The sequence below is a fragment of the Albidovulum marisflavi genome (assembly GCF_025751435.1).
Taxonomy (GTDB): domain Bacteria; phylum Pseudomonadota; class Alphaproteobacteria; order Rhodobacterales; family Rhodobacteraceae; genus Albidovulum; species Albidovulum marisflavi.
This window is the reverse complement of sequence record NZ_JAOWKY010000001.1, coordinates 221,095-275,351: the sequence shown is the minus strand read 5'-3', so window position 1 is coordinate 275,351 and position 54,257 is coordinate 221,095. Positions and strand designations below refer to the sequence as shown.

The window sequence follows — 54,257 nt, the reverse complement described above, 5'->3', positions numbered from 1 at the left end:
ACAGGCGGGTTTCGCCCAGGAACTCGGACGCAAGAATGGCCGTGTCTGCAAGCCGCGCCTGAACTGTCAGGGAACCCGGATCGTTCGGACTTGGCTGAAGGCTTGCACTCACCTGCCGGGTCGAAAGCTCAAGGCCCGACAGGAGGATGCGCCGGCCGCTTTGGACAAGCGCGACATCCGCCTTGCCCTCTCCGGCCAGAAGGCTGTTCAGGGTCGGATTTCCAAGCTTCACATCCTTCGTGCGAAGCGATCCATCAAGCATGCGGACCTCGTCGTCTTCGCTGAGCGTGATCTTCGTGTTGACCGATCCTGCATATTCCGCGCGCAGCCGTCCCAGATCGTCGATCGCCGCGTTGACGGTCAGCGCGGTGGACCCGGACGCGATGCGGCCACTGGCGCTTGCGGTGAAACCGGACCCCTCGACGGCCGCACTGCGCAGTTCAAGGTCGTCCGCTCGGCCCTCGGCTTCGGCACGGAACACGGTCGATCCAGCAAGTAGCCTGTCGATCTCGGTCATGCCGACGCCAAGGTCCGTGCCCGATCCACCCAGTCGCGCATCGAACCGGCTGCGGGACAGGTCATAGGTGCCGGAAAGCGCCAGGTTTACACTGCCCGCAAGATCAAGGCCGGTGATCGGGGCAAGCCGCGCAAGGTCTTGCGCGACGGCATTCAGATTGGCGTCGATCACCTCGCCGTCCGAAGAGGCGCGCCCGGACAGGCTGTAATCCTCTCCGGAGAACAGTAGGACCGGGATGCGCAGCGCGGCACCCTTCCGCCAGGAAAAGACCATCCGTCCCTGCAGCGTCCGTCCCACGGCCGCCGCAAGTCTCTCATCCCCCGCCGCCAGTTCGGTGACGGCAAGCCTGACGGATCCCCCTGCGCGCGTCGGGGCTATCCGGCCCGAGCCTTCAAGGTCGACGTTCCCGACGGAAAGCTCAGCCCTCCTCAGGCCGCGCAAGGATCCATCCAGTGCCCAGCCTTCATCCTCTGCGGCGTCGAAGTTTACACGCAGATCGGCGCCCACCAGGGTTGTTTCGGGGCCGGGGACCGGCAGGATTACCGGTGTGTCCTCCGCACCGGTCAGCGAGATCTCGGCCTTCAGGCGGCGCGGCGTGCCATCCGGGGCAAGGGCTGCCTGCCCCGACACCCGCAACGCCTGCGAAGTTATGTCCAGCGTGGACAGTTCGATTCGCCCGTCCGCGAAATGGTGGCCACGCGCCTGAAGCCGGGCGTTTTCGCCGAAGAACGCCTGGTAACTGGGCTCAAACAGCGGCCGCACATCGCCCGAAAGGTCAAGGGTCACGCGCTGTCCCTGGTCAAGGTCACCGCCCTCGGCGCCAAGGCCGATCTTGCCCGTCAGCCGCGGCGCCCCATTGGTGGACAGGGCGACATCGGCAATGAAGTCCGTTGTCGGACCGTTGCCGTTCAGCGCCAGCACGATCGATGGCTGCCCCGGCAGACCCGCGAGGCGCGCGACGATGCCACCGCGCCCCTCGGAAGCCAGAAGATCGATCGAAGCCAGACGCGACGCGTTGGAATAGCTGGCGGTGAGGGAAAACTCGCCCGACGGACCCTCGCCCGTGCGCGTGGCGGAAAAATTCGCCTGTCCCTCGCCACCTTCCAGGCTGGCCGAACCCTCTGCCCGGAACTGAAGCGGTTCACCCAGGATATCTTCTCCAAGGCTGACGTTCTCCGCCTGCAAAAGGCCGATGCGGACCGCGACCGGCAGATCCGGCAAGGCGAAGCGCTGGCCTCCGGCCGCCGCTTCCCCCGTGTCGGCCAGCACGGGTTTGCGCGCGACGGCAATGTCCCCGGCCGACATCTCGGCGATCTCGACCCGGCCCGAAAGCAACGCCGAGCGGTTCCAGGATATGGCCCCGTCGCGGATCGTCAGCCAAACACCCTGGTCATCGGCGATGGACAGCAGATCGAAGGTTGCGCGCGACGACAGGGCGCCGGCAAACCCGTCGATCCGGACGTTTCGTCCCGCGCCGGAAAGGCTTTCTTCCAGGAAGTTGGTGAGAAAGCCCTTGTCCTCGGATGCCGTCGCGCTGTCCTGCGCCAGGCTGGCGAGGGGCCAGAGAGCGAGCACGACGGAAAGAATACGTGCCCGCATCAGAAAGCCTGCCCGATACCGATGTAAAGTTGCACCCCGTCGCCTGTATCGCCGGAAACGGGCAAGGCGACGTCAAACCGTATGGGTCCAAGTCCGGTGTTGTAGCGCACCCCAAGGCCTGCGCCCGAATGCCACTGACCGTCGTCGAAACCCTCGGCGCCGACGAACCCCGCGTCGTAGAACCCCACGACCGAGAAGGTTTCGTTCACCCTTGCCCGGATCTCTGCGGACAGCGCGGCAAAGCTTTGGCCACCGGTTTCATAGGTGTCCGGCCCCACGGTCTGGGTCACGCCCAGCGACTGGTACGGTTGGCCGCGAACCGTGCCCCCGCCCCCGGAAAAGAACAGGTAGTCGGGCGGCGTTTCAGCCAGCGAAGGCCCAAGGACGGCGCCGATCTGGCCGCGTCCGGCCAGAACCACGCGGTCGTCCGTGCCGAAGCCGCGATAGATGCGGGCATCCGCCTTGATCTGCGCGCCGGAACCGGTGGTCCCGAAGCCAAGGAACGGCGTTGTCCCGGCGTTCAGGTAAAAGCCCGACGTCGCGTCCAGCTTGCTGTCGCGCCGGTCCCATTCGATCGAGACGGGCAGCGCCAATTGCTTGAATTCGGAGGTGATGCCAAGAACGTCGCTGCGGGCGTAGGCGTATTCCAGGCTCGCCTCGCCGCTGAGTTCCGGGCTGAAGATATGGCTGAATCCAGCGCCAACCGCGTATCCGTCGATCGTCAGATCGACAAGATTGTAGCGTTCCGCCTCTGCCGTCACAAAGAACGACGTGTCCGGAGTGAATGTCGCCGGGCGTTCGAAACGCGCGGCCAGGCGATAGCCGGTCGCGTTGGTATCGCCCGCGATGTTTTCGACCTCGCCATCGAACCGCAGCCGTTCGGCGCCGCCGAACAGGTTCCGGTGAAGCCAGAAGCCGCTCAGGGCGATCCCCTCTGAACTGGAAAGCTCGGCGCCGAAACCGAAACGTCTGGGAAGGTCCTCTGCGACCGAGATGGCGACATCCAGCGTTCCGTCCGGGTTCGGCTGATCCGCCTCGGTCGCCGAGACCGCGCGGAACACATCCGTGCGTCTCAGCCGCGTCACGACCCTTTGCAGCGCCTCCGGATCGAAGACCTCGCCTTCCGGAAAGCCCGCGATCTCGTACATGCGGTCGGTGCGCATTCTTTCCTGCCCGTCGATCGAAAGGCGTCCGAACCTCAGCTTCGGACCAGGCTCGAGCAGGATAAGGGCGTCAAGTGTCCGGCTGTCGTGGTCGGCGACGATCTCTTCGCCCGAAACGCGCGCCTTGGCATGGCCGATCGCCCGCCAGCCATCGACCCCGGCCTCGGCGGCCTCGGCGATCGCCGTGGAATAGGCGGGCCTTGTATCGCGGTAATCCGGCGGAAGCTTGGTCCCTTTGGCATAGGGCCGCATCCTTGCGGCGCCGAAGTGAAACCGGGGGCCGGGATCGACACGGATCACCGCTGCGGCGATCCGGTCGGGCACATCCAGAGGGGCAATCTCGGACGCTTCGGCCCCGTCCAGCGTGATGTGGATCACGCCGCCATAGTATCCTTCCGCGTAAAGCGCGCCGGTCAGGCGCGCATAGTCTTCGCGCGCCGCCGCCAGAATTTCCGCGGCATCGCCGCGCCCGTCCTCGTGCAGGCGAAGCAGAAGCGACGCCGAGCGCAGATCATCCCGAAGGGTGTCGTCCGCCGCGGGCGTCAGGAATTCGAACTGCTCAAGCGCACCGGCGGGCAGGACCGCGCCGGTGATCAGAAAGGCTGACAGAGCGGCGCAGCCGAACAGGCGCCGATATGGTCGACGGGCGCGCAAGTATTCCCCCGCAATCCTTCGCGAACAGCCCCACCATCATGCAAGTTTCCCGGCGGATTACCAGCGGCCCCGGCGCGCTGGCGGCTTTCCGCCGCCGATCAGTCCTGCGACATGGCCGACGACCACTCTTCCAGGAACGCCTTGCGCTTGAGCCGATCGAGATAGACCAGAAGGCCCGCGTCCAGGCGGATGGGCCGAAGGTGCGGGCGCGACGAAAGCGCGGCTTCGTCAATGGGCGGAAGGCCCGCGCGATCGCGGATCAGCGCCTGGCCCCGCGTGCTTAGAAGAAAGTCCAGGAACGCGCCGCCGGCCTCGGGGTTGATTGCGTCCGCCGGTATGAACCCCGTGCGAAGAAGCGTCAGCGTGAAATCCGCGAACTCGACCACGACACCGTCGGCATCCGATTCAAGGCGCGGGCCAGCGTAGCTTCCCAGGACGTTGTAGGCGAGCGCGAGCCTGCCCGATTTCAGGTCCGAGATCATGTCGAGCGATGAGCTGTAAAGGCGGGGCGAAAGACTGCCTGCGACCTCGGCCAGCCGCCAGAAGCTGTCGGACTGCCTGGCCTCTTGCGTGGCGAACAGATAGCCCGCGCCCGAGGCGCGCGGGTCGTAGGTGCCGATACGCCCGCGGAAGACATCTGGATGATCCCGCAGCAATTCCGTCAGGTCACGCCGCGTCTGGGGAATCACCAGGCCCTTGAATCCCCGGCGCGACGCGATCAGCACGACACTTTCCTGGGCAAAGGCAAAGACCTGGTCCCGCCAGCGCGCCCAGGCCGGCAGCCGAGAGGTCTGGGGCGAGGTGTAGGTCGCGGCGAAACCATCGTTTGCCAGCTTCATCTGAAGATCCATGGCCGAGGAAATCACCAGGTCGAAGGCGGCGCGGTCATCGGCCAGCGCCGCATAGACCTCTTGGCTCGAGGCGACGACATAGCGAACCGCGGTGTCGGGATGCACGGCTTGAAAGGCCTCGATAGCCGGGCGCAGCACGTCGGTGTCCGTCGTGGAAAGGACCGACACGGTCTTGGCCTCGGCGCCGGCCGCCGGGAAGAACGCCTCCTCCTCGGTCACGAAGGCCGCCGCAGGCCGCAGGGTCAGCATGATCACCGCAAGGGCAATAGCAGTTCGGCGCATGTGCCGCCCCCTTTCCGTTCCGTCAGCTCGAACGCGCCGCCATGAATGTCCGCGACCTCTTCGACGATCGTCAGGCCAAGCCCCGATCCGACCACATCCCCGACATTGTCGCCGCGGGCAAACCTGCGTGTCAGGTCCGAGCTTTTGCGCCCCCCCAGGCCGCGCCCCCTGTCCTTGACCATGATCGCCACACGATCACCCCTAGGTTCGAGGCCAAGCTCGATCTCTCCCTCCGGCGGCGAATACTTGATCGCGTTGTCGATCAGGTTGCGCAGTGCGCTTTCGACCAGAAGCTGATCGCCCTGCACCATGACGGGGCCGTCCGCGCCCGAAAGTGTCAGCGTCAGGTCCCGCAATTCGGCGGTCGGGCCGTAGAAGCGGGTCAGCCCGTGCAACAGTTTTGCCAGATCGACGGGGCCGTCCGCCAGCCGGTCCGAGCGATAGACCACCGTCGCGTGGTCCAGAAGCTGCGTCGCTGACCGGCTGCTTTCCTCGACCGCCCGGATCACCGCGCGAAGGGTTTCGCGGGCGGCATCGGTTTCGGATGTCCGCAGCGCGATCTCCGCGCGGGTCCGGACGGTGGCAAGCGGCGTGCGGATGTGGTGGGCCGCCTCGGCAATGAAGGTTTCGGTCCGGCTGAGCGCACCCCTGAGCCGCGCGATGAACCCGTTGAGCGAGGACACGAGCGGCCGAAGTTCCTGCGGCGAGGGATGATCGACGGCGCGCAGATCATGCGGGCCCCGGCGGCCGACGGCCTCGGCCAGGCGGTTTATCGGCCCCAGGACGCTGCCGGCCGTGAGCATCGACAGCATCGCCGCGAAGGCAAAGACGCCAAGGCCGATCGCCGCCGCGAGGTTCGCGGTACGCTGGGCGATGGCCTCTTGTCCCTGCCGTGTCTGCGCGACGGCCACGCTGACCAGAAGGGGCTGGCGGTTCACCAGCACCGTGCGCGAGGTCGCCGCGATGCGGACAGCCGCGCCCCGGAATGTCGCGGAGTAGAAGGCGGGCTCGACAGCAGCCTCGGGGTCGAACGGCATCGGAAGGTCGGCATATCCCGTCAGAGTCTCGCCGTTCGCATCGACGCGGTAGAAGATGCGGTCGTCGCTGATCGATCCCAGGATCGAGAAGGCCTCATACGGAAGGTCAAGGCTGACTCCTGTTTCGCCCCCCTGAAGCCGTTCCGCGATGGCCAGGGTCGCCGCACCCAGAACCCCGTCCTGCGTTGCCTCTGCGGCAGAGTTCGCAACCGTGCGAACCGTCAGGTACAGAAGGATGGCCAGAACCGCGGCAATCCCCAGAAGCTGCAGAACCAGCCGCCGTCGCAGGGACATCGGGGCCACGTTCATTCGGCGACCAGCCGGTAACCGATACCCCGCACGGTTTCGATTCGCGCGCCCGTCCCCTCCAGCTTCTTGCGCAGCCGGCCGACATAGACCTCGATCGCGTTGTCCGTGACCGCCTCGGCATAGGAAAAGAGACGGTCGCAGAGTTGCGCCTTGGAATAGATCCGATCGGGTGCCGACAGAAGGATCTCCATCAGGCGCAGCTCGCGGTTGCGCAGTTCGCGAACCTCGTCGCCAACGCAAAGCGTCGCGGTCAGGGGATTGAACGTCAGCCCCGCAAAGCTTCTGACCGTCTGGATCGCGCCGCCCCGTCGCCGCAGGACCGCGCGGCATCGCGCCTCCAGTTCGGCGAAATCGAACGGCTTTGTCACATAGTCGTCGGCCCCGAGGTCAAGAACGTCGACGCGATCCGAAACCGCGGCACGCGCTGTCATGACGATGATCGGGGTGTCGCGCCCGGCCCGGCGTTCCGATTTCAGGAAGTCGCGGCCATCGCCATCGGGCAGAGAGATATCCAGCAGGATCAGGTCATAGGTAGCGCCGGCAAGGCAATCGCGCGCATCAGCAAGGCTGGGCGCCCAGTCGACCGCGTGCCCGTCCAGCCGCAACCGCTCTTCGACGGATCGGGCAAGTTCGGCGTTATCTTCGACCAGGAGGAAGCGCATCGGACCTCGGGGTGACAGGTTCGTGTCAGCTTTTCCGCGAATCGTCTGCTCTGCAAGGGGAGGGATCCGCAAATGTCGCGGAAACTCGAACCAGCGGAATATGTCTGGGAGGACAGCATGAAATTCACCGCTCTCAAGGCGCTGGGCACCAGCGCCGTCATCGCTCTTGTCACGACCTCGTCGGCCTGGGCTGCCGAGTGCATCGCGCCCGCCAACCCTGGCGGCGGCTGGGATTTCACCTGCCGCCAGGTCGGCAAGCTTCTTTACGATCTGCAGCTGGTCGACCAACCCGTCCAGGTGACCAACATGGCCGGCGCCGGCGGCGGTCTGGCCTACAGCTACGTCGTGAATGAGCGTAACACCGATCCCGACCTGATCGTGGCTGCTTCCTCGGCGACCACCACGCGGCTGGCGCAAAAGGCCTTCGGTGATGCGACGGCGGACCAGGTGCGCTTCGTCGGCGCGATCGGTGCGGATCCGGGCGTGATCGTCGTGGCCAAGGACAGCCCCTTCCAGTCGCTGGGCGACATGGTCGAGGCGATCAAGGCCGATCCGGGGTCGGTGGCCTTCGCGGGCGGTTCGGCCGCAGGCGGCTTCGACCACATGAAGCCGCTTCAAATCATGAAGGCGGCCGGGTTCACCGACATCGGTTCGATCAAGTACATCGGCGTCGACGGCGGCGCGGATGCGATCACCCAGACGGTCGGCGGGTTCACCCAGGCGATGACCGGCGACATGTCCGAAATCGTGGGCTTCATCCAGTCTGGCGAAGTGCGCGCTCTGGCCGTCCTGACCGAGGACCGCGTGCCAGGGTTCGAGGACATCCCGACCGCGCGTGAACAGGGCTACGACGTCATCGCCGTGAACTGGCGCGGCTTCTATGTGCCCAAGGGCATCTCGGACGACGAATTCAACGCCTGGGCCGAAAAGATCCAGGCCGTCGCAGACAGCGCCGAGTGGAAGGAAACCATGACCGCGAACGGGCTTGCGCCCTTCACCAAGGTCGGCGGCGACTTCCAGTCCTGGGTCGACCAGGTCGTGGCCGACACCGAGGCGCTTTCGAAAGAGATCGGTGTGATCCAATGATCAGAACCGACCGCATCTTCGGAGTGGTCGTGATCCTTGTGGCGCTCGCGTTCATCGCGAGCGCCTACAACCTTCCGCCCGGAAACATCTTCGACAAGCTCGGCCCAAAGGTCTTCCCGATCATCGTCGGCGTCGGAATGGCGATCAGCGCAGCGGCGATGATCATGAAGCCGGACGCAGAGCCGGACTGGCCGCAAGCCAGGTCGCTCTTGTCGCTGGCTTTCGCGACGGTGGTCATGGTCGGCTATGCCTATGCGCTCAAGCCCTCGGGTTTCCTGATCCCGACGGCGATCGTCGCGGGGATCCTGAGCTATCAGATCGACCCCAAGCCCGTTCGCGCGGTGCTGATCGGCGTCAGTCTGTCCGGCGGGCTTTACGTCATCTTCAAATACGCGTTGGGTCTGGGGCTTGTCGCCCTTCCGCGCGCCCTGATGGGCTGAGGATATCTCATGGAAATTCTGTCCAACCTTGCGCTTGGGTTCGGAGTCGCCCTTTCGCCCCTGACGCTTATCCTGGCGGTCGTCGGCTGTTTTCTGGGCACGATCATCGGCGCCCTGCCGGGGCTAGGCCCGTCAAACGGCGTCGCGATCCTGATCCCCATAACCTTCACGCTGGGTCTTGATGCCACGGCGGCGCTTGTCCTGCTGACCTCGGTCTACTACGGCGCGATGTATGGCGGCCGGATCTCCTCGATCCTGCTGAACATCCCCGGCGACGAACCGGCGATGATGACCACGCTCGACGGCTACCCGATGGCCAAGGCCGGGCGCGCGGGTGATGCGCTGGTGATCTCAGGCGTCGCATCCTTCGTGGGTGCGCTGCTGGCGACGCTCGCGCTGGCGATGGTGGCACCCTACCTTGCGCGCATCGCCTACAAGTTCGGCCCGGCAGAATACTTCGCGCTCTATGCGCTGGCCTTTGCCACGCTCGGCGGTATGGCGTCGAACAACCAGGCCAAGGCGGCTCTCGCGTCCTTCATCGGGCTTGCCATCGCCCTGATCGGGTTGGACAACAACTCGGGCTTCTACCGCTTCACGGGCGGCAATCTTCACCTGGCGGACGGGGTCGACTTCCTGGTTGCCATCGTCGGTCTGTTCGCGGTGTCCGAGGTCTTCGTCTTCATCGAAACGCACGGCAAGGCAAGCGCGGTCGGCGTCAAGCTTGGCAAGGTGACCGTGCCCTGGGCCGAGATGTGGTCCACGCGCTGGACGATGCTGCGTTGTTCCGCCGTCGGCTTCGTCGCGGGCGTTCTGCCGGGCGCCGGCGCTTCGCTTGGATCCTTCATGACCTACATGATGGAAAAGGGCATCGCGGGCGACAAGGGCGGCTTCGGAACCGGCGTTGCCAAGGGCGTCGCCGCGCCCGAAGCCGGGAACAATGCGGCGGCGGGCGGTGCGCTGGTGCCCATGCTCACGCTGGGCGTGCCCGGTTCGGGTACGACGGCGGTGCTGCTTGCGGTCCTGATGACCCTGAACATCACGCCGGGTCCGACCCTTTTCGCGGACCGGCCCGAGGTCGTCTGGGGCCTGATCGCCTCGCTCCTGATCGCGAACTTCGTCCTGCTGGCGATGAACGTGCCGATGGTCAAGATCTTCGTGAAGGTCCTGATGGTGCCGCCTGCGATCCTGCTTCCGGGCGTGACCATGATTTCCTTCGTCGGCATCTATTCGCTGTCGGGCAGCTATTTCGATCTTGTCCTGATGATCGTCTTCGGGGTCATGGGCTATGTCTTCCGCAAGATGGACATTCCCACCGTACCCGTGATCCTGGGCATCCTTCTGGGCTACCAGATGGAAAACAACCTGCGTCACGCCATGACGCTGTCGGACGGTGACTGGACCTATCTGTTCGCCTCGCCGATCGCGGCAGTGCTCTGGATCGCGGCGGCAGTCGGGTTTATAGCGCCGATGTTCCTGCGTGGCGTGCTCAAGCGCCCGCAGGCGCCGGAAAGTGCGATTGAGGACTGAGATGACGCGCGTCCTGATACCGACCGGAGCCCTTGGTCTGACCTACGATCGGGATGCGCTTGCCCGCGGCGTGGCCAACGGGCCCGACATCATAGCGGTTGACGGAGGGTCCACGGACAGCGGGCCCTCCTACCTTGGGCGCGGGGTGTCGAAGTATTCGCGCGCGACCACCAAGGCCGAATGGCGCGACCTGATGCTGGCGCGCGCCGAGGCCGGTGTTCCCCTGGTCATCGGCACGGCCGGCACATGCGGCGCCGACAGCGCCGTTGACTGGCTTTACGAGATCACGGTGGAACTGGCGACAGAGCTCGGCCAGAAGCTGAAGGTCGTGCGGCTCTATTCCGGCCAGATGCCATCAGCGGTGGCCGAAGCGCTTCAGGCGGGCACGGTCACCCCGCTGAGCGGCGCCCCCCTTGTGGATGCGGACACGGTTCGGTCCTGCACCAACATCGTCGCTCTGGCGGGGGTGGAACAGATCCGCGCGGCGATCGACACCGGCGCGGACATCGTCATCGCTGGTCGCACGACCGACACGGCGATCATCGCGGCGCTGCCCATTGCGCGGAATTGCGACGCGGGCGCTGCCTGGCACGGCGCCAAGGTCGGTGAATGCGGGGCGCTTGCCACGACCAATCCCGCATCCGGCGTCATCCAGATCGACTTCGACGAAACCGGTTTCACGATCGAACCCCTGGGCCGCACCGCGCGGGCAACGCCCTATACCGTCTCGGCCCACATGCTTTACGAGAATACGGATCCCTTCATCCTGTACGAACCGGGCGGACACCTTGACGTCACGGGATCGCGCTACACGGCGGTCGATGACCGGCGCGTGCGTGTCGAGGGTTCGGTCTGGGTTCCCGGCCTCTACACGGTGAAGCTCGAAGGTGCGCGCGTCGCGGGCTGTCAGGTCGTGAGCCTGACCCTTCTGCGCGACCGACGCTACGTCGAAAACGCCCGTATCTGGGCCGACGACATCGCGAACCGCTGCCGCCAGATCGCGGCGGACCGGACCGGCCTGTCGCAGGCGGAATTCACGATCGAGATGCGGCTGATCGGGCAGGACGCCACGCTGGGCCCCCTTGAAACCGGGCGCATCGTCCCGACCGAGATCGGGGTTCTGTCCATCGTCACCGCGCCTACCGAGGCGCAGGCGGCCGAGATCGGCAAGATCCTCAACCCCTACCTTCTGCATCACGCGCTGACCGAAGACGAACCGATGCCGACCTTCGCCTTCCCGTTTTCGCCGGCCGAGATGACCCGCGGCGCGGTTTACGAGTTCTGCCTGCACCACATCATGGCGCTGGACGATCCGATGGCCATCTTCCGGCTGGAAGTGACGGAGGTCGGTCATGGCTGAACTGGGCGCGGTCGCGCAGAAGGTCCGCTCGAAGAACGCGGGTCCGTTCTGGCTGACGATCGACATCTTCTGCGGCGACAGTGACGCGTTTGAACGCCTTTCGGCGGCGCTGGACAGCGCACGGGTCGCCGCGCTTTACCGCGTGGACGTATCCCAGATGCGTCGCTTCGATATCCCGGAACTGAACGTAGTGAAGTTTTCCTTCCCGCGGCCGACCGTGCAGGGCACCGCCGCCGACCGCGACATGCACGGCGCGGGCTGGTCCGTGCTGATCGAGGAGATGGAGATCGGCTGAGCCCTAGCCGGCCTTGCCGAATATCCGGTCGCGGTAGTCCGACAGGTAGATTCGAAGCCAGGGTGTGAAGCGCGCCGGTTCCGCGGCGACCTCCGCCGACAGCTCGTCCAGCGTCAGCCAGCGGGTCTCCATCACCTCGTCCGGGTTCGGCAGGATGGGCAGATCGGCCGGGGCGCTGGCCACGAAGATGTCGACGACCTCGTGTTCCACCATGCCCCCACCGACATCGGCGCGATATTCCACCTGATCGGCGGAAACGGGATCGAGGCCCTCGATCCCCAGTTCCTCGCGCAGGCGGCGCAAGGCGCAGTCGCGCGGGGCCTCGTTCCAGTGCGGGTGGGTGCAGCAGGTGTTCGCCCAAAGCCCCGGCGTGTGATACTTGCTCAGCGCGCGGCGCTGGATCAGCACGAGGGGGCCCTGCAGAACGAAGACGGAGACGGCCTTGTGCCGCAATCCGCGCAGGTGAACGTCAAGCTTGCCCATGGGCGCAAGCGCCCCGTCCACCCAGGCGGGGATGCGATCGTGAAGCCCGGACGTCACCGCCGGTCCGTCAGTTGGTCGGCTGATCGGCGGGTCTCGGGGCCGTGGCCGCGCGCCGCGCAAGTTCCTGGCGGTAGAGCGCCACGAAATCCACCGTGTCGAGGTTCAGCTGCGGGAAGCCGCCGTCGCTGGTCACGTCGCTGACGATGCGGCGGACGAAGGGGAACAGCATCCGCGGGCATTCAATCATCAGGAAGGGGTGCATCTGCTCTTCCGGCACGCCCTCGATGTGGAAGATGCCGCCATACTCGAGCTCGAGCAGGAACAGTGGCGACTTGTCGGTGGCGTTGTTCGAGGTGACCTTGAACTTGGTCACGACCTCGTACTGGTTCTCGACCGAGCGCTTGCGCCCGTCGATGCTGACCTGGACCTGGATCTCGGGCTGGACCTGCGTCGCGCCGATACCCTTCTGGACCAGGATGTTTTCGAAGGAAAGGTCGCGGATGAACTGACCCAGGATCTGCATCTTGAGTTGGGGGGCCTGTTGGGGCGCGGCTCCGTTGCTGGCATCGGCCATGTCTGTCTCCGGATAATCTTGAAAGGTTGCTGGCGGTGTAGCAGCTTGGTCCGCCCGCCTCAATGCCGGGTCCAGCCCGATGGCTTGTGCGTGGGCCGTTTTTCGGGGTCGACCACGGTGAAATCGCCATCGATCACGTCATCGGACCGGCGCGGGCGTTCCGGACCGCCGCCAACCGTGAAGCGTTCGACGCGAACCTTCTTGGCCAGATAGCGCAGCAGCGCGGCGCGAACGGGCGGCAGCAGCAGCGACAGGCCCATCGCATCGGTGAAGAATCCGGGCGTCAGCAGCAGCGCCCCGGCGAAAAGGATCAGCGCGCCGTGCGCGATGGGCTCGGTCGGGTCGCGCAGATCGTTCAGCGATCCGCGCAGGTCCGCCAGGGCGCGCAGGCCCTGAACGCGGACCAGCCAGCTGCCGGCGATCGCGGTCGCCAGCACGATGACCAGCGTCCAGCCGATGCCGATCAGGCCGCCGACCTTGATGAACAATCCGATCTCGATCATCGGGACCAGAACGAAAGCAACAAGAAGCCACATGGCACACTCCGATATTCTTGGGCGCAGTGGACTTGACCCCACCCGTCACTTACATAGGTGAGGAGCGGGAAAGATACCAATCCCGGTGCGCACTGAGGTTCTGAGGCAAATGAACGGTTCCATCATTCAGCTGCTTGTTCTCGCGGGAATAGCGATCTTTCTCATACTCAGGCTGAAAAGCGTCTTGGGCACGCGCGAGGGCTTCGAAAAGCCGCCCGCGCCGGCGCCCCTGCCTGACCGCCGCGGCAAGCGCGACTTCGAAGTCATCGAAGGCGGGCCGGATCGCGACATCACCGATCATGCGCCCGACGGCAGCAGTTCCGCCCGCGCGCTGGCCGCGATGAAGCAGATCGAGCCTGACTTCAGCGTCTCGGGCTTCCTGCAGGGCGCGCGCGGCGCGTATGAGATGATCCTGATGGCGTTCGAGAAGGGCGATCTGGACCAGGTTCGCCCCTTCATGTCCAACGATGTCTACGATGCCTTTTCCCAGGCGGTCAGCGCGCGCCGCAGCCGCGGCCTGACCGTGACCGCGGAATTCCTGGGCCTGCGCGAACTGGCGCTCGACTCCGCGGACTTCGACAAGGACGCGCGCGAGGCCGAGATCAGCGTGCGCTTCGTCGGCGAACTGATTTCCGCCGCCCGCGACAGCTCGGGCGAGGTGGTCGAAGGCGACCCGAAGCGGCCGCGCAAGCAGCGCGACATCTGGACCTTCGCGCGCAAGATGGGGGCAAGCGACCCGAACTGGCAACTGGTCGCGACCGGCGAATGACGCCGCGCGCAGGGCGTTCGGCTGCGGCCAAGCTGCGTGAAGGGGCCTTGGCATGACGCGTCGTCCACGCCCGGTCACCCCGGAAGAGCGCGACCTGTGGCAGCGGGTCGCGCGCACGACGCAGGCGCTGCGTCCCGATCACCCCAAGAAGATCGACCCCGAGCCCAAGCCGGCTGTGCCCGAGGTGCGCAATCCGCGCGCACCCCTGCCCAGCTTCCGCGTCGGAGAAGCGGCCCGCACGCCCGGCCGCCACGATCTGGCGCCGGCACTTGAACAGGCGATCGCCGCGCAGCCGATAAGGATGGATAACGCCGCCTACCGTTCGATGACGCGCGGCAAGCTCACGCCCGAGGGGCGCATCGACCTGCATGGAATGACCCTGGCCGAGGCGCGGCGGGAGCTGGTCTACTTCGTGCTGAACGCCCATGCCGAGGGGCGCCGCCTGGTTCTGGTCATCACCGGCAAGGGAAAAAGGAAGGACGACCACGGCCCGATCCCCGCGCGCGTCGGCGCGCTGAGGCACGAGGTTCCGCACTGGCTTGGCCTTCCGCCGCTGCGTCCGCTGGTGTTGCAGATCGCGACCGCACATCTCAAGCACGGGGGCAGCGGCGCCTATTATGTCTATCTGCGCCGCGCCCGTTGACCGGCGTCACAGGCCCGAGATCGCGGCGACCGGGGACATGATGACCTGTGTCGCATTGCGCACCGTCACCACCGTTCCGGCAAGGAAGCCAAGCCGCCCTTCGCCCTCCAGGATCCCGCCGGCCGTGGCGATCTGACCCAGGATCAGCAAAAGCGATGCCGAGTCCGCCGCGTCGAAATGGCCAGCGCCGGTCGAAAAGGCCGTGGTGTCCAGAACCGTCACCGGAAGGTCCGCGACCTCTGCGGCGCTTTCGATGTTTCCAAGCCGCTCGCTTTCGCCGGTCAGGCGCGCGGACAGGGCAAGTGCCTTGTCGCGCTTCGATGTGAAGATCACGAAGGGCTGCGGCAGGTTCCCGATCGTGGTCACCTGCGAATGGAACAGGTCGACGTCGATGTCGGGGGAAAACAGCACGACGCCCGATATCCGGTTGCTGATGTCGCGCCTGCCCGAGACCGCCATCTGGCGCAGGGTTTCCATCGTCAGCAGGGATCCTATGGAATGCGCGGCGATCAGGATGTGATCGGCGCCCGATGCCGCGACCTGCTCAAGAAGGTCCTGAAGACCGTTGCGCGCATAAAGCACGCTGTCACGGTCATAGACATAGCCAAGAGGATGCGCGCGCGATGGCCACGAATAATGGACGAATGCCGCGTCGAGCTGCAGGTCGTGCCCCAATTGCGCAAGCCGGTAGGCCCCTTCGGCATAGGTGGTGTTGAAACCATGGACAAAGACGAAGGCATCCCGGCGGCCTGCCGGCATCTGCCGCAACGCGCGCGAAAGCTGCGCGCGGAACTCGGTCGGACCGTCCATCACATATTGCTCGGACGCCACGAAATCGTGGGTCAGGTCCGGCTTGCGTCCGGGCCGGGGCCAGTCGATCTGACCGGGTCTGCGCTGCGGTGGCACCGCGACGTCCAGGCGGACATAGCGGATATCCTCGCTTCGTTCGTAGCCGAAGGTTGTGCCGGTTTCGGGGTCCGGCGCGCGCGTGGTGCCGATGAAGACGCTTTCCACCTGGCCTGTCCGCGCCGCCGCCGGGTCGATGACGACCGCCCCGCGCGGGGCGCAGGCGGCAATCAGGCCGACTGACAGAACGGCAAGACAAATGCGGCGCATCGGTTTCCTCGCGGGCTTCGGCCCATCGGCCTGTCTACCTGTAATCGCCGCCGCGCCGCCAGGCTAGAGTACGTAGCGCGACAGATCGGCGCTGCGCGACAGATCGCCAAGATGCAGCTCGACAAAGGACGCATCCACTGTGACCGAGTCTCCTGCGCGGTCCGGCGCGTTGAACGACAGCTCTTCGAAGACGCGCTCCATTACCGTGTAAAGCCGGCGGGCGCCGATGTTTTCGACGCTGCGGTTCACCTCGGCCGCGATCCGGGCCAGGGCCGCGATCCCGTCCTCGCTGAACGTCACGGTCACGTCCTCGGTTCCCATCAGCGCGGTGTACTGGCGGGTCAGCGCGTTGTCGGTTTCGGTCAGGATGCGAACGAAGTCCTCTTCCGTCAGGGCGCGAAGTTCAACCCGGATCGGAAGACGGCCCTGAAGTTCGGGAAGCAGATCCGAGGGCTTGGCAATGTGAAACGCCCCCGATGCGATGAAAAGGATGTGGTCGGTCTTTACCGGCCCGTATTTCGTCGAAACCGTGGTTCCCTCGATCAGCGGCAGAAGGTCGCGCTGCACGCCCTCGCGGCTGACATCGGCGCCACGGGTTTCGGCGCGGGCGCAGATCTTGTCGATTTCGTCCAGAAAGACGATGCCGTTTTCCTGCACCGCCTCCAGGGCGGCCTGCTTGACCTGTTCGTCGTCCAGCAGCTTGTCTGCCTCTTCCGAGATCAGGATCTCGTAGCTTTCGGCAACCGTCATCTTCTTGCGCGTGCGGCGCCCGCCAAGCGCCTTGCCCAGCAGATCGCCCAGGTTCATCATGCCCATTCCGGGCTGGCCAGGCATTTCGAACGGCATCTGCGGCGTGGCCTCGGCGACCTCAACTTCGATCACGGTGTTGTCCAGTTCGCCTTTCTTGAGCCGCGAGCGGAACATATCGCGCGTCTGTTCGCGGGCATCGGCGCCGGCGATGGCCTCGATCACGCGCTCTTCGGCGGCCTTGTGGGCGCGCGCCTTCACCTCGTCGCGCATCCGTTCGCGGGTTTCGATCATCGCGGCGTCGGCGAGGTCGCGGATGATCTGTTCCACATCGCGCCCGACGTAGCCGACCTCGGTGAACTTGGTCGCCTCGACCTTCAGGAACGGCGCCTTCGCAAGACGCGCGAGCCTGCGCGAAATCTCGGTCTTGCCGACCCCGGTCGGGCCGATCATCAGGATGTTCTTGGGATAGACCTCTTCCCGGATGTCGTCGGAAAGCTGCTTGCGCCGCCATCTGTTTCGAAGCGCGACTGCGACGGCGCGCTTGGCGTCCTTCTGGCCGATGATGAAGCGGTCAAGCTCGGATACGATTTCGCGCGGCGTCAGGTTGGTCATGTTCTGGTGCCCTTGTCATGCTTCCTTGTAATTGGCGAACGGCGAACAAGATGCAACCCAAAGGGCCGACGACAGAAAGAAGTTGCCGACAGGACGCAGGCGTAGATACTGTTCCGCAACCAAAAGCAAAGCCCGCAGCGGTAACACAACCAGACAGGGGTGCCCTTCGTGCCGACGATCAATCTGTATCTTGAACCCGAAGACGCGCTGCCCGCGCAGGACGTCAAGAAGATCGCCGACAAGGTCAAGGGCAAGACCAAGACCTTTTCGCTGCCCGACAAGTATCTGAACGCGACGAAGATCAAATCGAACTTCGATGTCAGGAAGGAATTGCTGCTTTGGGCGGGCAAGGAATTCGGCCTTTCGGGGGCGGGGGCCAAGACGCTTGTGGGAAAGGCGGGCCTACAGGGACGGCTCACCGAGATCGGCAGCTATGATCTGGTCTTCACGGTGTCGGCCGATGTCGCGGGCGAGGTCAAGACGTTCCGCATCAAGGGCGAGCTTGAGATCCTTGCCAAGGATCCGATCGCGGCGCCCGAGCCCTGCAAGGTGACCTATGCCAATGGCAAGGTAAGGTCCGCCTGCGAGGGCGACAGGAACCTGAAGACCAAGATCGAGTCGATCGCCCTGGCCGGACCCACGGAAACCGGACATGGCCGCGTGCCCTATCTTGGCGGCGCGCTTCATGCCCATGCCACGAATACCGAAAGCGTCGCGTGGTTCTGGAAGGGCGAGACGATGCACGTGGTCGCTACCGGAAAGAAGAACAACCAGAACAAGACGCAGCAGCGCGGCGGCAAGGGCGCGGCGCTGAAGACCATGCAGTATGACTGGGACGAAGGTTAGAACCGACGCCCCGGTTCGCGCCTAGAAGCTTGGCGGCAGGCGGCTCTTGCCGGGGAAATCCGGCAGGGCGCGCATGACACGGCGGCGAAGCGGGATCCACCAGGTGCCCAGGACGGTGAAGAACAGCCCCAGCAGGATGAGGATCAGCGCCCACTCCTTCAGACTGGCGCTGCCCTCGCCCGCAACCGCCCAGTAGATGATGGCGGCGATATAGATGATGCCCGCTGTCAGGAACGACCGCCGGTCGATCACCAGGGCGACAAGCGCGAAGGCGGCAAGGACCAGGACGGTCGGCAGGATGTTGGTGCCGCCAGCCTGCGCCCAGATGTTGCCCGCCACCGCGTTCACAAGTGCACCGGCTGCCAGAAGGTGCAGCCAGAACGCCGTGGCAGAGTGTCTTCCGACACGGTGCGGGTCCTTCAGGTCAAAGAACATCGCGCCGGCAAAGGCAGCCACACCGAACACAAGCGACGCCAGCGTCAGGTTGGCGCGCGGAACGAAACTTCTGGCCCATCCATCGATGTCGTCAAAGCTGCCGCCGGGATTGTAGCGGGTGAACAGCGCGTAGGTTGCCATCAAGGCAAAGCTGCCCAGGATGAACATCGAAAACGGCAGCTTGAAGCGGCGGAACCATAGCGCCGTCGCTCCTGCGGCGATCGTCGCAGAGAGGAAGGCCACGGCCTTCAGCCCCAGGTCGGATTGGCCAAGGAACGTCAGCGACGACACGTAGATGCCGCCCGAATAGGCGCTGGCCAGCACCATCGAGGGCAGGTTCATCCGCCAGCGCAGCGTGAAGAAGCGCGCCATCCACCAGGAAATCGCGGCCATGATCGCCGGAATCGCGATCAGGATCCCGACGCCGCCGATGACGCCCAGCAACAGCGCGATGCCGCCCAAGAGGATCGCAAGGCCGACCGAGACGAAGATCTCGGCAAAGCCCTTGAAGAACTCGAAGGGCTCGTCCTCGCGTGTGCGCTCTGCCCGGTAATTGGCGCGGCTGTCGCCGAGCGCCTTCAGCTCGGCCGCCTGCGCTTCGGTCAGGATGCCCGCCTTGACGGCCGCCCGGATATCGGCGGGATCCATGCGCTCGGGGGTTTCAGCCACGGATGGTCTCCACCGTGAGGTTTCCGTTGGTGTAGACGCAGATGTCGGCGGCGATCGCCATGGCCTTGCGCGCGACCTCTTCCGCGGAAAGGTCCGTTTCCATCAGCCCGCGCGCGGCGGCCAGGGCGAAGTTGCCGCCAGACCCGATGGCAGCGACGTCATGTTCCGGCTCAAGCACATCGCCCGCGCCGGTCACGACCAGCAGCGTCTTGCCGTCGGTCACGATCAGCATCGCCTCGAGCTTTTGCAGGTACTTGTCCGTGCGCCAGTCCTTGGCCAGTTCCACGCAGGCGCGGGTCAGCTGGCCGGGCGCCGCGTCCAGTTTCTTTTCCAGCCGTTCCAGCAGGGTGAAGGCGTCGGCCGTGGATCCGGCGAAGCCCACGACCACGTCGCGCCCGCCGGGGCTCAGGCGGCGGACCTTGCGCGCGGTGCCCTTGATGACGGTTTGGCCCAGGCTCACCTGCCCGTCTCCCGCCACCACGACTTCTCCGCCCCTGCGCACGCCGATGATCGTCGTGCCGTGCCAGCCGGGAAACCTGTCTTCGGCCATCGCGCCCTCCATTTCCTTAAAGGTCCTATATGGCGGGCCGGGCGGAATGCCGCAACCGCGACAAACAGAAGGGGCGCCCGAAGGCGCCCCAGTCTTGGAGACGTTCCGTTGATCAGATCGAGGACTCGATCCAGTTCTGAAGCGCGGCCTTGGGTGCGGCGCCGACCTTGTTCGAGACCACCTGACCGCCTTTGAACAGGAACAGCGCCGGAATGCCGCGCACGCCCAGCTGGGCGGGGGAATTCGGATTGTCGTCCACGTTCACCTTGGCGATCTTCACCTTGCCTTCATATTGCGCGGCAAGCTCTTCCAGCGCGGGGCCGATCTGCTTGCACGGGCCGCACCATTCGGCCCAGAAGTCCACGACGACCGGGATGTCGGACTGGCGCACCTCGGCGTCAAAGGTGTCATCGGTGACGGCAACGGTTGCCATGATCTGTCTCCATGCGGGGAATGCGTTGCAACTGAAGGTAAGAACAAGGGCCGCCGACGTCAAGCTGTTGTGGTCGATTGCAGTGCCGCCCGCACGATATCGGTAGGCAGCTCCATCAGCTGACCCGTCCGCGTCCACAGGATCGCGGTCTGGACGGGCCGGTCGGGATAGATTGCCGACAGCATCTGTCCGTAGGCGCCCATCTGGCGCAGGATCCCGTCGGGAACGGTTTCGGGGCGGTCGGGAACGCTGGCGTTCGACTTGTAGTCGATGGCCAGAACCCTGTCGGCCTCGACCAGCAGAAGGTCGATGGTCCCGTGAAGCTGGCGACCGCCCAGTTCGGGCAGCGCAGCCGTCAATTCGACCTCGCGCAGGCCGCGCGCCAGGATCGGGGCCAGCGCCGGGCTGTCGAGAACGCTGGTGGCCTCGGCAAGAAGGGTTTCGGATTCAGAGGGATCCGCGTCCGTTTCCGCCGCCAGAAGCGCCTCGGCGATATCGGGCCAGTCGGCGCGCGGCCAAAGCGGCAGGTGCTCCAGAAGCAGATGGATCAGGGTGCCGCGGCGCATTGCCAGTTCCTCATCCAGCCCGGCGTCGCCGGCAAGCGCCTTGGCCCCGCCAAGAGCGGAGGGCGAAAGCGCCAGCGCCGCGTCCGGCGCGGACGGCGCCGGGGCCAGAAGCCAGCGCGGCGGCGTCGGTGGAGTGTCCGGGGCCTGTGGCGCGCCTGGCTCGGAAGAGACGGGCAGGGGCCATTCGCCAAGCTCGAATCGCTTGCCGGGGCCGAAGTCCCAGGCCGCCCCGTCCGCCCGCGCGGGCGCCGCCCCGGCCTTGTCCACCGCGGCATCTATCAGCGCGTACCAGCTGTCTTCGCCCGCGCCGGTTTCACCCGCGGCACAGACGATAAGCCAGCTTTCCGCGCGCGTCATCGCGACGTATAGAAGCCGCATCCGCTCTTGCCGCTGGCGGTCCCTGAACTCGTCCCTCAGGTCCGAGATCAGGGCGGGGCTTTCGGCGGCGGGCGTCTTCCACAGCGCGATCCCCTGCCCGGTCACGTAGATTTCATCCCGGGACTGCTCGCCGCGCCGGGCGGTGTCGGGAAGGATGACGATCGGCGCCTCCAGCCCCTTGGCGCCATGAACGGTCATCACGCGGATTGCACGGCTTGCGCTGTCGAGCCTGCGCTTCACCTCCACCTCGTCCGTCTGCATCCAGACAAGAAAGCCGGTCAGGCTCGGGACCTCGGTCCGCTCATAGGACAGGGCCTGCGCAAGAAGCGCGTCGATCCCGTCCTCGGCCTCCGGTCCCAGCCGCGCGAGCAGGCGCTGCCGCCCGCCATGCCGGGTCAAGATCCGTTCAAGCAGTTCGTAGGGGCGCAGGAAGTCGGCCCATTTGCGCAGATCATCCAGAACGGCCAGCGTCTGCGGAAACGCGTCGCGGCGATTGCGCAGGGCCTCCCACAGATAGACCTTGGCAGGGCGCTTGTGCGCCAGATCGTAAAGCTGTCCTTCGGTCCAGCCGAACAGCGGCGAGCGCAGGGCCGCCGCCAGTGACAGGTCATCTTCCTGAAGGGCAAGGAAGCTCAACAGCGCCGCAAGGTCCTTGACCGCCAGCTCTCCACCCAGCTTCAGCCGGTCGGCGCCGGCGATTTCGAGCCGCTCGGCCTTGCAGGCGCGAATGATCTCGGCGAACAGGGGACCGCGCCGTTGGACGAGGATCAGGAAATCGCCCTCGTGGATCCGGCGCGGGCCGCTCTTTTCCAGAAGCGTCGTGCCGGCATCGATCATCCGCCGGATCTCGGCGGCGATCTTGCGCGCCAGGACCACGTGCTCATGCGCGTCGGGCAGGATGTCCACGGGGTCGTACCATGCGTCTGGCGCGACCTTTTCCGGCTTGGGGATCGGGTCCCACAGATCAACCCGGCCGGGCTTGCCGGCGTGGAAGGCCAAGTGACGGGGCGCACCGCCAAGGCCATGGTTCGTCTGGTCGCCGAAGGTCAGGTCCACGACGCGCAGGATCGCATCGGCCGACCGGAAGGAGTGCAGAAGCTCCATATCCTCCATCGCGCGGCCAAGCGCCGCGAACTTGGCGGTGAAATGGTTGCGCATACCGTCGAATTCCTTCAGGTCCGCGCCCTGGAAGGAATAGATCGACTGTTTCTTGTCGCCGACGACGAAGATCGTGCGCAGCGTTCCGCGCGCGCCCTCGCCGGCCGTGAACTCCTCGGTCAGGCGCTCGATCACCTTCCACTGCGCGGGGCTTGTGTCCTGTGCCTCGTCCACCAGCACGTGGTCGATGCCGCCATCCAGGCGGAACAGGACCCAAGAGGCCACTGACCGGTCCCCCAGAAGCGCGGCGGCACGGGTGATCAGGTCGTCGAAGTCAAGCCGGCCCTGCCCCGCCTTTCGGGCCGCGTAGCGTGGCAGGAACGCCCCGGCGAAGCGGTGCAGGGCCAAGGTCCGTTCGGCGGCGCCAAGGGCGATCCGCAGGTGGCGCGCCGCTTCGACCCGCTCCATCAACGCGTCAAGCTCGGGCATCAGGGCCGCGGCCTTGCCTTCGCGCAAGCCCTTCGTGGGAAAGCTGCCGATCTTGGCGCTGAAGGGGGCCTTCGCACCTTCGCCTGTCAGCAGAACGGATTCCAGAACGGTAAGCACGTGTTCATCCGGCGCCGCGAAGTTCGCCGCGGCCAGTTTCGCCGCGGCCTTCGCATCGTTGGGCCCGCTGGCGGCAAGCAAGGGGACGAGGACGCCGAAGAGCGAGGACTCGCTTCCCTTGAACACCTCGGCCAACAGCGCCGCGCGGTCGAAGCCCGCCGGCAGGGCGAACAGTTCAAAGACCTCGGCCCGCGTCAGCGGCTGGGCAAAAGCGTCACTGTTTCGGCCCAGATCGGCCAGGAAGGGGTCGATGTCGTCGCCCGAAACCAGCGAGGCAAGGGCGTCGACCGCCCCTATGTCGTCGCCCGCGGCAAGCTCCTCGACGATTTCGGCGCGCAACAGCGCTGCGGTGCGGTCGTCCATCTCGGTGAAGTCGGGGGACACGCCCGCCTCGACGGGAAAGCGGCGCAGAAGCGCGGCGCAGAAGGAGTGGATCGTCTGGATCTTCAGGCCGCCAGGCGTTTCGATCGCGCGCGCGAACAATCTGCGCGCCCGGGCCAGCGCTTCGGCGTCGACCGGTCCCGTCGCACCAAGGTTGGCCAGCGCCGCCCGAAGCTGGGGCTCGGGCAGCATCGCCCATTCGCCCAGCCGCCCGAAAAGTCGGTTCTGCATCTCGCTTGCAGCGGCCTTGGTGTAGGTCAGGCACAGGATGCGCTGCGGTTCGGTGCCGTCAAGCAGCAGCCGGGCCACGCGGTCGATCAGTACGCGCGTCTTGCCCGAGCCGGCATTGGCGGACAGCCAGGTCGAGGCTTCCGGGTCGGCAGCGCGGACCTGTGCGCGGGTGGCGTCGTCCATCATCCGACCTCCTGCGGGTCCGGGGGGTCGCCCATTTCCCATTCGCCGAAGCGCGCCAGATGGTCATAGTCGCCCTCGAACCGGCTTTCGAATACGGCGCGGCGCGCGGCGTACCCGCGATCGCGCCGCTGGTAGGCGCGGATCAGCCTGACAAGGCCGTCCCAGGTCGCCGCCAGCGCCTCGGTCCCGACATCCGCCGGTCGGTCTTCGGACCTTCCGCCCAAGGAGACATAGGTGGCGCCTTCGACCTCGCGCGGGCCAAGCTCTGCAAAGGCGCCCCGCTCGGCCATGAGCGCCTCAAGCTGCAATTGCTTGTCGAAGTGCTTCTGCTGGGCAGGTGTCGGCGGTGTGCCTGACTTGTAATCGTAAAGATGAACCCGCCCGTCCTGCAAAAGGTCGATCCGGTCTGGCTTCGCCGTCAGGGTGAAGCCAAGTTCCGGGATGGGCAGGCGGTGCTTTTCCTCAAGCACGGCAGGCGTGCCTCTGCCCGCGCGCTTTTCCTCGGCGCCGACGAAGCGGTCGGCGATGCGATCCACGCGGGCAAGCCAAAGCCGCTGCGCGGAGGGCCAGGGGATCGTGTCGCAGAGCAATCGCCTGGCGACTTCCATCAGCCGCGCGCGTGCCGCGACAGGTGTTTCCCCTTCCGGACGGCCCCGGATGAAGGCTTCGACGATGTCATGCAAAACCTCGCCGCGCTTGCGCGCGTCGGGCTCGGCGCGCAACGGGTCAAGCTTGCGCAGCCTCAGGATGCGTTGCGCGTAGATCGCGTAGGGGTCGCGGATCAGTGTGCGGATCGCGGTCACAGGCAGCTCGGACGGGCGCACGTCGACCGGTGGTTGCGGCGCGGGGCGCGGGGCGGGCGTGGCCTGCTGCGGGGTTTCCAGCGCCTCGGCCAGCCTGACCAGCGCCTGGCCGCGTCCGGTCATGGCCGCCAGCGCCTCTGGCCCGCCATTCCCCGGCAGTCCTGCCAGCAGGTTCGTGAGCCGTGCCAGCCAGCGCGAAGGGATGGTTTCCGCCTCGTCATCCCGTGTGGCGCGGGACAGCACGACCAAGGGCGCGGCTGCAGCCTGCTGGAAATCGTGGGCCGACAGGCCGACACGGCGCTCGGGCAGAAGAAGCCCTGCCTTCAGCCGCATCTGCCGCGAAAGCCAGGGATCCGGGGCCGGCAGGGACGGCCAGATGCCCTCGTTCAGCCCCGCCAGAAGCACGAGCTCGGCACCCTGAACGCGCGCCTCGAGCGTGCCCCAGATCGCGATTCGCGGATGGGTTCCCTCGGGCTTTCGCGCCATCTCCGATGACAGGATGCCGGCGATCAGCTCGCCGTAATGCTGCGCGGAATAAAGGCCGGCGCCATCGGCCTCTCGTGCCAGGCCGTCCAAGGCGAGCCGCGCCGCACGCCCTGCCTCATCCCGCCACAGCCCGCTTGCCGTAACGTCACCCCCCGGCCCCCCGGCCAGCGTCTCGGCAAGGGCCAGATGCGCCGCGACCCGGTCCGCCAGCGGCAGTTCGGCCGGATCATCCAGCCCGCGGATCGCGTCAGCCAGCCATTCTGCCCAGGCGATGCGCAGGGGTTCGCCCTTGGCCCTGGCCCAGGCGACAATGTCGAGCCCTGCGGGATACGGCGGGCCTGAGCGGCGGATCTTGAGCTCCAGGTCGCGCGTGAAGCGCAGGTGATTTCCACGGTCGCCCGATCCTGTTGCCGTCAGAGGGTGCTTGAGCAGAACCAGCAGCGCCTCGGCGCTCAGCTTGCGGCCAAAGAGGCCCGCGACATGGCGCAGGAAACGGCCCGGCGCCGTCTGGTTCAGCGGTTCGCCCGCGCTGTCGTCGGGGGATATGCCCCAGCGTGCCAACGCCGCGGTAACCCGCCGCGCGAGGGTCCTGTCGGGCGTGATCAGAGCTGCGCGGGTGCCCTGCTCGGCCGCTTCGCGCAGGCGAAGCGCCAGCGCCAGCGCCTCGGTGCGGGGTGACGGCGCCTCGATCAGCGTCAGGGCTTCCGTCGCGCTGGGCAGATCGCCAAGGTGCGCGCCCTCGGCCATCCACTGGTCGGTGACGGGCGCCGGTCGCAGCGCCAGGGACAGAAGCCGGTTGCGCGCCGGATCGGGGGCCGCGTGTTCCGCCCATGGGGGGATGTCCCAGGGCGCCAGGTCCAGATCGTGCGCGAGCTTCAGGAAGCGGTACTGCGGATGATCCTCTGCCGGCGCCGCCCCGCCCTCAAGGCAGGTCCATGCGGCGGTGGGCATGTCGAAATCCAGTCCCGGCAGCACGATCGCCCCCTGCGGCAGCCGCGCCACCGCCGCCATGAACAGGGCCGTCGTTCCGCGCGACCCGGTAGATCCTGCGACGATGACGGGATGTTGGGGCGGAATTTCGCGCCAGCGTTGGGCAAGCGTGGTGATGATCCGGCGTTGCCGTGCTTCGGGGCCAATCGACGTTTCGGCTGAATCAGAGACGAAGTAGCGCCCTATGATGCGCAGGAAGGCCAGGCTGCGTTCCCAGTGGGCCGCGTGGTTTTCAACCAGCGCCGGGTTTTCAAGCGCCGCAGGCGTGATGCCCTCGCCCTCCATCTCTTCCAGAAGCCGGGCAAGGCTGTCGGCCAGTCCGAAGACCGGAGTGCCCGGCGCGAAATCCGGCAGGCGGGTCACCAGGCCGCGGACAAGTTCTGCCAGTTCAAGCCGGCGCCGCAGCGGTGGTGCGGCGGGTGGAAGCCCTGCCAGCGGATCGCGGCCAAGGTCGGTGACCAGTCTGAGGCGCGGCAGAAAGCGCGCGCCGTGGTCGTCGAACAGCGATCGAACGCGCCGCTGCATCCGGGCCGTGTTGAGGTAAAGGTCCACCCGCGCCATCGCCTCGGGCGGCTGGTCGGCCATGCGCGCGATCAGCCCCTCGACCAGCCGGGCCGGGAAATCCGCGCCGGGTGGCAGGGCGAAAACTCGGGGCGACGAAGCCGGTTCAAACATCGCGGTCAGACTGGAGCATCGATTCCGCCAGCGCAATACTTTCCGGGCGGCCGACATCGCACCATCCGCCTCGATGGAGCGTGCCGAAAAGCGTGCCTGAGGCGATCATCTCGTCCCAGACCGGGTTGATTGAAAAGGCGCCGGCCTTGCGGGCAGCGAAACGCGGTGTGCTGAGGATCTGCGCCCCTGTGTAGACATAGGTCGTCCCGCGCGTCAGCCGCCCGGCGTCGTCCATGTCGAAATCGCCCTTGCCGGTGTGGCCGGTGGCCGCCTCGCGCCGGACCAGAAGCAAAAGCCCCTCGGCCCCGTCGCGCCAGGCGGCGCGAAGCTCCGACAGCGGATTGGCGCCGGTCCAGACCGCGTCCGTGTTCAGCGTGAAAACCGGATCGGCGTCCAGAAGCGGCAGCGCGCGGGCCAAGCCGCCGCCGGTTTCCAGAAGCGCGTCGGTTTCGTCCGAGATCAGGACGGGCTGTCCCGCAAGGTGGGTCCGGATCTGGGGGGCCAGGTAGTGGACGTTGGCGACGATGCGACCGACACCAGCGGCGCGCGCAAGATCAAGCGCGTGATCCAGAAGCGCACGGCCCGCGACCGTGATCAGCGGCTTTGGGCGGTTGCTGGTCAACTCGCGCATCCGGGTGCCAAGCCCGGCCGCAAACAGCATCAGGGCGTCGGGCATGGTGAATGGTCCTTGAGACGCGCGAGGTCAGCGTTGGTCGGTTCAGGCAGGTGGGCAAGCGTCTGGGCTAGCTCGCCAAGCGCGGGGTGGGCAAGGTTGCGTGCAAGATATCCCCAGACCCGCGGCATGAACTCCAGGTACCGGGGGCGGCCCAGGTGCAGGCAAAGCCGCGCGAACACCGCAAGGATGCGCAGGCTGCGCTGCGCGCCCAGAAGGGCGTAGATCGCGCCGAATTCGTCCCTGTTCCAGCCGGAATCGCCCGCGAAGCGATCGATCATCGCCGCCTCGGTCAACTGGCTTACATCGCGGCGCGCGTCCTGCAGAAGCGAGACGAGGTCATAGGCCGGATGCGCAGCCACGGCGTCCTGGAAATCCAGAAGACCCAGTCGCGCAATTCCGGATCGGTTGGGCAGCCAGAGCAGGTTCTCAGCGTGGAAATCCCGGAGCGATACGACCATCGGGCGATCGCCGGCAAGGCCGCGGTAAAGCCGGACGAAGGTGTCGGGCAGCCCAGCGACCGTGTCGGGTGCAGCCCCCATCGCGGGCAGATACCATTCGCCGACCCATCCCAGCAGCGCCGCCAGCGCCGGCCCGTCGAGAGGCTGAAGGAAATCGGGAACCCTGCGCTTGCCCAGGTCGGCGAGGAAATCGACAGCGAGCGCATAAAGCGCAGGTTCCCGAGACGGATCCGCCGCGGCAATGCGCGCGAGCAGGTCGTCCCCAAGATCCTCGAGCAGAAGGAAACCGCTGGCCGCATCCTCGGCCAGAAGACGCGGGGCAGAGTAGCCTTGGGCCAGCAACCAGGATGCCATCCGGGTGAAGCGGCTGACGTCCTCTCCCTTTTCAGGCGGCGCGTCCATCAGGATCGCGCTGCGTTCGCCAAGGAGAAGACGCTCATACCGACGGGCCGACGCGTCGCCCGCAAGCGCGCTGCGCCCGGCATCGGCCCAACCGGCGGCGCGCAGGAACCCTGTGGTGGCGCTGTCACGCCCGGCCATGCTGCGCCTCCGTGCTGACGATGGCCAATATCTGTAGCGCTCGACCGCCATCGGCGCGGATCACCAGCCGCCGCGTATCATCGGGCAGCGCCTCGAACCGCAGGGACAGGGCGCTTTCGGGCCGGAACGGACCCAGTCGGTCAGGCCATTCGACAAGGCAGATCGCGGTGCGAAAGGCGTCATCCAGCCCAAGTTCCCATATCTCGTCCGCGCCGGACAGCCGGTACAGATCGGCATGCCAGATTTCCACGTCACCGGCGTCGTAGGTCTGGACGATGGTGAAGGTGGGGGAAGGGACATCCTCGTCCAGTCCGATCGCCTGAAGGCGCGTTCGGATCAGTGCGCGGGCGAAATGGGTCTTGCCTGCGCCGATATCCCCTTCAAGCAGGATCGTGTCGCCACCGCGCAGCAACGGCGCAAGGCGGCGCGCCAGGGCCTCGGTCGCCTGGGCGTCCGGCAGGCGAAGCTCGATCCGGGTCGGATGGTCGGTGTTGGGATCCATGCGCCGACTTTTAGCCGAGCGTGCGTTGGCGGCAAGCCGATTGCTGAGACCTGCCGCGTCAGAGCGCCGGCAGGGGCAGCATTCGGGAACGGGCCGCCGGCTTCGTGGCCGTTGCGGCGTTCGTGTCGAACGACAGCATCGTCGCCCCGCCGCCAAGCGGCGTCGCGCTGACCAGGATGCTCGTGCCGACAAGCGTGCGCACCGTTCCCGACCAGGTTTCGCGCGCGTCAAGATCCGACAGGTGACGCAGCAGCGCTTCCCAGACCGGTGAGGGATCTGTCTGCGCCTGCCATAGCGCGATCATGTCGGCAACATCCACCGGAGCAACTGCAAGCGTCGCGTCGAACCCCCAAAGCCCGGAAAAGGCGCTGTTCGACAGCGTCATCACGCCGGCAGCGGAAAACACCGCGATCGCCGTTTCCAACTGGTCGAATACCTCCTGACAGGTCTGAAGCTCGGCCCGGAAGCGTCGGGTCAGCGAGATGTCCGCGCTGACATCCGCGAACCACAGCGCAAGCGCGCCGTCAGGATGCGGATGGGCGGTGACCCTGTAGGTCACGCCCGAGGGCAGGTTCCAGGTGTCCTCGTAATGGCCCGATGCCGCGGCGCTCTCGATGTCCGCGATTTCCTGACGCCAAGTATGATAATTGCGCGGCTCCGGTATCATGCGCTGGTCCCGAAGGCGGTCGAAGAACGCGTGAAACTGCGGCCGCGTCATCAGAAATTCGGGCCGCAGATCAGTCAGGTCGGCCAAGGCTGGATTGAATAGCACGAGCTGGCGCTTGCAGTCGAAGACGGCAAGGCCGATCGGCAGTCCGGCAAATGTCTTGGCAAGCGTCTGCATCATCTCTTCACGGGTCGTCTCGGCCTGCACCAGCGCATCGGCTGGCAGCGCGACGTGAAGATCGGCGCGGGGAAGCGCCACGGTCTCGATCTGCAGCCAATGCGACGGGCTGCCGGCCAGCCGCAGCCGCCGGGGTTCTTCGGAGCGCGCGGGCGGGGCGCGATCCAGAAGGTTTGGCAGCGGCCAGGCTAGTTCGTCTTCGCTGCAGCCCGCCGAAGTGGCAGCGACCGCGACGTAGGCGCGGTTGACCCACAGCACGGTTCCGTCTGCCGATGTGCGCCAGATGGGCAGTGGCAGCGCGTCAAGGGTCTCGCGCAGGCAGTCAAGTTCCTCTTGCTGAGCGCGTCGGCAGGAAACGTCGGGCGCCGGCTCATCCTGCGCGCCGCCCGGAATGTACGCCAGCCTCAGCAGCAGGGACTTGCCGCCCGTGATCTCAAGCGTGCCGCCGTCCTTCGCGCGCAAGGTAAGTCCCCCTGCCCCTGCCCCGTTTTCAAGGGCCGGGGCAAGATCGGCAAAACGCGGAGCAAGATAGGCCATCAGGCGCAGCCAGTCGCTGGGCCCGGCGGGCAGAGAGCACAACAGCGAACACGCCGAAGAATTGGTGTCGACCAGCTCGCGATCCTCGAAGAGGAAGACATGAGGCTTCGGGTGGGGGCCTGGATCACTGGCCTGCTGACGGACCCGGCGCCAGTCTTCGAAAAGGATAAGCGTCAGAACAGCCGTAGCAGCTGCCGCAAAGGCGGAAGCCGCCACGATGACCGCGAAAACGAGCGCCGGGGACATGATCCACACCCTCTTCCAACCCCCGGCTGCGAGGGTTCATGCGAATGGGTTAACAGGTGCTTAACCAACCAAGGCTTTTTCGTGGTATTCTCAATGCCTTAAGTTTTCACCGAGCGGACCTGAAGATGGCTGCCCAATGCGTGAAAGCGGCCAAACCACCTCGACGATGGCGCCGCAGCGCTCGGGGCGCTCGGCCTCTGCCAGGAACGGATCGCTCCCGTTGGCGAAGGTGATCTCGGCGCCCGTCCGCTCAAGCAGTGTCTTGGCGATGAACAGGCCCAGCCCCATCCCGTCGTATTCCGGTCGTCCCGGCGCGGGTTCGGCGGGCCGCCGGCGGATGAACGGATCCCCGATCCGTCCCAGAAGATGTGGCGGAAAGCCATTGCCGTCGTCCACGATCCTCAGCACCAGGCGCTCCGCGCTCCATCTTGCCTCGACCCAGACCGTGGCGCGCGCGAAGTCCACGGCGTTCTGGATCAGGTTGCGCAGCCCGTGAATGACTTCAGGACGCCGGCGGATCGTCGGTTCCCGGTCCGAGCCGCCCGCCGCCGGTGAAAGCTCGAACCGGACGTCGCGGCCGCGATCGAGGTGCGGTTCCGCCGCCTCGCGCAGCACGGCGGAAACGGGGGCCGCGCGCAGGTGGAGGTCGTCCTTTCCGGCGCGCCCCATCGACCGAAGGATCTCGGCGCAGCGGTCGGCCTCACGCCGTATCAGAAGCGCGTCGTCGCGCTGCTCGGGACGGTCGTCCAGCTCATCGGCCAGCTCCGCGCTGACGAGCTTGATGGTGGCAAGCGGAGTTCCCAGCTCATGCGCCGCGGCTGCGACGACCCCGCCCAGGTCGGTCAGCTTCTGCTCGCGCGCCAGCGCCATCTGCGTCGCCAGCAGCGCCCGGCTCATCGAGCGTATCTCGGACGCGACGCGGCCCGCGTAGATCGACAGGAAGGTGACGCCGATGACGATCGCCAGCCAGTGGCCGAGGCTCAGCATGGCGGGTGTCGCGATCTCGACCCCTGCGTCGGTGCGCAAGGGAAGGTGGAACCATGCGACCATCGTGACGACCGCGATGGTCACGAGCGCGATAGCGACGCTTGACCTGGCGCCAAGCACGGTGGCGCCAATTGTCGCAGGCGCCAGGATCAGAAAGGCGAACGGGTTCGATAGTCCGCCGGTCAGGGACAGCAGGACAGCAAGCTGCGCGGTATCGAAAAGCAGGCTTGCCAGCGTCTGGCCTTCGGACAGACGCTTCGTTTCGGGGAACACCGTGATGGCGGCCATGTTTGCCGCAATCGCCAAGCCAACCAGCAGAAAACAAGGGCCAAGCGGTATCGCAAGGTTCAGGGGACCCGAGGCGACGGTCAACGCGGCAACCTGTCCCGCGATGGCGGCCCATCGCAGAAGGATCAGCGTTCTCAGGCGGACGCGGACGCCCTGGAATTCGACAGGAACGTCGCGTTCGTCCTGCGGATGTGAACTGGTCATCCTGCCCCCGGCACTGGAAAACGGGTCACGAGCTTGATAGTTGCAGTCGGCAAGCCAATCAACGTAGCCGAGGCGGATAACATGTCCATTTCCCCCAGCCGTATCGCCATAGCGTCAGGGTCAGCCATCGCGATCCTGCTGGTGGGTATCTTCGCCGTGACGCAGCAGCACGGCAGCGATCCCTTCGCGAACTGCCGTCAAAGTGTCATCGCAGGCGGCTCCGGCGCGGTCGGCGGCGCCTTCACGCTGGTGGATGAGGATGGCAGGACGGTCACGGACCGCGACGTCCTGACAAAGCCCAGCCTCGTCTATTTCGGCTACACGTTCTGTCCCGATATCTGCCCGGCCGACATGGGGCGCAATGTCGAAGCGGTCGATGTGCTTGACGAAATGGGCTATGACGTTACGCCTGTCTTCATCTCGGTCGATCCACGCCGCGACACGCCCGAGGTCCTGAAGGAATGGACCGATTACCTTCATCCGCGCCTGATCGGCCTGACCGGGACCGAGGCACAGATCCGCGCCGCGGCCAACGCCTACAAGACCTATTACAAGGCGCCGGAAAACCCGGATGACGACTATTACCTGGTCGATCACATGACACAGACATACCTCATGCTGCCCGGTCAGGGTTTCGTCGAATTCTATTCGCGCGAAACATCGTCCCAGAAGCTGGCCGAAAGCGTCGCATGCTTCGTGGACGCGGCCCGGTAGGGGCATTTGACCGGCGGGGGTATTGCCCCTAGAACGATCTTGTCAGCAGCAACCGAGGGCGGCATGGCCGAAGACGAATTTGCGGAATTGGGCGCGGACCGGACCCTGCTTCTTGTCGATGACGACGCGCCCTTCGTTTCGCGCCTTGCCCGCGCGATGGAAAAGCGGGGCTTCCTGCCCGAGACGGCCGAAAGCGTCGCTGCGGGCAAGGCCGCGGCGATGGCGCGTCCGCCCGCCTACGCGGTGGTGGACCTGCGGCTTGAGGACGGGAACGGGCTGGACGTTGTCGAAGCCCTTCGCGAACGGCGGCCTGATTGCCGCGTCGTGGTGCTGACCGGCTACGGGGCGATCGCCACCGCCGTAGCGGCGGTTAAAATCGGGGCCACCGACTATCTTTCCAAACCCGCCGATGCGAATGACATCACGAACGCGCTTCTGGCCAGGGGGGAAATGCTGCCCCCGCCGCCGGAAAACCCGATGTCTGCCGATCGTGTTCGATGGGAACATATTCAGCGGGTTTACGAACTGTGCGATCGGAACGTATCCGAAACCGCAAGGCGTTTGAACATGCATCGCAGAACGCTTCAAAGAATTCTCGCAAAGCGCAGTCCGAAATAAATTCGCAACGAAAAGGTTGCAATTAATCGGACTTAATGGAAGTTAATTGCACGTCAGTAAAACTGACCTGCGAGGAGGATTGTTTTGTCTGTCGACCTTACCAACATGTCTCTGAAGGAACTCAAGTCGCTTCAAACCCAGGTGGCGCGCGCGATTGACGAGTTCGAGCAGCGCAAGAAGAAAGAAGCCCTTGCCGCTGTTGAGGAAAAGGCGAAATCCCTTGGCTTTTCGCTCAACGAGCTCTTGGGTGCGGCGCCTGTTCGCAAACGCGCGCCTGCGAAACCCAAATATGCCAACCCCGCGAATCCATCTGAAACCTGGACCGGCCGCGGCCGCAAGCCGCGCTGGGCCGAAGCCGCGTTGAAGTCCGGAAAATCTCTGGAAGATCTTGCGATCTGAACACTTGCAACGGCGCCCGTAAAAGGAAGCGCCTTTTCAACTCTCGTCCAGAAGCGCGGTGAATCTTTTCAGGAATTCCGCCCGTACCTCGACCGGGGGCCGTAAGACGATGCGGACCGGTCCGGTCAGCGGCAATTCTGGCTGGCCAAAATACCGTCTTGCCTCGCTCTCGGTAAAACCTGCGATCTTCACGGCTTCGTGCCAGGCAGAGATGCGGTCGGCGCGCTTGATCTGTTTCTTGATCAGCAACGGAAGGACGGCGGGCAGTCCGAAACGCAGATGCACCGCCGCCGTCAGCCGTTCGTCAAGCGCACCGTAGCCGGGGCCGACCGCCGCCTTCACCGGGCTGATCATGTCACCAATCACGTATTCCGGCGCATCGTGCAAAAGCGCCGCAAGCCGCCAGCGTGCGGCAATGCCGGGATTCAGCCGGGTAAAGATCCGCTCGACCAGAAGCGAATGTTCGGCCACCGAATAGGGCCAGTCCCCCAGCGTCTGGCCATTCCATCGCGCGACGAAGGCCAGGCCGTGGGCGATGTCCTCGATCTCGATATCCATCGGCGTCGGATCCAGCAGATCAAGCCTGCGGCCCGAAAGCATCCGTTGCCAGGCGCGGGGCTGTTTCAATTCGCGACCGCCTTGCTCATCGTCAGTTCCGTGACCCGGAATCCAGCCGTTTCATAAAGCGCCACGGCGGCAGGATTGTCGCCGAAGACGTGCAGGCCGAGGCATGTCGCGCCAAGTTTGCCGGCGATTGGATCAAGCGCGGCAAGCACGGCCTGGCCGTATGCTTTGCGACGATGCGGATCGTATATGCCGATATCGTAGATGAAGCACTCCACCCTTCCCCATTCACGCCTGATCGCGATCCACAGCCAGCCCACGACATTGCCTTCGTGGTTCTCTGCGCTGAACACATACGCATCGGGGGTCGCCATGCCGTCAGGCAGAAGCCTGTCGAGGGAAGCGTCCGCAAGCCTCCGCGCCTCGTCCGGCGATATGCCGTGTGCCCGTTGCAGGTCCGCCGCGTAGCCGTCGCGCGACATCACGCTCCAGTCGGCAAATTCGATTTCGGTCATCGGACGAAGGGTCACCATTGCGCATTCCCAGGACTTGTCAGGCTCGACGGCGGCGACTGTCGTTCTGGCGGGCGGGCCTGTCAACACGGGTGGGTGCCGGAAACACGCATGTTGCCCCGTTTGGCTTCGGGTGTTATCTGACCGGTCAAATTCGATCGAAGGAGTATGGCCGATGGCCAAGGACTATGTCGTGCGCGACATCGCGCTGGCGGGCTACGGCCGCAAGGAACTCGACATCGCCGAAACCGAGATGCCGGGCCTGATGGCGCTGCGCGAGGAGTTCGGAACGACGAAGCCGTTGAAGGGCGCGCGCATCGCGGGATCGCTGCACATGACGGTCCAGACGGCGGTCCTGATCGAGACGCTAAGGGCGCTTGGCGCCGATGTCCGCTGGGCATCGTGCAACATCTTTTCCACCCAGGACCACGCCGCGGCGGCGATCGCCGAGGCCGGCATTCCGGTCTTCGCCATCAAGGGCGAAACGCTTGAGGAATACTGGGCCTACACCGACCAGATCTTCCAGTTCCCGGAAGGTGCCTGCAACATGATCCTCGACGACGGCGGGGACGCGACGCTTTACATCCTGCTGGGCGCGAGGGTCGAGGCGGGCGAAACCGGGCTGATCGAGGTGCCCACCTCGGACGAGGAAATCTGCCTCTTCAACCAGATCAAGAAGCGCCTGAAGGAAAGCCCGGGCTGGTTCACCAGGCAGCGCGACGCGATCCGTGGCGTGTCCGAGGAAACCACTACCGGCGTCCATCGCCTTTACGACCTGCACAAGAAGGGCCTTCTGCCCTTCCCGGCGATCAACGTCAACGACAGCGTCACCAAGTCGAAGTTCGACAACAAGTACGGCTGCAAGGAAAGCCTGGTCGATGGCATCCGCCGCGCGACCGACGTGATGATGGCGGGCAAGGTCGCCGTCGTCTGCGGGTACGGCGACGTGGGCAAGGGGTCCGCCGCCAGCCTTCGCGGTGCGGGTGCGCGCGTGAAGGTGACCGAGGTGGATCCGATCTGCGCGCTGCAGGCGGCCATGGATGGGTTCGAAGTCGTGGTGCTGGAAGACGTCGTGCATGACGCCGACATCTTCATCACCACCACCGGCAACAAGGACGTGATCCGCATCGAGCACATGCGCGAGATGAAGAACATGGCCATCGTCGGAAACATCGGCCATTTCGACAACGAGATCCAGGTCGCCGCGCTGAAGAACCACAAGTGGACCAATGTGAAGGACCAGGTGGACATGATCGAGATGCCGTCGGGCAACAAGATCATCCTTCTGTCCGAAGGGCGTCTTCTGAACCTCGGCAACGCGACGGGCCACCCGTCGTTCGTGATGTCGGCCTCCTTTACCAACCAGGTCCTGGCGCAGATCGAGCTGTGGACCAAGGGGGCGGAGTACAAGCCCGGGGTCTACATCCTGCCCAAGCACCTGGATGAAAAGGTCGCGCGGCTGCATCTTGCCAAGATTGGCGTCAAGCTGACCCAGCTTCGCCCCGAGCAGGCCGACTATATCGGCGTGACAGTCGACGGACCCTACAAGTCGGACCACTACCGCTACTGAGCGGATGGAACCCGGAAACCCCTGCTTCGGCGGGGGTTTTTTCTTGCGACGGATGCGATCCGATCTATCCTTCTGGCCGGAGGAACGCCCATGGGCCGAAGGGAGGCTTTGATCGCGCTCTATGCCGCCGAGCTCAGCGGCAAGTGCGGCCTTGACCCCGACATGCCGTTGCTGGAACGGGTGGTGGACGGCTGTGGGCCCACGATCTTCGTGCCTGACGGTGGGATCGTCGATGTGGACAGCCCCGCAGAACTGGCGCGGATACGCCGCAATTTCCTTGTGCGCAAGCTCGCCCTGCCCGATGGGCACGATCTGCCAGAGGCGATCCGGGCGGCGGTCGAGATGTACGGCGCGGCAGGCGACCCGAAGTATCGTGCGGTGCTGTACTACATGCTGGTCGTGCAACTTGGGGCCGAGGCGCGGCATCCCTGACCAAGACGCGATCCTTACGCAAGGGTTAACGCAATCCCTTGATTTCGTTTATCATTGTCCTGAGATTGCGCTTGCCGCGGCGACGGTGCGACCCTACGATCGACCGCAACAGGCCAGTACGGCCGAGACCGATTGTCGCGGATGGTGCAGGGGTGCGCCGGGGTGGCAGGGGTCCCGGACCGTGTGCCCGGGACCCCGCTGAAATTCAGAACAGACCCAGCACCGCGCCAATGATCGCGCAGCCAAGGATGGCGTATCCCCCGTCGATCAGCGTCAGGGAGCCGGGCCGGCGCGCGTAGGCATAGTTGATCAGGATCCAGGGCGCCGCGATAAAGGCGCCAAGGCCCAACCCTGCGACCAGCCCGGCGCCGAACCCGTCGACACCAGCCATTCCGAAAATGTGCCGCATCATGCCCGCAACCAGAAGCATGGCGACGGCCGAGAGGATGAAGGGCGTGATGCTCCGTTGCAGCGGCCTGCCGTTTTCGTCACAAGCGACACCCGCCGCCGTCATCCACTGCCGCGACAGCGACATGTACCACACCGCGCCAAGCGCATAACCCGCCGCCGCCGCGATAAGCACGCTGAGAAGGGACATGATGGAACCTCGTACTGTTTCGTGGCGCCATCATGCCTTGCCGTCGCGCGGCGGTCTACAGACCTGCGAGTTCGCAGATCACCTTCCATTCCGCGTCGGTCACCGGCTGGACCGACAGGCGGGTATTCTTGACAAGCGCCATGTCGGCAAGCCGCGGTTCCGCCTTTGCCTCTTCCAGCGTGATGGCGCGGGGCAAGGGCCGGATGGCGCGGATGTCGACACATTCCCACCGGGGGTCGTCGGTGGATGAGTCCGGGTGGCACTCGGCCGAAACTTCGACGATGCCGACGATCTCCTTGCCGATGTTGGAGTGGTAGAAGAAGCCCTTGTCGCCCAGCTTCATCGCCCGCATGTTGTTGCGCGCCTGGTAGTTGCGCACGCCGGTCCATTCCTCGCCCGCGTCGCCCTTGGCGACTTGCTGGTCCCAGCTCCAGGCGTCGGGTTCGGACTTGAAAAGCCAGTACGCCATCAGCCGATGACCCTTTTCCATTCGGTGACGCTGACGCTGTCGAAAAGGCCCGCGATGCCATAGGGGTCGCCTGCCACCCACGCGTCGGCTGCGGCGCGATCCGCGCAATCGAGGATCACGAGAGAGCCGCACATCTGGCCATCTTCGATCAGCGGGCCGGCCAGCGCGACGATGCCGGTTTGTTCGATATAGGCCAGATGCCCGGCGCGGTTGTCCAGACGTGTCTGCAGGTGGCCGGGCTTGTCACGGCAGATGACGGCGAAGTGCATGGTCATTCCTTCTTCAGGGGACGGGAAAGCAGCGCCTCGACGGCCTGCGGAACGGAAACATGGCCACCGACAAGCGCGGCGACCATCCGGGTGATGGGGATGTCGATGGCCATGCGTCCGGCGACGACGCTTGCGGCCTCGGCGGTCGCCGCGCCCTCGACGGTCGTGGTGGTGTCGAAGGGTTCGCCCGCGCCAAGCGCCTGGCCGAAGCGGAAGTTGCGCGACTGGGCCGAGGTACAGGTCAGCACCAGGTCTCCGAACCCCGACAGTCCCGCAAGGGTTTCGGGCCGCGCGCCAAGGGCAAACGCCAGCCGGCTCATCTCGGCAAAGCCGCGCGTCATCAGGGCCGCACGGGCGCTGTCGCCCAGCCCTGCGCCGCTGACGACGCCTGCGGCGATCGCGATGACGTTCTTCAAGGCGCCACCCAGTTCCGCCCCGGCCGTGTCCTCGGTCCGGTAGAGTCGCAGAACGGGCGTCGAAAGTTCCGCCTGCAGCGCCTCGCCGGCCCTTGGATCGGCGCAGGCCAGAGTCAGTGCGGTCGGCAACCCGCGCGCGATGTCTGCGGCAAAGCTGGGCCCGGTCAGGATCGCCGGGGTCGCCTTGGGGCATGCCGCGGCGATGATCGCCACGGGTCCGCGGCCCGAAGCAAGGTCGATCCCCTTGCAGCAGGCCACGAGCATTCGCCCGTCCAGCGCCCCCGCATGGTCGTGCAGGAATGCGTCAAGCCGCTGCATCGGCACGGCCAGAAGGATCGTGCTGGCCGCCAGAAAATCTGCGATTTCGGCCGAAACAGTGACGTTCTGGGGCAGTTCCGCGCCCGGCAGGCGCCGGTCGTTACGCCGTGTCGCCTGCATTGCGGCGGCATGGCCTGCATCGCGCGCCCACAGGCCAACCGCGTCACCGTTGCGCGCCAGCGCAACCGCAAGCGCCGTGCCGAATGCCCCCGCGCCCAGAACCGCGATTGTCATGCCTTGGCCCCCTTCTTGCCCGCGCCAAGCATCGGCGCGCTGCGACGGTCAAGCGGCCAACGCGGCCGCGCCGACAGACTCAGGTCGTCGCGAAGACCCAGCCGGAACCGTTCGATCCCGGCCCAGGCGATCATCGCCGCGTTGTCGGTGCAAAGCGAAAGCGGCGGTGCCAGGAAGCGCACCCCACGTTCTGCCGCCACCTGCTCAAGCGCCGCGCGGATCGCCCTGTTCGCGGCGACACCGCCCGCGACGGCAAAGGCAGGTTGCGCCGGCGCCTCGTCCAGATAAAGGTCCAGTGCGCGTGCCGATTTTGCCGAAAGGACGTCAACCACCGCCGCCTGAAAGCCCGCGCAAAGGTCGGCGCGGTCCTGCTCGGTCAGGCCGCCCTTTTCCGCCACCACGCCGTCACGCGCGCGCAACAGCGCCGTCTTGAGGCCCGAAAAGGATAGGTCCACCCCAGGACGGTCCAGCAGCGGGCGCGGAAAGGCAAAGCGCGCGGACTTGCCCTCTGCGGCCCTGGCCTCGACCGAGGGGCCGCCCGGCTGCGGCAGCCCCAGAAGCTTTGCCGTCTTGTCGAAAGCTTCGCCCGGCGCGTCGTCGATCGTGCCGCCGAGGCGCGTGAAGTCCTCCACCCCACGGACAAGCAGGAACTGGCAATGCCCGCCGGAGACCAGAAGCATGAGGTAGGGGAAGGACAGCCCGTCCGTCAGGCGCGGCGTCAGCGCGTGCCCTGCCAGGTGATTGACGCCGATCAGGGGAAGACCCGCCGCAGCGGATATCGCCTTGGCGCACATGACCCCGGCCAGGACGCCGCCGATCAGGCCGGGTCCGGCCGTGACGGCCACGGCATCCAGATCGGCCAGCGCCACGCCCGCGTCAGACAGCGCCTGTTCGACGCAGGTGTCTATCTTCTCCGCATGCGCGCGCGCGGCAATCTCGGGAACCACGCCCCCGAAGGCCGCATGCAGGTCGGTCTGGCCCTCGACCACCGAGGACAGGATTTCGGGCTGGTTGCCCACAAGTCGGACGACACCGGCAGCGGTGTCGTCACAGCTGCTTTCAAGCCCTAGAATTGTGATCGTTTCGCCCATGATCCTGCCGGTTGCGCGACCTGCTTCTGGCAGGTAACACCCAGACAGGCTCCATACAATCCCGGGGGCCCGAATGGGGGGCGCGATTATCCGGCCGACGCTGATCCTGACACGGCCCGCCTCGCAGGCCGCGGCCTTCGCCGGCGCCTTTCGGGCCCGCTTTGGCGCCGATTGGCCCATCATCACCTCTCCGCTGACCGAGATCCGCTACCTGACGCCCGCGATGGACCTGACCGGATGCGAGGCGGTGATCTTTACCTCGGCCAATGCGGTCGAGGGGTTTCGGCGCCTTTTTCCAAGCACGAATTTGCCCGCGCTCTGCGTGGGCGCGCGCACCGCGCAGGCGGCGCGCGCGGCGGGGTTTCAGGCCACCGAAGGCCCAGGCGACGCGCAGGGGCTGGCACGGCAGATCATCGCGTCGGCGCAGGCCCGCCGACTGGCATATCCGCATGGCGCCGAGATCGCGTTCGATATCTCGGGTATGCTTGAATCGGCCGGAATAGAGACTGTTTCTGCCGTCGTATACGATCAGACACGCGTGGCGCCGTCGGTCGAGCTGCTTCGCGCGCTAGGGGCGCGTGAACCGCTTCTGCTGCCCCTGTTTTCGCCTGCGTCGGCGCGGCGCGCGTCAGCTGCCATGTGTGATGTGTCCGCCCCCCTTTACATCGCCGCGATGAGCGATCGGGTTGCCCAGGCGGCCCGACCGCTGGCCCATGCTGCGCTTGAGGTGGCGGCGCAGCCGGACGCTGGCGCGATGCTGGACGCGCTGGCCGCGCTTATCGCCGCAGCCGGTTCGGCTTGAGGCGGGCCCAAGTGGTGGCTAGATTGAAGAAAGCGGGCCCTTGGCCGGCGTAGCGATCGGGAGGCACGATTGGCCAGAAAGAAAAGCTCCGAAACCCCGGATGATGCCCAGGCCCCGATCGACACCGAAGCGCCTGAGGTCGCGGAACCTGTTGCAGACACCTCGGTTGCAGACGCCGACGTGATGCCTGAGGCGACGGACGAACCCGTGGAACAGGCTCCCCTGGGCGAAGACATGCCGGACGAAGCGCCTGTCGCGACGGTTGATGAAGCAGCCGAGCGCCCCGCGCGATCCGGTGGCGGATGGTTCGGCACCGTTCTGGGCGGCGCCGTGGCGGCCGGCATCGGGGCGGGCGCCGCCTATTACGTCCTGCCGCAACTGCAGCCCGGGGGCGACATGCAAGGGCAGCTCGCGGTGCTCAAGGCGCAGCTTGGCACGCAGGATGCGGACATCTCGGCACTTGAAACGCGGGTCGGCGCGATGGCTCCGGGTGCGTCGACTGAGGACATGGCGGCGCTTGATGACCGGGTGTCCAGCGCGCTTGCCCAGGCCGAGGCGGAGCGCATCGGCTTTGCCGAAGCGTTGTCGGCCCTGACGCAGCGCGTCGATGCCTTTGACGAACGCCTGACGGCGCTTGAACGCGCCCCGGCATCCGGCGGTGGTGTGTCGACGGCGGCGATCCAGTCGTTCGAGCGCGAGATCGCGACGCTCAGGGCCGAGATCGAAGGCCAGAGGTCCGAAAGTTCCGCCATCGAAAGCAGGGTTGCCCAGATCGCGGAAGAAGCCGAAAGCCGTCTGGGCGCCGCCGAAGAGGAAGCCGCCCGGATTCGCGCCCAGGCCGAGGCAGAGGCAAAGCGCAGCCTTGCACGCGCGGCGCTCAGCCATCTGCGGGCAGCCATGGAAAGCGGCGCGGCGATAGATGGCGCGCTTGCCGATCTTGCCAGCGCGGGCGTGGAGGTTCCTTCTGAGCTTGGCGAACAGGCCAAGGGGGTTCCGACCAGCCAGCTGCTTCTGGCACGCTTCGAAACCGCATCGCGTGACGCCCTGTCGGTGTCCTTGCGCGAAACCGCGGGCGACGGCTGGCTGGACAAGATCACCGCGTTCCTGCGCAGCCAGTCGGGGGCGCGGTCGCTGACCCCGCGTGCGGGGGACGACCCCGATGCCGTGCTTTCGCGGGCCGAAGCGGCCTTGCGGGCCGGGGACATCGCCGGGGCGATAGACGAAATCGGCAATCTGCCTGCGGCGGGCCAGGCGGTCATGGGGGAATGGATCGGACTTGCGCAGCGGCGCATGACGGCGCAGGCTTCGCTTTCCGCGCTGGCGCAGGCCGTCGAGTGAGGGGTGCACGATGATCTGGTCCTTCATCAAGATCGTGGTTTTCGTCGCCGTGGTGGCGGCGCTTACGCTTCTGGCAGGGCACCTAGCCGATCAGGGCAGCGGGTTGCGTCTGATCGTGGCCAATACCGAATTCACGCTGGGCCCGCTTCAGGCCGCGATCGCGGCGGTGCTGCTGGTCATCCTGGTCTGGATCGCGCTGAGGATCCTTGGTCTGCTGATCGCGACGCTGCATTTCCTGAACGGTGACGAAACCGCGATCAGCCGCTATTTCAACCGCAATCGCGAGCGCAAGGGGTTCGAGGCCCTTGCCGAGGGCATGATGGCGATCGCGTCCGGTGACGGGCGGGTGGCGATGGCCAAGGCCGCGCGTGCGGAAAAGTTCCTGGGACGGCCGGAGCTGACGAACCTGCTTACGGCGCAGGCCGCCGAGCTGGCGGGCGATACGCGCCGCGCGACGGCTGTCTACAAGCGTCTGCTGGCCGACGACCGGACCCGGTTCGTCGGTGTGCGTGGCCTGATGATGCAGAAGCTGGGCGAAGGCGACACGGAAACAGCGCTGAAGCTGGCGGAAAAGGCGTTTTCGCTGAACCCCCGAAGCGAAGACGTGCAGGACACGCTTTTCCGGCTTCAGACCGGAACGGGCGACTGGCGTGGCGCGCGAAAGATACTGAGCGCCAAGCACAAGCAGGGGCTTCTGCCCCGCGACGTCCACATTCGCCGCGACGCCGTGCTGGCCCTTCAGGAAGCGCGCGAGGTCTTTGACGAGGAGGCCTCGATCGAGGCGCGCGAAGCCGCCATAGCGGCAAACAAGGCCTCGCCTGACCTCATACCGGCCGCAGCGATGGCGGCGCGCGGCTACATCGAAAAGGGCAAGCCGAAGCTTGCCCACCGGATTCTGGTCAAGGCCTGGTCAGAGCAGCCGCACCCTGATCTGGCGGCGGCCTTCGCGGCGATCGCACCAGACGAGACCCCGCAGGAGCGTCTGAAGCGCTTCGAAGCACTGATTGCCGCGCGGCCGGATCACGAGGAAAGCCGGCTTCTCAAGGCGGAACTGAACATCGCCGCCGAGGACTTCCCGGCAGCGCGCCGCGCGATGGGCGCGCTGGCCCAGGCCCACCCGACCGCGCGGGCGCTGACGATCATGGCGGCGATCGAGCGCGGAGAGGGATCACCCGAATCCGTGGTGCGGGGATGGCTTGCACGGGCGCTGACCGCAAGCCGCGGCCCCCAGTGGGTCTGCGACAAGTGCCACAACATCGAGTCGCAATGGTCCCCCGTCTGCAACAATTGCGGTGGTTTCGACACCTTTACCTGGCGAGAACCCGAGGAAAGGGGTTCCGGCATGACCGCTGGCGCGGCCGTCCTGCCGCTGATCGTCGGCGAACGGGCAAGAAGCGCGCCCGAGCCGCGCGACCGGATCGCCCCCGCCGCGGATTACGTCGTTGATGACGAGGCCGTGGACCAGCTGGAGGCGGAGCAGGAAAAAGACGAAAAATAGGGCTACACACTTTAGTCCGATGGTGCTATCAGCCCGCCCACGGTTCGCCCGAGATACGTCTCAAGGCGGAGCCGCCACCTGCAGGCACGTTCGCCTGCATGGGGAAGTGCCGGTGTAGCTCAGCTGGTAGAGCACGTCATTCGTAATGATGGGGTCGGGGGTTCGAGTCCCTTCACCGGCACCAGTTACCAGAAAGAAGCCATGCAACGCCAAGAGCTTGCATGGCTTCTTGGTTTTGGCCCTGATGCGACTGTCGCGCGCGGCGCCGGTCAGTGCCAGGCCAGCGCGGCGCCGGCCAGAGCCAGGTAGCGGCCGCCTTTCGCCACTGTCACCACGATCAGGAAGCGCCAGAGCGGCTCCCTCATCGCGCCGGCAGCAAGCGTCAGCGGATCGCCTATGATGGGTAGCCAGCTTCCGAACAGGCTTGCCCAGCCCCAGCGGGCATATGACGCCTGTGCCCGCGCTACCTGCGTCGTTGAAAACGGAAACCGTGGATGGCCGGCGAAGCGGGTCAGGAAGCGCCCGAGTCCCCAGTTCACGACCGCGCCAAGGACATTGCCCGCAGTCGCCACCGCCAGCAGGACCCCGACGGGGTGGGAACCGGCCAGCAGCAGTCCAGTCAGGACAGCCTCGGACTGCGCGGGCACAAGCGTGGCTGCGAGGAACGCGGCAAGAAACAATCCGGTGAGTGCGATCACAGTGCGGGACCTGATTTCAAGAATGGCGCGGCCAGCGCGGGTGAAGGTCATCTATGACGATCGGGTGGCTGTGACCTTGGGTGCCGTGCTTCTTCAGATGGGGATGGTCGTCGGGCAGATCGGCGTGGTCATGCGATAGCCTGTCCGGCGCGCGGGGGGGCCAGAGCCTGATCGCCCCGAAGACACCGGCAGCGGCCAGCATCCCCATCAGGATGAAGGTAGGGTCAAGACCGAAACCCGCCCCGAAGCGCCCGGCAAGCGGATAGGTCACAAGCCAGCACGCGTGGCTCAGCGCGAACTGCGCGGCGAAGATGGCGTGCCGGTCCTCTGGCTGCGCGGAGCGCCGCAGAAGCCGGCCGGTCGGAGTCTGGGTCAGGCTGTAGCCAAAGCCGATGACAAGCCATAGGGCCAGGAGCAGCCCGAACGTGCCCGCCAGCGGGCCCGCAAACATGCCCAGCGTCAGGATCGAAGCTCCGGCAAGCATCGCGGGCCGGTCCGGAACGCGTTCAAGCAGCCTGGGCAGGATCAGCGCCGCCGCCATCGACCCCCCGCCGAATGCGGCGAGCGCCAGGGCAACGTCGGCCTCTGCAAGCCCGAAGCGGCCTTTCACGATGAAGACGGTGTTGACGATGATCATCGCGCCGGCCGCCGAGACGGCAAGGCTTAGCGCCAGCAACCCGCGCAGGCGCGGCGTGGCGAGGTAGATGCGAATTCCGCGTGTCGTACGATCCCAGATGCCGCGTGGCGGTGCGGGCTTCGGCGCGGGCAGCGTCACCGACAGAACCAATGCGGCAGAGCCAAGAAAGCCCGCGACGGTGCCGCCGAACAGGACAGGAAAGCTGACCACGGTCAGCAGCGCCGCCGCCAGCACCGGCGAGAGCAGGCTTTCAAGGTCGTAGGCGAGGCGGGAAAGCGACAGCGCGCGGGTATAGTCACGCTCGTCCGGCAGGACATCGGGGATCGTCGCCTGGAAGGTGGGCGTGAATCCCGCCGAAGCGGCCTGAAGCAGGAATATCAGCAGATAGACTTGCCAGACTTCGGTCACGAAGGGCAGCGCCACGGCGACGGTCGCGCGAATCAAGTCGAGCGCGACCAGCATCGCGCGACGCGGCACCCGGTCGGTGAAGGCCGATGCGATCGGGGCAAGCGTCACATAGGCCACCATCTTGATCGCCAGCGCGGTGCCCAGCACCAGGCCCGCGTCTTCACCCGCGATCTGCCACGCAAGCAGGCCAAGGGCCACTGTGGCCAGGCCGGTTCCCATCAGCGCAACGATCTGCGCTCCGAAAAGGTGGCGATAGGTCCGGTTGGCGAGAATTGCGAGCATCGTGTTCCTCGGGAAGACTTGCACGGCGCGCAGCGTTGCCGGATCCCCCAAGGCGAGATAGGACAAGATCGCGCGGCATGTCCAGCCGACCGCACCATGGCTGTTTTCTGGGCCTTTCGCGTGATCCGACATCGTGGGCCTATCCGACATTCCGCCGATGGCGCGCCGATGTTATGGCATAACCGTCCGACAGGCCCTAGATAGGGCGCATGATGAAGCACATCCTTGCAGCGATCCTGACCCTGGCCGCCTTTCCCGCGGCGGCTGAAAAGCTGTCTCTTTCAGAGCTGTCGCGTTACCTCAACGGGCTCACGACCGCCGAGGCGGCGTTCACCCAATTCAATGCCGATGGCACGACTTCGGAAGGGCGGGTGATGATCCAGCGTCCGGGCCGCATGAGGTTCGAGTATTCTCCTGACGCCACGCTTGTGCTGGCTTCGGGCGGTCAGCTGGCCATCTTCGATCCCAAGTCGAACCAGCCACCCGAACAGTATCCGCTGTCGAAGACGCCACTGAACCTTATCCTTGGCCGCAACATTGACCTTGGGCGCGCCAGGATGGTGGTGGGCCACGGCGAGCAGGGCCCCCTGACGCTGGTCGTCGCGCAGGATCCCGAGCATCCGGAATATGGTACGCTGACGCTGGCCTTCTCTTCAAACCCGACGGCCCTGCGCCAATGGACGGTGACGGACGAAACCGGGAACCAGACCACTGTCGTTCTTGAAGACCTGAAGACTGGCGTAACCTATCAGCCCTCGACCTTCTCGATCCACTACGAGGTGGAAAGGCGCGGGCTCAACTGAGCCCGCCCTAGAGCTTGCCGCAGCCATAGAGCTGCTGGTGGTACATCTGCGCCCGCGAGCTGACATCGTCGGCCACCCGCAAGAGCCACGCCTTCCGCATGTGCGACCCGCGAGAGTAGCCGTTGCGGCCTTCGTGATAGGCCAGATACTGGTTCTTGGCATCGAACTTCATGATGCCAAGCTTCTGTTCCGACTGATCCATGTACCACCCGATGAAGTCGGTCGCGTCGTCGATGCGCTGACGCTTGGCGCCCCAGCGACCAGTTTCCTTGCGGTACTCGTCCCAGGTTCCGTCAAGCGCCTGGCTATAGCCATAGGCCGAGCTTTGCCGCCCCATCGGGATGATCCCCAGGGCGAATTTGCGCGGCGTCTTGGCGTTGCTGATGAATTTCGACTCCTGGTAGATCGTCGCCATCTGCACGGCGACCGGCACACCCCATTTGGCCTCGGTCCGCTTCATGGCGCGCAGGTAGGCCGGGCGTTCCGCCGTGATCTCGCAGGCGTCGTTCAGGTTGCGTGGCGCCTTGCCGCCGCCGCCACATGCGGCGAGGAGCATCACCAGCGCGATGCACAGATATCTGCTCATACTGCCTCTCGTTCTTTTGTTTTTAGTGATTTTAGCGAAATCGCGCGCCGGTTGGAATCACAATCCCGTCGTGGTCACGCCAGGAAACCGAAAGTCGCCGGGATAGAAACGAGGGCGGCCGTGCCTTGGACGGCGGCAAGAAGAGGCGGCGAAGGCTCCGCCCGCAAGGACTGTCAGGCCACCGTTCACAGACTGTTTCCGCATGATTCGGCTTCAAATATGGACATTTGCGGTGCCGCGGGAGTACCAATAAGGGATGGGGTCAAAATCTATGCTGAAGAGCAATGCGAAATATCACCTGGGTCAGGTGCTGAAACATCGGAAGCACACCTTTCGTGGTGTTGTCTTCGACGTGGACGCGATCTTTTCCAATACCCAGGAGTGGTACGACGCGATCCCCGAGGACAGTCGTCCCGCGAAGAACCAGCCCTTCTATCACCTTCTGGCCGAGAATGACGAAAGCTATTACGTCGCCTATGTCTCGGAACAGAACCTGATCCCGGACGCGTCCGGCGGGCCGGTTGGCCATCCCGATCTGCCCGACCTTTTCGGGGATTTCGAAGATGGCCGTTATCCGCTGCACTTCCAGCTGAACTGAGCTCTAGTAGCCCAGGGCGCAGCCGTCCTTGCGCGGATCGGACGCACCGATCAGAACGCCGCTGTCCTCAATCCGGATCGCCTGACCGCCACCAAGCGGCCGGTCAAGCCGCACCACCTGGTGGCCCAGAGCGGCCAGTTCCGCCGCGACCGCGTCGGAATAACCACGCTCAAGCCCGAGCTTCCCGTTCTCGGCAAAGGCGCGCGGCGCATCCAGCGCCGCTTGCAGGTCCATGCCGTGGTTCAGGTGGTTGGTCAGGAAGCGCACGTGGCCGGTGGGTTGGTAAGCGCCGCCCATCACGCCAAAGGGCATCTGCACGCGACCGTTGTGGCGTAGCATTGCCGGAATGATCGTGTGCATCGGGCGCTTGCCGCCGCCGGCCTCGTTCGGATGTCCCTCGCGAAGCGTGAAGCCCGAGCCACGGTTCTGGAACAGAATGCCGAAGCGGTCCGATGCGATGCCGGACCCGAAGCCCCAGAAGGTGGAGTAGATCAGCGACACCGCCATGCGGTCGCGGTCCACGACGGTGATGTAGACGGTATCGCGATGAATGGCCTCTGTCGCTCGGGAAACCTGCCGGATGGCCTGAGAGGGATCGATCAGGGCCGCGAGGCGCGCCGCCGTTTCCGGCGCGAGCATGTGGTTCAGCCGCCTGGTGTGATCGGGGTCCGCGATGAATCTGTCCCGCGCATCATAGGCAAGTTTCGCGGCCTCTGCCTCAAGATGCGCCCTCTGGGTACCCATCGGGTCCAGGGCGGGCAGATCGAAGTGCGACAGGATGTTCAGCATCAGGATCGCGGTCGCGCCCTGCCCGTTTGGCGGATGTTCCACCAGTTCGTGTCCACGGTAGTCACCGCTTACCGGTTCGGAATAGGTGCAGGCAGTGGCGGCGAAGTCGTCAAGCGTGTGGCTGCCGCCCGCCGCGCGAAGGGATGCGACCATGTCCTCGGCCACATCCCCCTCGTAGAAGCCGGCGCGGCCCTGCCGGGCTATGCGCCTGAGAACCTCGGCTTGCTCCGGCGCGCGGAAAATCTGACCCGTTCGCAGCGCGCGGCCCTGATCCAGGTAGAAGGAACGCGCCGCACCGGTCAGGCGCGACTCTGCCTCGGGCCAGTCGAACGCGACGCGCGGGGCCACCGGTATCCCCGCCTCGGCGTATCGGATCGCGGGTTCCAGACTTGCGGATATGCCTTTGCGGCCCCAGTCCTCGGACAGGCGGCAAAGGGCGTCCATCGCGCCGGGCACGGTAACGGACTCCACCGACTCGGTGCCGATCTCGATCAGGCCGCGATCACGCAGGGCGGCGGCCGATAGCCCGGCCGGTGCCCGCCCGGACCCGTTCAGCGCGATAATGCGCTCTTCCCCCGCAGGTTTCAGAAGGACGAAACAATCCCCGCCGATCCCGCAGGACTGGGGTTCCGCGAAGCCCAGAAGAACCGCCCCCGCGATCGCCGCATCGACCGCGTTGCCGCCGTCTTGCAGGATCCTGACCGCTGCCTGAGCGGCCAGCGGGTGCGAGGTCGCGCACATGCCTTCGGTCGCGAATACGGGGGAACGTCCGGGAAACTGAAAATCGCGCATCTCGCCCTCCAAAATCGCGGGCAGGCTAGGGCGCAATCCTGGCAAAGGAAAGACCTCGGCGCCGCGCTATGGGTGGGGGCTGTTAAACGCGGCGCCGAGGGAAGCTTTGAAGCTACAGGATCAATCTTGCGTGGCAATCGGGCCGAGTTTTGAGCGAAATGCGGCATGATTGCGGCGCGGTTGTTCATTCGAAGCTTAGAGGAAGCACCAGGCTAAGATGGTTGGTGTCACCAGAGCGGCTGTAGGCCAGGTCGCGGGCAAGGGCGCGGATCAAGGTCCAGCCCCAGCCGCCTTCGGGAAGCTGTTCCCGACAGACGTCGATGTCCGGGGGCGGTTTGCGCGGGATGGCGTCGTTCGGCAGGGGTCGCCCCCAGTCCACGACCCGACAGTCAAGCGCGCCGTTTCGCAGCGCGACTTCGACTTCGATATCGCCGGATCGCTCCGCGCCGTAGGCATGTTCGACCACGTTGTTCAGGATCTCGGCCAGAACCAGTTCAAGCGCGCCCGCGTCTGACGTTCCAATCTTGCCTTGGAAGCGGACCAGAACCTCGTGAAGCAGCCGCCGCACATCCATTGGCCGCGCGGCTATGCGCGCCTTGAACCGATGGATCGGGATCGCGGATCTTGCGCGCATGAGCCGCTCTTTCGGTTTCAGCCCGGTCTCAGCCCCCATTGGCCATCCCGCTGCCCGCATTGGCGGCGTGGATCGTGAAGACCTTGTCCATTCGGGTCAGATGAAACACCCTCGCCACGTTCGATGTCAGCCCGGACAGTTCCAGCTGCCGCGCGGGGGCAAGAAACTTCATCACCGCCACGATGGCCCCAAGGCCCGAGCTGTCGACGAAGCGGACGGGCGCCAGATCAAGGATGACGCGGGGCGGGGCGGCAAGGGCGATCTCTCGCATCTGGTCCTTGAACTGGATCGCGCAGGCGGCATCGATCCGTTCTTCTTCGACCCGTACCACCAGGGCTTCGCCCGCCGTCGCCGTTTCAAGCTTCATCGCGCCCTCCGCAGTTCTTCCGCCGCAGGCAGGCTAGACGCCATTCCTTACTTTTCGGTATGTCTTTGCCTGAACCATCGGAAAGGAGTGCCCATGCAGGACGTCGTGATCGCCGGAGCAGCCCGCACGGCAATGGGTGGCTTCCAGGGCGTGTTCGCCGCCACCGAAGCACCGCTTCTGGGAGCAGAGGCCATTCGCGCCGCACTCGCGGACGCGGGCGCGCGGCCCGAGCAGATCGAGGAACTGCTTATGGGGTGCGTCCTGCCCGCAGGGCAAGGACAGGCGCCTGCGCGGCAGGCCGGGTTTCACGCGGGCCTTGGCGAAGGCGTTCCGGCCACCACGCTCAACAAGATGTGCGGATCGGGCATGAAGGCGGCGATGATCGCCTTCGACCAGATCGCGCTGGGCCAGAGCGGCATCATGGTCGCGGGTGGCATGGAAAGCATGACCAACGCCCCCTACCTGTTGCCGAAGATGCGCGGCGGCGCCCGGCTGGGTCACGCCCAGGTCATCGATCACATGTTCCTGGACGGGCTCGAGGACGCCTATGACAAGGGACGCCTGATGGGGACCTTCGCCGAGGACTGCGCCGAGGCTTTCCAGTTCACCCGAACCGATCAGGACGCCTATGCGATGGCCTCGCTGTCGCGGGCGATCGCCGCGCAGGCATCGGGTGCGTTTGACGGAGAAATCGCGCCCGTCGGCGTCACGACGCGCGCCGGAAGCGTCGTCGTGGATTCCGACGAACAACCTTCGACCGCGCGGCCCGACAAGATCCCGACGCTGAAACCGGCGTTTCGAAAGGACGGCACGGTGACGGCGGCGAACTCATCCTCGATCTCGGACGGTGCGGCGGCGCTTGTCATGGCGTCGCGCGCCGCCGCCGAGGCGTCCGGGCTCAGGATCCGCGCGCGCGTCCTTGGCCACGCCTCCCATGCGCAGGCGCCCGCGCTGTTTCCCACCGCGCCCGTTCCCGCGGCCCGCAAGCTTCTGGATCGGCTCGGGTGGCGCGTCGATGACGTCGACCTGTGGGAGGTGAACGAAGCCTTCGCGGTCGTCCCCATGGCCTTCATGCGAGAACTCGGCGTACCGCACGACAAGATGAACGTGAATGGCGGCGCCTGCGCGCTGGGCCATCCGATCGGCGCGTCTGGCGCGCGGATCATCGTGACTCTTCTGAACGCGCTTGAGAAACGCGGCCTGAAACGCGGCCTTGCCGCGATCTGCATCGGGGGCGGTGAAGGCACTGCCATTGCCATCGAGCGTCCCTGAAATCTTCTTTTGATAAATATCCTCGGGGGGTGCCGGGGGGCAGACGGCCCCCCGGCTGCCGGGGACCGGAGCCAGACATGCAAATAGACTACACCGAGATCAGCGCCATCATCGCAAGCCTGACCGAGCACGAAACCGATGAGGTCGCCCTGATGGCGACCGTTGTCTGCGAGCTTCACCATGCCGACGACCGATTCGACTGGACCGGCTTCTACCGCGTCACCGCGCCCGAGGTGCTGAAGATCGGCCCGTATCAGGGTGGGCACGGCTGTCTGGTCATTCCTTTTGCAAGGGGCGTCTGCGGCGCGGCCGCGCGGACCGGAGAAACGCAGCTCGTCGATGATGTCGATGCGTTCCCCGGCCACATCGCCTGCGCGTCTTCCACCCGCTCCGAAATCGTCCTGCCGGTTCGCGGGGGCGATGGCAGGCTTATCGGCGTGCTCGATATAGACAGCGATCAGCCGGCGGCCTTCACCTGGCATGACGCCGAGGGGCTTTCCGCCATCCTGAAGTCGGTTTTCGGCCGGCTCTGACGCTGGCGCGCGCGCACCTTGGGCACGTCCTCATCAGGATTCACGCATGGAAATGCTCCAAATACATGTCGGCGGCTGTCTCTGCGGCGGCGTGACCTTCGAAACCGAGGGTCCGCTGCGCGACGTCGTCGCCTGCCACTGCGGCCAGTGCCGACGCACCAGCGGCCATGTCTGGGCGGCGACCTCGGTTCATCTGGATGGCTTTCGGCTGACCTCGGACGCGACGCTTGGCTGGTACCGAAGCTCACCGGCGGCCCGGCGTGGGTTCTGCCGCCAGTGCGGAGCCAGCCTTTTCTGGAAGCCCGAGGCCGAGCCCCGAATTGCAATAGCTGCCGGCGCGCTAGACAGTCCGACGGGACTTCGGCTTGAACGCCATATTCACACCGAAGACGCGGGCGACTACTACGCGCCGGCCGGCGCGCCGCCCCCGGCGGCCGGCCTGCCCGATCACATTGGCTGCGGATGCCTCTGCGGCGGCGTGTCCTTCGACCTTCCGTCCGCAGCGGGCGACATCACCGCCTGCCACTGCGTTCAGTGCCGCAAGCTTTCGGGGCATTACGCGGCCTCGTTCGACGTGGACGAAGCAACCATCGCCTGGCGTTGCCGTGACACGATCGCGGAATACGAAACCCCGGCAGGGGGGCGGCGCGGTTTCTGCAATCGCTGCGGATCAAGCCTGTGGTTCCGATCGGCCGACGGGGCCTTCTCGGTCGAGGCCGGGTCGGTCATAGGTCCGACGGGCGGGCGTCTGGCCGGCCATATCTTCGTCGGCTCCAAGGGGGATTACTACACCATCGAGGACGGCCTTCCGCAAAGCACGAGTTGGTAGATACGGATCTTGAGGGCGGGTCGGGCGGATCAGAGCCGCCTGCTTGGCACCCAGGCGTAGCCGTTCGGACACAGGATCACGCATTCGCGCAACCCATGCGGCTTGTCGGCGGGGGCCTGAAGAACCACGGCATCCGCGACCTCGGCCGCCCGGGCAGCGGCCGTGTCGGGGTCGGTCTCGTACAGGCGGATCTCGACCCCCGCGCCGCGCGGCCCGGCCTCGGGCAGCAGCCCCAAGAGCGGGTGCGCCCCGAACGTACCGTCAGAATGAAGCTGAAAGACCCCGTCGGCATAGACCATGATTGCGAAATCCCTGCTCAGCCTGTGGGCGTTCATTTCGAAGACGAAGCGCAGGAACTCTGCCTCGGCCAGCACGTCCCGCACCAGCAGGTTCAGTCCCAGCCCCTTCAGCGACCGGCCAAAATCCGCGGCCGAGACGGTTTCGAGATCCATTGCGTTCCTCATCATGCTGCAAGGTCAGAGTCTCAGCGTCGCCGTGCGCGGTCAATCCCGTTGCAGCCGCTTGACGGCGGCCCGAGGATAAGGGACGGCTGAGGGGGCGGAGGCCCCATGTTCGAACTGATCGCAAGCTATCCCCCGACCGAATTCCTGACCTTTCTTGCTGCGGCGCTGGTGCTGAACCTGACACCCGGCGCCGACGTGATCTTCGCCACGGCGTCAGGCCTGTCAGGCGGAGCGCGGGCGGGGATCATGGCGGGGCTTGGCGTGGGGCTGGGCGGGCTCTGGCATGTCGCGCTTGCCTGCCTTGGCATTTCAGCGCTGATCGCGGCGGAACCGGCGGCCCTCGCGGCGCTGAGATATGCCGGCGCCGGATACCTGTTGTGGCTGGCCGTCCGTTCCTGGCGCGGCGGCGGGATCGGTGCCGGCGCGCGCGGGGCACGGAACCCCAGCCGGGCGCTGTGGCGTGGCTTCGTCACCAACGCGCTGAATCCAAAGGTCGCGCTGTTCGTGCTGGCCTTCCTGCCGCAGTTCACGCATCCCGAATACGGTCCTGCCTGGCTGCAGATCCTGGTGCTGGGTGGGGTCTTCACCTTGACCGGAACGGTCGTGACGGCGTCCTATGGCGCGCTCGCGGGCCGCTTCGGCGCGCGGTTCCTACAGGGATCGCGGATATTCGACAGGATCTCCGCGATCGTCTTCGCGGGGCTCGCAGGCAAGTTGTTGACGGATTGAGGGGAATGGGAATGACGAAGATCACGCTTCTGGACGGGGGCATGGGTCAGGAACTGGTGGCGCGGTCGGGCGATGCGCCGACGCCGCTGTGGTCGACCCAAGTGATGATCGATCACC

The 54,257-nt window shown here is 65.9% G+C and carries 57 protein-coding genes and 1 tRNA gene (2 of these 58 only partly in view); 24 read left to right on the top strand and 34 right to left on the bottom strand.

Annotated features, from left to right (window positions below):
- The 5 genes from OEW28_RS01415 to OEW28_RS01395 all read right to left on the bottom strand — a co-directional run.
- On the bottom strand, positions 1-2,116 hold the 5' portion of the coding sequence (locus OEW28_RS01415) for a translocation/assembly module TamB domain-containing protein (protein ID WP_263732946.1). 1,397 nt of this gene lie to the left of the window's left edge; the window shows 2,116 of its 3,513 coding nt (coding positions 1-2,116); it begins with the start codon at positions 2,114-2,116; the stop codon falls past the left edge of the window.
- A complete protein-coding gene (locus tag OEW28_RS01410) occupies positions 2,116-3,933 on the bottom strand; it encodes an autotransporter assembly complex protein TamA (protein ID WP_263732945.1) in 1,818 nt (605 codons plus the stop codon). Before OEW28_RS01410 ends, OEW28_RS01415 begins: the two co-directional genes overlap by 1 nt.
- Before the next feature lie 98 nt (positions 3,934-4,031).
- Complete coding sequence (locus OEW28_RS01405) at positions 4,032-5,066, bottom strand: ABC transporter substrate-binding protein (protein WP_263732944.1); 1,035 nt, start codon at positions 5,064-5,066, stop codon at positions 4,032-4,034.
- Entirely contained in the window at positions 5,036-6,397 is a 1,362-nt protein-coding gene (locus tag OEW28_RS01400; RefSeq protein ID WP_263732943.1) for a sensor histidine kinase, read from the bottom strand. The genes OEW28_RS01405 and OEW28_RS01400 overlap by 31 nt, the downstream gene beginning before the upstream one ends.
- 11 nt (positions 6,398-6,408) lie before the next feature.
- Positions 6,409-7,074, bottom strand: a complete 666-nt coding sequence (locus OEW28_RS01395; RefSeq protein ID WP_263732942.1) for a response regulator transcription factor — start codon at positions 7,072-7,074, stop codon at positions 6,409-6,411.
- Positions 7,075-7,191: 117 nt separating this feature from the next.
- Here OEW28_RS01395 and OEW28_RS01390 point away from each other — a divergent pair, with 117 nt between their 5' ends.
- The 5 genes from OEW28_RS01390 to OEW28_RS01370 are packed head-to-tail and all read left to right on the top strand — an operon-like array spanning position 7,192 to position 11,782.
- Positions 7,192-8,160, top strand: coding sequence for a Bug family tripartite tricarboxylate transporter substrate binding protein (locus OEW28_RS01390; RefSeq protein WP_263732941.1), 969 nt, complete (start codon positions 7,192-7,194; stop codon positions 8,158-8,160).
- Entirely contained in the window at positions 8,157-8,600 is a 444-nt protein-coding gene (locus tag OEW28_RS01385; protein ID WP_263732940.1) for a tripartite tricarboxylate transporter TctB family protein, read from the top strand. The genes OEW28_RS01390 and OEW28_RS01385 overlap by 4 nt, the downstream gene beginning before the upstream one ends.
- A gap of 9 nt (positions 8,601-8,609) precedes the next feature.
- The gene (locus OEW28_RS01380; RefSeq protein WP_263732939.1) at positions 8,610-10,127 is read left to right on the top strand and encodes a tripartite tricarboxylate transporter permease; all 1,518 of its coding nucleotides are present in this window, start codon (positions 8,610-8,612) and stop codon (positions 10,125-10,127) included.
- A 1-nt stretch (position 10,128) separates the two neighbouring features.
- On the top strand, positions 10,129-11,487 hold the full coding sequence (locus OEW28_RS01375; RefSeq protein ID WP_263732938.1) for a DUF1446 domain-containing protein: 1,359 nt from the start codon (positions 10,129-10,131) through the stop codon (positions 11,485-11,487).
- Positions 11,480-11,782 (top strand): DUF4387 domain-containing protein, encoded by a 303-nt coding sequence (locus tag OEW28_RS01370; RefSeq protein ID WP_263732937.1) that lies wholly within the window; start codon positions 11,480-11,482, stop codon positions 11,780-11,782. The genes OEW28_RS01375 and OEW28_RS01370 overlap by 8 nt, the downstream gene beginning before the upstream one ends.
- Before the next feature lie 3 nt (positions 11,783-11,785).
- Here the strand turns inward: OEW28_RS01370 and idi are convergent, their stop codons facing one another.
- The 3 genes from idi to OEW28_RS01355 form a co-directional block, all read right to left on the bottom strand.
- A complete protein-coding gene (idi, locus tag OEW28_RS01365; protein ID WP_263734341.1) occupies positions 11,786-12,265 on the bottom strand; it encodes an isopentenyl-diphosphate Delta-isomerase in 480 nt (159 codons plus the stop codon).
- Positions 12,266-12,332: 67 nt separating this feature from the next.
- Complete coding sequence (gene secB, locus OEW28_RS01360) at positions 12,333-12,839, bottom strand: protein-export chaperone SecB (RefSeq protein WP_263732936.1); 507 nt, start codon at positions 12,837-12,839, stop codon at positions 12,333-12,335.
- A 59-nt stretch (positions 12,840-12,898) separates the two neighbouring features.
- Complete coding sequence (locus OEW28_RS01355) at positions 12,899-13,375, bottom strand: FxsA family protein (RefSeq protein WP_263732935.1); 477 nt, start codon at positions 13,373-13,375, stop codon at positions 12,899-12,901.
- A 109-nt stretch (positions 13,376-13,484) separates the two neighbouring features.
- Between OEW28_RS01355 and OEW28_RS01350 the strand changes: the two genes are divergently transcribed.
- Positions 13,485-14,144 (top strand): Tim44/TimA family putative adaptor protein, encoded by a 660-nt coding sequence (locus tag OEW28_RS01350; RefSeq protein WP_263732934.1) that lies wholly within the window; start codon positions 13,485-13,487, stop codon positions 14,142-14,144.
- Positions 14,145-14,196: 52 nt separating this feature from the next.
- Positions 14,197-14,787 (top strand): Smr/MutS family protein, encoded by a 591-nt coding sequence (locus OEW28_RS01345; protein ID WP_263732933.1) that lies wholly within the window; start codon positions 14,197-14,199, stop codon positions 14,785-14,787.
- 6 nt (positions 14,788-14,793) lie between these two features.
- Here OEW28_RS01345 and OEW28_RS01340 read toward each other — a convergent pair whose 3' ends face one another.
- Both OEW28_RS01340 and hslU read right to left on the bottom strand, forming a co-directional pair.
- Complete coding sequence (locus tag OEW28_RS01340) at positions 14,794-15,903, bottom strand: alpha/beta hydrolase (protein WP_263732932.1); 1,110 nt, start codon at positions 15,901-15,903, stop codon at positions 14,794-14,796.
- 63 nt (positions 15,904-15,966) lie between these two features.
- Positions 15,967-17,265, bottom strand: coding sequence for an ATP-dependent protease ATPase subunit HslU (hslU, locus tag OEW28_RS01335; protein ID WP_263732931.1), 1,299 nt, complete (start codon positions 17,263-17,265; stop codon positions 15,967-15,969).
- Between the two features lie 168 nt (positions 17,266-17,433).
- Here hslU and OEW28_RS01330 point away from each other — a divergent pair, with 168 nt between their 5' ends.
- Entirely contained in the window at positions 17,434-18,111 is a 678-nt protein-coding gene (locus OEW28_RS01330; protein WP_263732930.1) for a hypothetical protein, read from the top strand.
- A 21-nt stretch (positions 18,112-18,132) separates the two neighbouring features.
- On the opposite strand, the gene OEW28_RS01325 is transcribed toward OEW28_RS01330, so the two are convergent.
- The 10 genes from OEW28_RS01325 to regB form a co-directional block, all read right to left on the bottom strand.
- Entirely contained in the window at positions 18,133-19,215 is a 1,083-nt protein-coding gene (locus OEW28_RS01325) for a hypothetical protein (protein WP_263732929.1), read from the bottom strand.
- On the bottom strand, positions 19,208-19,765 hold the full coding sequence (gene hslV, locus OEW28_RS01320; protein ID WP_263732928.1) for an ATP-dependent protease subunit HslV: 558 nt from the start codon (positions 19,763-19,765) through the stop codon (positions 19,208-19,210). The genes OEW28_RS01325 and hslV overlap by 8 nt, the downstream gene beginning before the upstream one ends.
- 112 nt (positions 19,766-19,877) lie before the next feature.
- A complete protein-coding gene (gene trxA, locus OEW28_RS01315; protein ID WP_263732927.1) occupies positions 19,878-20,198 on the bottom strand; it encodes a thioredoxin in 321 nt (106 codons plus the stop codon).
- A 59-nt stretch (positions 20,199-20,257) separates the two neighbouring features.
- Positions 20,258-23,644, bottom strand: a complete 3,387-nt coding sequence (gene addA, locus OEW28_RS01310) for a double-strand break repair helicase AddA (RefSeq protein WP_412174767.1) — start codon at positions 23,642-23,644, stop codon at positions 20,258-20,260.
- Positions 23,641-26,595 carry a double-strand break repair protein AddB gene (gene addB / locus OEW28_RS01305; protein WP_263732925.1) on the bottom strand — a complete coding sequence of 985 codons (2,955 nt, stop codon included), beginning with the start codon at positions 26,593-26,595 and terminating at the stop codon, positions 23,641-23,643. Before addB ends, addA begins: the two co-directional genes overlap by 4 nt.
- Positions 26,588-27,271: a nucleotidyltransferase family protein gene (locus tag OEW28_RS01300; RefSeq protein WP_263732924.1), complete on the bottom strand. Its 684-nt coding sequence runs from the start codon at positions 27,269-27,271 to the stop codon at positions 26,588-26,590. Before OEW28_RS01300 ends, addB begins: the two co-directional genes overlap by 8 nt.
- Complete coding sequence (locus OEW28_RS01295; RefSeq protein WP_263732923.1) at positions 27,256-28,269, bottom strand: aminoglycoside phosphotransferase family protein; 1,014 nt, start codon at positions 28,267-28,269, stop codon at positions 27,256-27,258. The genes OEW28_RS01300 and OEW28_RS01295 overlap by 16 nt, the downstream gene beginning before the upstream one ends.
- Positions 28,256-28,771 carry a tRNA (adenosine(37)-N6)-threonylcarbamoyltransferase complex ATPase subunit type 1 TsaE gene (gene tsaE / locus OEW28_RS01290; RefSeq protein ID WP_263732922.1) on the bottom strand — a complete coding sequence of 172 codons (516 nt, stop codon included), beginning with the start codon at positions 28,769-28,771 and terminating at the stop codon, positions 28,256-28,258. The genes OEW28_RS01295 and tsaE overlap by 14 nt, the downstream gene beginning before the upstream one ends.
- A gap of 58 nt (positions 28,772-28,829) precedes the next feature.
- The gene (locus OEW28_RS01285; protein WP_263732921.1) at positions 28,830-30,398 is read right to left on the bottom strand and encodes a PAS domain-containing protein; all 1,569 of its coding nucleotides are present in this window, start codon (positions 30,396-30,398) and stop codon (positions 28,830-28,832) included.
- A 90-nt stretch (positions 30,399-30,488) separates the two neighbouring features.
- Positions 30,489-31,877 (bottom strand): sensor histidine kinase RegB, encoded by a 1,389-nt coding sequence (gene regB / locus OEW28_RS01280; protein WP_263732920.1) that lies wholly within the window; start codon positions 31,875-31,877, stop codon positions 30,489-30,491.
- An 81-nt stretch (positions 31,878-31,958) separates the two neighbouring features.
- On the opposite strand from regB, the gene OEW28_RS01275 reads away from it, so the two are divergent.
- The 3 genes from OEW28_RS01275 to OEW28_RS01265 all read left to right on the top strand — a co-directional run bounded on the left by OEW28_RS01275 (position 31,959) and on the right by OEW28_RS01265 (position 33,608).
- Positions 31,959-32,591 carry an SCO family protein gene (locus OEW28_RS01275; RefSeq protein ID WP_263732919.1) on the top strand — a complete coding sequence of 211 codons (633 nt, stop codon included), beginning with the start codon at positions 31,959-31,961 and terminating at the stop codon, positions 32,589-32,591.
- A gap of 63 nt (positions 32,592-32,654) precedes the next feature.
- On the top strand, positions 32,655-33,209 hold the full coding sequence (locus OEW28_RS01270; RefSeq protein ID WP_263732918.1) for an ActR/PrrA/RegA family redox response regulator transcription factor: 555 nt from the start codon (positions 32,655-32,657) through the stop codon (positions 33,207-33,209).
- Positions 33,210-33,314: 105 nt separating this feature from the next.
- Positions 33,315-33,608 carry an H-NS histone family protein gene (locus tag OEW28_RS01265; protein WP_412174787.1) on the top strand — a complete coding sequence of 98 codons (294 nt, stop codon included), beginning with the start codon at positions 33,315-33,317 and terminating at the stop codon, positions 33,606-33,608.
- Positions 33,609-33,644: 36 nt separating this feature from the next.
- On the opposite strand, the gene OEW28_RS01260 is transcribed toward OEW28_RS01265, so the two are convergent.
- Positions 33,645-34,235 (bottom strand): HD family hydrolase, encoded by a 591-nt coding sequence (locus OEW28_RS01260; RefSeq protein ID WP_263732916.1) that lies wholly within the window; start codon positions 34,233-34,235, stop codon positions 33,645-33,647.
- Positions 34,232-34,705: a GNAT family N-acetyltransferase gene (locus OEW28_RS01255; RefSeq protein WP_263732915.1), complete on the bottom strand. Its 474-nt coding sequence runs from the start codon at positions 34,703-34,705 to the stop codon at positions 34,232-34,234. Before OEW28_RS01255 ends, OEW28_RS01260 begins: the two co-directional genes overlap by 4 nt.
- Positions 34,706-34,859: 154 nt before the next feature.
- Here OEW28_RS01255 and ahcY point away from each other — a divergent pair, with 154 nt between their 5' ends.
- Together ahcY and OEW28_RS01245 are read left to right on the top strand one after the other, a co-directional pair.
- The gene (gene ahcY / locus OEW28_RS01250; RefSeq protein ID WP_263732914.1) at positions 34,860-36,254 is read left to right on the top strand and encodes an adenosylhomocysteinase; all 1,395 of its coding nucleotides are present in this window, start codon (positions 34,860-34,862) and stop codon (positions 36,252-36,254) included.
- 90 nt (positions 36,255-36,344) lie between these two features.
- Entirely contained in the window at positions 36,345-36,686 is a 342-nt protein-coding gene (locus OEW28_RS01245; RefSeq protein WP_263732913.1) for a DUF2853 family protein, read from the top strand.
- A gap of 205 nt (positions 36,687-36,891) precedes the next feature.
- Here the strand turns inward: OEW28_RS01245 and OEW28_RS01240 are convergent, their stop codons facing one another.
- The 5 genes from OEW28_RS01240 to tsaD are packed head-to-tail and all read right to left on the bottom strand — an operon-like array spanning position 36,892 to position 40,081.
- Positions 36,892-37,284 carry a DUF1761 domain-containing protein gene (locus tag OEW28_RS01240; protein WP_263732912.1) on the bottom strand — a complete coding sequence of 131 codons (393 nt, stop codon included), beginning with the start codon at positions 37,282-37,284 and terminating at the stop codon, positions 36,892-36,894.
- Positions 37,285-37,339: 55 nt separating this feature from the next.
- Positions 37,340-37,753 (bottom strand): EVE domain-containing protein, encoded by a 414-nt coding sequence (locus tag OEW28_RS01235; RefSeq protein WP_263732911.1) that lies wholly within the window; start codon positions 37,751-37,753, stop codon positions 37,340-37,342.
- Positions 37,753-38,022: a YciI family protein gene (locus OEW28_RS01230; protein ID WP_263732910.1), complete on the bottom strand. Its 270-nt coding sequence runs from the start codon at positions 38,020-38,022 to the stop codon at positions 37,753-37,755. The genes OEW28_RS01235 and OEW28_RS01230 overlap by 1 nt, the downstream gene beginning before the upstream one ends.
- Positions 38,023-38,024: 2 nt before the next feature.
- Positions 38,025-38,990, bottom strand: coding sequence for an NAD(P)H-dependent glycerol-3-phosphate dehydrogenase (locus tag OEW28_RS01225; RefSeq protein WP_263732909.1), 966 nt, complete (start codon positions 38,988-38,990; stop codon positions 38,025-38,027).
- Complete coding sequence (gene tsaD, locus OEW28_RS01220) at positions 38,987-40,081, bottom strand: tRNA (adenosine(37)-N6)-threonylcarbamoyltransferase complex transferase subunit TsaD (RefSeq protein WP_263732908.1); 1,095 nt, start codon at positions 40,079-40,081, stop codon at positions 38,987-38,989. The genes OEW28_RS01225 and tsaD overlap by 4 nt, the downstream gene beginning before the upstream one ends.
- 73 nt (positions 40,082-40,154) lie before the next feature.
- Between tsaD and OEW28_RS01215 the strand changes: the two genes are divergently transcribed.
- From OEW28_RS01215 to OEW28_RS01200, 4 genes are all read left to right on the top strand, one after another.
- Positions 40,155-40,883 (top strand): uroporphyrinogen-III synthase, encoded by a 729-nt coding sequence (locus tag OEW28_RS01215; protein WP_263732907.1) that lies wholly within the window; start codon positions 40,155-40,157, stop codon positions 40,881-40,883.
- 69 nt (positions 40,884-40,952) lie between these two features.
- The gene (locus OEW28_RS01210; RefSeq protein WP_263732906.1) at positions 40,953-42,221 is read left to right on the top strand and encodes a COG4223 family protein; all 1,269 of its coding nucleotides are present in this window, start codon (positions 40,953-40,955) and stop codon (positions 42,219-42,221) included.
- Between the two features lie 10 nt (positions 42,222-42,231).
- On the top strand, positions 42,232-43,719 hold the full coding sequence (locus OEW28_RS01205) for a heme biosynthesis protein HemY (protein WP_263732905.1): 1,488 nt from the start codon (positions 42,232-42,234) through the stop codon (positions 43,717-43,719).
- A gap of 108 nt (positions 43,720-43,827) precedes the next feature.
- Positions 43,828-43,903, top strand: a tRNA-Thr gene (locus tag OEW28_RS01200).
- Between the two features lie 85 nt (positions 43,904-43,988).
- Here OEW28_RS01200 and OEW28_RS01195 read toward each other — a convergent pair.
- Positions 43,989-44,417 carry a YqaA family protein gene (locus OEW28_RS01195; protein ID WP_263732904.1) on the bottom strand — a complete coding sequence of 143 codons (429 nt, stop codon included), beginning with the start codon at positions 44,415-44,417 and terminating at the stop codon, positions 43,989-43,991.
- Between the two features lie 16 nt (positions 44,418-44,433).
- Positions 44,434-45,744 carry an MFS transporter gene (locus tag OEW28_RS01190; protein ID WP_263734340.1) on the bottom strand — a complete coding sequence of 437 codons (1,311 nt, stop codon included), beginning with the start codon at positions 45,742-45,744 and terminating at the stop codon, positions 44,434-44,436.
- A gap of 212 nt (positions 45,745-45,956) precedes the next feature.
- On the opposite strand from OEW28_RS01190, the gene OEW28_RS01185 reads away from it, so the two are divergent.
- On the top strand, positions 45,957-46,547 hold the full coding sequence (locus OEW28_RS01185) for a LolA family protein (RefSeq protein WP_263734339.1): 591 nt from the start codon (positions 45,957-45,959) through the stop codon (positions 46,545-46,547).
- Positions 46,548-46,554: 7 nt separating this feature from the next.
- On the opposite strand, the gene OEW28_RS01180 is transcribed toward OEW28_RS01185, so the two are convergent.
- Positions 46,555-47,133 (bottom strand): transglycosylase SLT domain-containing protein, encoded by a 579-nt coding sequence (locus tag OEW28_RS01180; RefSeq protein WP_263732903.1) that lies wholly within the window; start codon positions 47,131-47,133, stop codon positions 46,555-46,557.
- A gap of 271 nt (positions 47,134-47,404) precedes the next feature.
- Between OEW28_RS01180 and hspQ the strand changes: the two genes are divergently transcribed.
- Positions 47,405-47,731 (top strand): heat shock protein HspQ, encoded by a 327-nt coding sequence (gene hspQ, locus OEW28_RS01175; RefSeq protein WP_263732902.1) that lies wholly within the window; start codon positions 47,405-47,407, stop codon positions 47,729-47,731.
- Positions 47,732-47,734: 3 nt separating this feature from the next.
- Here hspQ and OEW28_RS01170 read toward each other — a convergent pair whose 3' ends face one another.
- From OEW28_RS01170 to OEW28_RS01160, 3 genes are all read right to left on the bottom strand, one after another.
- On the bottom strand, positions 47,735-49,312 hold the full coding sequence (locus OEW28_RS01170; protein ID WP_263732901.1) for a gamma-glutamyltransferase family protein: 1,578 nt from the start codon (positions 49,310-49,312) through the stop codon (positions 47,735-47,737).
- A 184-nt stretch (positions 49,313-49,496) separates the two neighbouring features.
- Entirely contained in the window at positions 49,497-49,946 is a 450-nt protein-coding gene (locus tag OEW28_RS01165; protein WP_263732900.1) for an ATP-binding protein, read from the bottom strand.
- Between the two features lie 28 nt (positions 49,947-49,974).
- A complete protein-coding gene (locus OEW28_RS01160; protein WP_263732899.1) occupies positions 49,975-50,313 on the bottom strand; it encodes an STAS domain-containing protein in 339 nt (112 codons plus the stop codon).
- 93 nt (positions 50,314-50,406) lie between these two features.
- Here OEW28_RS01160 and OEW28_RS01155 point away from each other — a divergent pair, with 93 nt between their 5' ends.
- From OEW28_RS01155 to OEW28_RS18850, 3 genes are all read left to right on the top strand, one after another.
- Complete coding sequence (locus OEW28_RS01155; protein ID WP_263732898.1) at positions 50,407-51,585, top strand: thiolase family protein; 1,179 nt, start codon at positions 50,407-50,409, stop codon at positions 51,583-51,585.
- 77 nt (positions 51,586-51,662) lie between these two features.
- A complete protein-coding gene (locus OEW28_RS01150) occupies positions 51,663-52,118 on the top strand; it encodes a GAF domain-containing protein (protein ID WP_263732897.1) in 456 nt (151 codons plus the stop codon).
- 46 nt (positions 52,119-52,164) lie between these two features.
- On the top strand, positions 52,165-52,947 hold the full coding sequence (locus OEW28_RS18850) for a GFA family protein (protein WP_318527479.1): 783 nt from the start codon (positions 52,165-52,167) through the stop codon (positions 52,945-52,947).
- A gap of 29 nt (positions 52,948-52,976) precedes the next feature.
- On the opposite strand, the gene OEW28_RS01135 is transcribed toward OEW28_RS18850, so the two are convergent.
- Positions 52,977-53,399 carry a glyoxalase gene (locus tag OEW28_RS01135; RefSeq protein WP_263732896.1) on the bottom strand — a complete coding sequence of 141 codons (423 nt, stop codon included), beginning with the start codon at positions 53,397-53,399 and terminating at the stop codon, positions 52,977-52,979.
- A 117-nt stretch (positions 53,400-53,516) separates the two neighbouring features.
- Between OEW28_RS01135 and OEW28_RS01130 the strand changes: the two genes are divergently transcribed.
- Together OEW28_RS01130 and OEW28_RS01125 are read left to right on the top strand one after the other, a co-directional pair.
- Positions 53,517-54,140, top strand: a complete 624-nt coding sequence (locus OEW28_RS01130) for a LysE family translocator (RefSeq protein ID WP_263732895.1) — start codon at positions 53,517-53,519, stop codon at positions 54,138-54,140.
- Between the two features lie 11 nt (positions 54,141-54,151).
- A protein-coding gene (locus OEW28_RS01125; RefSeq protein WP_263732894.1) for a homocysteine S-methyltransferase family protein crosses the window boundary here: on the top strand, positions 54,152-54,257 show its beginning. The gene runs 791 nt beyond the window's last position; the window shows 106 of its 897 coding nt (coding positions 1-106); the start codon lies at positions 54,152-54,154; its stop codon lies beyond the right edge, outside the window.

Excerpts from the sequence above, each read along its gene's own strand:
- OEW28_RS01135 (WP_263732896.1), bottom strand. The coding sequence starts at position 53,399 with ATGGATCTCGAAACCGTCTCGGCCGCGGATTTTGGCCGGTCGCTGAAG.
- tsaE (WP_263732922.1), bottom strand. The coding sequence starts at position 28,771 with ATGGATCCCAACACCGACCATCCGACCCGGATCGAGCTTCGCCTGCCG.
- OEW28_RS01205 (WP_263732905.1), top strand. The coding sequence starts at position 42,232 with ATGATCTGGTCCTTCATCAAGATCGTGGTTTTCGTCGCCGTGGTGGCG.
- OEW28_RS01285 (WP_263732921.1), bottom strand. The coding sequence starts at position 30,398 with ATGTCCCCGGCGCTCGTTTTCGCGGTCATCGTGGCGGCTTCCGCCTTT.
- OEW28_RS01300 (WP_263732924.1), bottom strand. The coding sequence starts at position 27,271 with ATGCCCGACGCCCTGATGCTGTTTGCGGCCGGGCTTGGCACCCGGATG.
- regB (WP_263732920.1), bottom strand. The coding sequence starts at position 31,877 with ATGACCAGTTCACATCCGCAGGACGAACGCGACGTTCCTGTCGAATTC.
- OEW28_RS01165 (WP_263732900.1), bottom strand. The coding sequence starts at position 49,946 with ATGCGCGCAAGATCCGCGATCCCGATCCATCGGTTCAAGGCGCGCATA.
- OEW28_RS01190 (WP_263734340.1), bottom strand. The coding sequence starts at position 45,744 with ATGCTCGCAATTCTCGCCAACCGGACCTATCGCCACCTTTTCGGAGCG.
- OEW28_RS01240 (WP_263732912.1), bottom strand. The coding sequence starts at position 37,284 with ATGTCCCTTCTCAGCGTGCTTATCGCGGCGGCGGCGGGTTATGCGCTT.
- addA (WP_412174767.1), bottom strand. The coding sequence starts at position 23,644 with ATGATGGACGACGCCACCCGCGCACAGGTCCGCGCTGCCGACCCGGAA.
- OEW28_RS01345 (WP_263732933.1), top strand. The coding sequence starts at position 14,197 with ATGACGCGTCGTCCACGCCCGGTCACCCCGGAAGAGCGCGACCTGTGG.
- OEW28_RS01270 (WP_263732918.1), top strand. The coding sequence starts at position 32,655 with ATGGCCGAAGACGAATTTGCGGAATTGGGCGCGGACCGGACCCTGCTT.
- addB (WP_263732925.1), bottom strand. The coding sequence starts at position 26,595 with ATGTTTGAACCGGCTTCGTCGCCCCGAGTTTTCGCCCTGCCACCCGGC.
- OEW28_RS01180 (WP_263732903.1), bottom strand. The coding sequence starts at position 47,133 with ATGAGCAGATATCTGTGCATCGCGCTGGTGATGCTCCTCGCCGCATGT.
- OEW28_RS01375 (WP_263732938.1), top strand. The coding sequence starts at position 10,129 with ATGACGCGCGTCCTGATACCGACCGGAGCCCTTGGTCTGACCTACGAT.
- ahcY (WP_263732914.1), top strand. The coding sequence starts at position 34,860 with ATGGCCAAGGACTATGTCGTGCGCGACATCGCGCTGGCGGGCTACGGC.
- OEW28_RS01245 (WP_263732913.1), top strand. The coding sequence starts at position 36,345 with ATGGGCCGAAGGGAGGCTTTGATCGCGCTCTATGCCGCCGAGCTCAGC.
- hslV (WP_263732928.1), bottom strand. The coding sequence starts at position 19,765 with ATGGCCGAAGACAGGTTTCCCGGCTGGCACGGCACGACGATCATCGGC.
- OEW28_RS01405 (WP_263732944.1), bottom strand. The coding sequence starts at position 5,066 with ATGCGCCGAACTGCTATTGCCCTTGCGGTGATCATGCTGACCCTGCGG.
- OEW28_RS01390 (WP_263732941.1), top strand. The coding sequence starts at position 7,192 with ATGAAATTCACCGCTCTCAAGGCGCTGGGCACCAGCGCCGTCATCGCT.
- OEW28_RS18850 (WP_318527479.1), top strand. The coding sequence starts at position 52,165 with ATGGAAATGCTCCAAATACATGTCGGCGGCTGTCTCTGCGGCGGCGTG.
- OEW28_RS01275 (WP_263732919.1), top strand. The coding sequence starts at position 31,959 with ATGTCCATTTCCCCCAGCCGTATCGCCATAGCGTCAGGGTCAGCCATC.
- OEW28_RS01225 (WP_263732909.1), bottom strand. The coding sequence starts at position 38,990 with ATGACAATCGCGGTTCTGGGCGCGGGGGCATTCGGCACGGCGCTTGCG.
- OEW28_RS01340 (WP_263732932.1), bottom strand. The coding sequence starts at position 15,903 with ATGCGCCGCATTTGTCTTGCCGTTCTGTCAGTCGGCCTGATTGCCGCC.
- OEW28_RS01265 (WP_412174787.1), top strand. The coding sequence starts at position 33,315 with ATGTCTCTGAAGGAACTCAAGTCGCTTCAAACCCAGGTGGCGCGCGCG.
- OEW28_RS01370 (WP_263732937.1), top strand. The coding sequence starts at position 11,480 with ATGGCTGAACTGGGCGCGGTCGCGCAGAAGGTCCGCTCGAAGAACGCG.
- OEW28_RS01235 (WP_263732911.1), bottom strand. The coding sequence starts at position 37,753 with ATGGCGTACTGGCTTTTCAAGTCCGAACCCGACGCCTGGAGCTGGGAC.
- hspQ (WP_263732902.1), top strand. The coding sequence starts at position 47,405 with ATGCTGAAGAGCAATGCGAAATATCACCTGGGTCAGGTGCTGAAACAT.
- OEW28_RS01295 (WP_263732923.1), bottom strand. The coding sequence starts at position 28,269 with ATGGCCGGGCGTGACAGCGCCACCACAGGGTTCCTGCGCGCCGCCGGT.
- OEW28_RS01230 (WP_263732910.1), bottom strand. The coding sequence starts at position 38,022 with ATGCACTTCGCCGTCATCTGCCGTGACAAGCCCGGCCACCTGCAGACA.
- hslU (WP_263732931.1), bottom strand. The coding sequence starts at position 17,265 with ATGACCAACCTGACGCCGCGCGAAATCGTATCCGAGCTTGACCGCTTC.
- OEW28_RS01185 (WP_263734339.1), top strand. The coding sequence starts at position 45,957 with ATGAAGCACATCCTTGCAGCGATCCTGACCCTGGCCGCCTTTCCCGCG.
- OEW28_RS01130 (WP_263732895.1), top strand. The coding sequence starts at position 53,517 with ATGTTCGAACTGATCGCAAGCTATCCCCCGACCGAATTCCTGACCTTT.
- OEW28_RS01395 (WP_263732942.1), bottom strand. The coding sequence starts at position 7,074 with ATGCGCTTCCTCCTGGTCGAAGATAACGCCGAACTTGCCCGATCCGTC.
- OEW28_RS01160 (WP_263732899.1), bottom strand. The coding sequence starts at position 50,313 with ATGAAGCTTGAAACGGCGACGGCGGGCGAAGCCCTGGTGGTACGGGTC.
- trxA (WP_263732927.1), bottom strand. The coding sequence starts at position 20,198 with ATGGCAACCGTTGCCGTCACCGATGACACCTTTGACGCCGAGGTGCGC.
- secB (WP_263732936.1), bottom strand. The coding sequence starts at position 12,839 with ATGGCCGATGCCAGCAACGGAGCCGCGCCCCAACAGGCCCCCCAACTC.
- OEW28_RS01170 (WP_263732901.1), bottom strand. The coding sequence starts at position 49,312 with ATGCGCGATTTTCAGTTTCCCGGACGTTCCCCCGTATTCGCGACCGAA.
- OEW28_RS01150 (WP_263732897.1), top strand. The coding sequence starts at position 51,663 with ATGCAAATAGACTACACCGAGATCAGCGCCATCATCGCAAGCCTGACC.
- OEW28_RS01400 (WP_263732943.1), bottom strand. The coding sequence starts at position 6,397 with ATGTCCCTGCGACGGCGGCTGGTTCTGCAGCTTCTGGGGATTGCCGCG.
- idi (WP_263734341.1), bottom strand. The coding sequence starts at position 12,265 with ATGGGCAAGCTTGACGTTCACCTGCGCGGATTGCGGCACAAGGCCGTC.
- OEW28_RS01255 (WP_263732915.1), bottom strand. The coding sequence starts at position 34,705 with ATGGTGACCCTTCGTCCGATGACCGAAATCGAATTTGCCGACTGGAGC.
- tsaD (WP_263732908.1), bottom strand. The coding sequence starts at position 40,081 with ATGGGCGAAACGATCACAATTCTAGGGCTTGAAAGCAGCTGTGACGAC.
- OEW28_RS01350 (WP_263732934.1), top strand. The coding sequence starts at position 13,485 with ATGAACGGTTCCATCATTCAGCTGCTTGTTCTCGCGGGAATAGCGATC.
- OEW28_RS01385 (WP_263732940.1), top strand. The coding sequence starts at position 8,157 with ATGATCAGAACCGACCGCATCTTCGGAGTGGTCGTGATCCTTGTGGCG.
- OEW28_RS01355 (WP_263732935.1), bottom strand. The coding sequence starts at position 13,375 with ATGTGGCTTCTTGTTGCTTTCGTTCTGGTCCCGATGATCGAGATCGGA.
- OEW28_RS01215 (WP_263732907.1), top strand. The coding sequence starts at position 40,155 with ATGGGGGGCGCGATTATCCGGCCGACGCTGATCCTGACACGGCCCGCC.
- OEW28_RS01155 (WP_263732898.1), top strand. The coding sequence starts at position 50,407 with ATGCAGGACGTCGTGATCGCCGGAGCAGCCCGCACGGCAATGGGTGGC.
- OEW28_RS01380 (WP_263732939.1), top strand. The coding sequence starts at position 8,610 with ATGGAAATTCTGTCCAACCTTGCGCTTGGGTTCGGAGTCGCCCTTTCG.